The 57,032-nt window shown below is 69.1% G+C and carries 50 protein-coding genes and 4 pseudogenes; 33 read left to right on the plus strand and 21 right to left on the minus strand.

The features are described from left to right. Positions 1-365 (plus strand): annotated as a pseudogene (locus X946_RS36560) (hypothetical protein); the annotation flags it as partial. A 677-nt stretch (positions 366-1,042) separates the two neighbouring features. Here the strand turns inward: X946_RS36560 and X946_RS16045 are convergent. The 7 genes from X946_RS16045 to X946_RS16075 form a co-directional block, all read right to left on the minus strand. Further along, positions 1,043-2,977: a S53 family peptidase gene (locus X946_RS16045; protein ID WP_038749274.1), complete on the minus strand. Its 1,935-nt coding sequence runs from the start codon at positions 2,975-2,977 to the stop codon at positions 1,043-1,045. A gap of 1,013 nt (positions 2,978-3,990) precedes the next feature. Continuing rightward, positions 3,991-4,440 (minus strand): zinc-finger-containing protein, encoded by a 450-nt coding sequence (locus X946_RS16050; protein ID WP_038749277.1) that lies wholly within the window; start codon positions 4,438-4,440, stop codon positions 3,991-3,993. Positions 4,441-4,644: 204 nt separating this feature from the next. Further along, positions 4,645-6,108 carry a sensor domain-containing diguanylate cyclase gene (locus X946_RS16055; protein ID WP_038749395.1) on the minus strand — a complete coding sequence of 488 codons (1,464 nt, stop codon included), beginning with the start codon at positions 6,106-6,108 and terminating at the stop codon, positions 4,645-4,647. Positions 6,109-6,322: 214 nt separating this feature from the next. Beyond that, a complete protein-coding gene (locus X946_RS33950; RefSeq protein WP_152611724.1) occupies positions 6,323-6,742 on the minus strand; it encodes a hypothetical protein in 420 nt (139 codons plus the stop codon). A 233-nt stretch (positions 6,743-6,975) separates the two neighbouring features. Next, on the minus strand, positions 6,976-7,950 hold the full coding sequence (locus X946_RS16065) for an alpha/beta fold hydrolase (RefSeq protein ID WP_038749283.1): 975 nt from the start codon (positions 7,948-7,950) through the stop codon (positions 6,976-6,978). A gap of 5 nt (positions 7,951-7,955) precedes the next feature. Next, positions 7,956-9,551, minus strand: coding sequence for a flavin-containing monooxygenase (locus X946_RS16070; RefSeq protein WP_038749286.1), 1,596 nt, complete (start codon positions 9,549-9,551; stop codon positions 7,956-7,958). Continuing rightward, positions 9,548-10,456, minus strand: coding sequence for an SDR family NAD(P)-dependent oxidoreductase (locus X946_RS16075; RefSeq protein WP_038749289.1), 909 nt, complete (start codon positions 10,454-10,456; stop codon positions 9,548-9,550). The genes X946_RS16070 and X946_RS16075 overlap by 4 nt, the downstream gene beginning before the upstream one ends. A gap of 103 nt (positions 10,457-10,559) precedes the next feature. On the opposite strand from X946_RS16075, the gene X946_RS16080 reads away from it, so the two are divergent. Next, positions 10,560-11,213: a TetR/AcrR family transcriptional regulator gene (locus X946_RS16080; RefSeq protein ID WP_038749292.1), complete on the plus strand. Its 654-nt coding sequence runs from the start codon at positions 10,560-10,562 to the stop codon at positions 11,211-11,213. Between the two features lie 355 nt (positions 11,214-11,568). On the opposite strand, the gene X946_RS16085 is transcribed toward X946_RS16080, so the two are convergent. Then, positions 11,569-12,468, minus strand: a complete 900-nt coding sequence (locus tag X946_RS16085) for a LysR family transcriptional regulator (RefSeq protein WP_038749295.1) — start codon at positions 12,466-12,468, stop codon at positions 11,569-11,571. Between the two features lie 217 nt (positions 12,469-12,685). Between X946_RS16085 and X946_RS16090 the strand changes: the two genes are divergently transcribed. The 4 genes and pseudogenes from X946_RS16090 to deoC all read left to right on the plus strand — a co-directional run bounded on the left by X946_RS16090 (position 12,686) and on the right by deoC (position 16,969). After that, positions 12,686-13,330: a glutathione S-transferase family protein gene (locus X946_RS16090; protein ID WP_038749298.1), complete on the plus strand. Its 645-nt coding sequence runs from the start codon at positions 12,686-12,688 to the stop codon at positions 13,328-13,330. Then, a pseudogene (locus X946_RS16095) lies at positions 13,255-14,434 on the plus strand (pyridoxamine 5'-phosphate oxidase family protein); the annotation flags it as partial. The gene X946_RS16090 and the pseudogene X946_RS16095, both read left to right, overlap by 76 nt. 461 nt (positions 14,435-14,895) lie before the next feature. Continuing rightward, complete coding sequence (locus X946_RS16100; protein WP_038749304.1) at positions 14,896-16,170, plus strand: NupC/NupG family nucleoside CNT transporter; 1,275 nt, start codon at positions 14,896-14,898, stop codon at positions 16,168-16,170. 13 nt (positions 16,171-16,183) lie between these two features. Next, entirely contained in the window at positions 16,184-16,969 is a 786-nt protein-coding gene (gene deoC, locus X946_RS16105) for a deoxyribose-phosphate aldolase (protein WP_038749308.1), read from the plus strand. Between the two features lie 28 nt (positions 16,970-16,997). On the opposite strand, the gene X946_RS16110 is transcribed toward deoC, so the two are convergent. Together X946_RS16110 and X946_RS16115 are read right to left on the minus strand one after the other, a co-directional pair. Next, the gene (locus X946_RS16110; protein WP_038749310.1) at positions 16,998-17,255 is read right to left on the minus strand and encodes a hypothetical protein; all 258 of its coding nucleotides are present in this window, start codon (positions 17,253-17,255) and stop codon (positions 16,998-17,000) included. A 13-nt stretch (positions 17,256-17,268) separates the two neighbouring features. Beyond that, positions 17,269-17,448, minus strand: coding sequence for a hypothetical protein (locus X946_RS16115; RefSeq protein WP_038749313.1), 180 nt, complete (start codon positions 17,446-17,448; stop codon positions 17,269-17,271). 484 nt (positions 17,449-17,932) lie between these two features. On the opposite strand from X946_RS16115, the gene deoA reads away from it, so the two are divergent. From deoA to X946_RS16135, 4 genes are all read left to right on the plus strand, one after another. After that, positions 17,933-19,255, plus strand: a complete 1,323-nt coding sequence (gene deoA, locus X946_RS16120) for a thymidine phosphorylase (RefSeq protein WP_038749315.1) — start codon at positions 17,933-17,935, stop codon at positions 19,253-19,255. Positions 19,256-19,625: 370 nt separating this feature from the next. Beyond that, positions 19,626-20,018 carry a cytidine deaminase gene (locus tag X946_RS16125; protein WP_038749317.1) on the plus strand — a complete coding sequence of 131 codons (393 nt, stop codon included), beginning with the start codon at positions 19,626-19,628 and terminating at the stop codon, positions 20,016-20,018. Positions 20,019-20,403: 385 nt separating this feature from the next. Beyond that, positions 20,404-21,051, plus strand: coding sequence for a BON domain-containing protein (locus X946_RS16130; protein WP_038749398.1), 648 nt, complete (start codon positions 20,404-20,406; stop codon positions 21,049-21,051). 355 nt (positions 21,052-21,406) lie between these two features. Next, the gene (locus X946_RS16135; RefSeq protein ID WP_038749320.1) at positions 21,407-22,348 is read left to right on the plus strand and encodes a 1-phosphofructokinase family hexose kinase; all 942 of its coding nucleotides are present in this window, start codon (positions 21,407-21,409) and stop codon (positions 22,346-22,348) included. A gap of 533 nt (positions 22,349-22,881) precedes the next feature. Here the strand turns inward: X946_RS16135 and X946_RS16140 are convergent. The 4 genes from X946_RS16140 to X946_RS36565 all read right to left on the minus strand — a co-directional run bounded on the left by X946_RS16140 (position 22,882) and on the right by X946_RS36565 (position 27,529). After that, the gene (locus tag X946_RS16140; protein ID WP_038749322.1) at positions 22,882-24,060 is read right to left on the minus strand and encodes an acetate/propionate family kinase; all 1,179 of its coding nucleotides are present in this window, start codon (positions 24,058-24,060) and stop codon (positions 22,882-22,884) included. Then, positions 24,057-25,460, minus strand: a complete 1,404-nt coding sequence (locus X946_RS16145) for a bifunctional enoyl-CoA hydratase/phosphate acetyltransferase (protein ID WP_038749325.1) — start codon at positions 25,458-25,460, stop codon at positions 24,057-24,059. The genes X946_RS16140 and X946_RS16145 overlap by 4 nt, the downstream gene beginning before the upstream one ends. A 10-nt stretch (positions 25,461-25,470) precedes the next feature. Further along, positions 25,471-27,264 carry a PHA/PHB synthase family protein gene (locus tag X946_RS16150; protein ID WP_038749327.1) on the minus strand — a complete coding sequence of 598 codons (1,794 nt, stop codon included), beginning with the start codon at positions 27,262-27,264 and terminating at the stop codon, positions 25,471-25,473. Between the two features lie 130 nt (positions 27,265-27,394). Continuing rightward, a complete protein-coding gene (locus X946_RS36565; RefSeq protein ID WP_257789115.1) occupies positions 27,395-27,529 on the minus strand; it encodes a hypothetical protein in 135 nt (44 codons plus the stop codon). A gap of 94 nt (positions 27,530-27,623) precedes the next feature. Between X946_RS36565 and atpD the strand changes: the two are divergent. The 12 genes and pseudogenes from atpD to X946_RS16210 all read left to right on the plus strand — a co-directional run. Then, positions 27,624-29,088, plus strand: a pseudogene (atpD, locus tag X946_RS16155) (F0F1 ATP synthase subunit beta); the annotation flags it as partial. A 360-nt stretch (positions 29,089-29,448) separates the two neighbouring features. Beyond that, positions 29,449-29,928 carry a F0F1 ATP synthase subunit epsilon gene (locus tag X946_RS16160; RefSeq protein ID WP_038749329.1) on the plus strand — a complete coding sequence of 160 codons (480 nt, stop codon included), beginning with the start codon at positions 29,449-29,451 and terminating at the stop codon, positions 29,926-29,928. Then, on the plus strand, positions 29,925-30,389 hold the full coding sequence (locus X946_RS16165) for an AtpZ/AtpI family protein (RefSeq protein ID WP_038749332.1): 465 nt from the start codon (positions 29,925-29,927) through the stop codon (positions 30,387-30,389). Before X946_RS16160 ends, X946_RS16165 begins: the two co-directional genes overlap by 4 nt. After that, a complete protein-coding gene (locus X946_RS16170; RefSeq protein ID WP_038749334.1) occupies positions 30,382-30,684 on the plus strand; it encodes an N-ATPase subunit AtpR in 303 nt (100 codons plus the stop codon). Before X946_RS16165 ends, X946_RS16170 begins: the two co-directional genes overlap by 8 nt. A gap of 2 nt (positions 30,685-30,686) precedes the next feature. Further along, a complete protein-coding gene (locus X946_RS16175) occupies positions 30,687-31,388 on the plus strand; it encodes a F0F1 ATP synthase subunit A (RefSeq protein ID WP_038749403.1) in 702 nt (233 codons plus the stop codon). After that, entirely contained in the window at positions 31,385-31,633 is a 249-nt protein-coding gene (locus X946_RS16180; protein WP_004187193.1) for a F0F1 ATP synthase subunit C, read from the plus strand. The genes X946_RS16175 and X946_RS16180 overlap by 4 nt, the downstream gene beginning before the upstream one ends. A 13-nt stretch (positions 31,634-31,646) precedes the next feature. Next, positions 31,647-32,396, plus strand: a complete 750-nt coding sequence (locus X946_RS16185; protein WP_038749336.1) for a F0F1 ATP synthase subunit delta — start codon at positions 31,647-31,649, stop codon at positions 32,394-32,396. Further along, positions 32,380-34,083 carry a F0F1 ATP synthase subunit alpha gene (locus tag X946_RS16190; protein WP_100185367.1) on the plus strand — a complete coding sequence of 568 codons (1,704 nt, stop codon included), beginning with the start codon at positions 32,380-32,382 and terminating at the stop codon, positions 34,081-34,083. The genes X946_RS16185 and X946_RS16190 overlap by 17 nt, the downstream gene beginning before the upstream one ends. Continuing rightward, entirely contained in the window at positions 34,080-34,928 is an 849-nt protein-coding gene (locus tag X946_RS16195; protein ID WP_038749339.1) for a F0F1 ATP synthase subunit gamma, read from the plus strand. Before X946_RS16190 ends, X946_RS16195 begins: the two co-directional genes overlap by 4 nt. A gap of 82 nt (positions 34,929-35,010) precedes the next feature. Then, positions 35,011-35,214 (plus strand): hypothetical protein, encoded by a 204-nt coding sequence (locus X946_RS35480; RefSeq protein ID WP_038749342.1) that lies wholly within the window; start codon positions 35,011-35,013, stop codon positions 35,212-35,214. 510 nt (positions 35,215-35,724) lie between these two features. Then, positions 35,725-36,750, plus strand: coding sequence for an alcohol dehydrogenase AdhP (gene adhP, locus X946_RS16205; protein WP_038749344.1), 1,026 nt, complete (start codon positions 35,725-35,727; stop codon positions 36,748-36,750). A 373-nt stretch (positions 36,751-37,123) separates the two neighbouring features. Continuing rightward, positions 37,124-37,561, plus strand: coding sequence for a hypothetical protein (locus X946_RS16210; RefSeq protein WP_038749346.1), 438 nt, complete (start codon positions 37,124-37,126; stop codon positions 37,559-37,561). A gap of 140 nt (positions 37,562-37,701) precedes the next feature. On the opposite strand, the gene X946_RS16215 is transcribed toward X946_RS16210, so the two are convergent. Together X946_RS16215 and X946_RS16220 are read right to left on the minus strand one after the other, a co-directional pair. After that, positions 37,702-38,211 carry a hypothetical protein gene (locus X946_RS16215; protein WP_038749349.1) on the minus strand — a complete coding sequence of 170 codons (510 nt, stop codon included), beginning with the start codon at positions 38,209-38,211 and terminating at the stop codon, positions 37,702-37,704. Between the two features lie 600 nt (positions 38,212-38,811). Then, positions 38,812-39,483: a TetR/AcrR family transcriptional regulator gene (locus tag X946_RS16220; protein WP_052145105.1), complete on the minus strand. Its 672-nt coding sequence runs from the start codon at positions 39,481-39,483 to the stop codon at positions 38,812-38,814. A gap of 139 nt (positions 39,484-39,622) precedes the next feature. Here X946_RS16220 and X946_RS16225 point away from each other — a divergent pair, with 139 nt between their 5' ends. Continuing rightward, positions 39,623-40,915 carry an NAD(P)/FAD-dependent oxidoreductase gene (locus X946_RS16225; protein WP_038749352.1) on the plus strand — a complete coding sequence of 431 codons (1,293 nt, stop codon included), beginning with the start codon at positions 39,623-39,625 and terminating at the stop codon, positions 40,913-40,915. A 31-nt stretch (positions 40,916-40,946) separates the two neighbouring features. Next, positions 40,947-41,351: a DUF3331 domain-containing protein gene (locus tag X946_RS16230; protein ID WP_226383161.1), complete on the plus strand. Its 405-nt coding sequence runs from the start codon at positions 40,947-40,949 to the stop codon at positions 41,349-41,351. A 277-nt stretch (positions 41,352-41,628) separates the two neighbouring features. Here X946_RS16230 and X946_RS16235 read toward each other — a convergent pair whose 3' ends face one another. From X946_RS16235 to X946_RS16250, 4 genes are read right to left on the minus strand one after another with little or no spacing between them, the layout of a single operon-like run. Beyond that, complete coding sequence (locus X946_RS16235) at positions 41,629-42,753, minus strand: ABC transporter permease (protein WP_038749354.1); 1,125 nt, start codon at positions 42,751-42,753, stop codon at positions 41,629-41,631. Positions 42,754-42,755: 2 nt separating this feature from the next. Then, positions 42,756-45,905: an ABC transporter ATP-binding protein/permease gene (locus X946_RS16240; RefSeq protein ID WP_038749357.1), complete on the minus strand. Its 3,150-nt coding sequence runs from the start codon at positions 45,903-45,905 to the stop codon at positions 42,756-42,758. Then, positions 45,902-46,975: an HlyD family secretion protein gene (locus X946_RS16245; RefSeq protein WP_038749359.1), complete on the minus strand. Its 1,074-nt coding sequence runs from the start codon at positions 46,973-46,975 to the stop codon at positions 45,902-45,904. The genes X946_RS16240 and X946_RS16245 overlap by 4 nt, the downstream gene beginning before the upstream one ends. An 11-nt stretch (positions 46,976-46,986) precedes the next feature. Beyond that, entirely contained in the window at positions 46,987-48,498 is a 1,512-nt protein-coding gene (locus tag X946_RS16250) for an efflux transporter outer membrane subunit (protein ID WP_038749362.1), read from the minus strand. A gap of 298 nt (positions 48,499-48,796) precedes the next feature. Here X946_RS16250 and X946_RS16255 point away from each other — a divergent pair, with 298 nt between their 5' ends. From X946_RS16255 to X946_RS16285, 7 genes are all read left to right on the plus strand, one after another. Then, a complete protein-coding gene (locus X946_RS16255) occupies positions 48,797-49,657 on the plus strand; it encodes a TetR/AcrR family transcriptional regulator (protein ID WP_038749411.1) in 861 nt (286 codons plus the stop codon). Between the two features lie 214 nt (positions 49,658-49,871). Continuing rightward, complete coding sequence (locus tag X946_RS16260) at positions 49,872-50,342, plus strand: universal stress protein (protein WP_038749365.1); 471 nt, start codon at positions 49,872-49,874, stop codon at positions 50,340-50,342. 36 nt (positions 50,343-50,378) lie between these two features. Further along, positions 50,379-50,630 carry a hypothetical protein gene (locus X946_RS16265; protein ID WP_038749368.1) on the plus strand — a complete coding sequence of 84 codons (252 nt, stop codon included), beginning with the start codon at positions 50,379-50,381 and terminating at the stop codon, positions 50,628-50,630. Continuing rightward, complete coding sequence (locus X946_RS16270) at positions 50,627-51,763, plus strand: ABC transporter permease (protein ID WP_038749370.1); 1,137 nt, start codon at positions 50,627-50,629, stop codon at positions 51,761-51,763. Before X946_RS16265 ends, X946_RS16270 begins: the two co-directional genes overlap by 4 nt. Continuing rightward, positions 51,760-52,464, plus strand: a complete 705-nt coding sequence (locus X946_RS16275; protein WP_038749373.1) for an ABC transporter ATP-binding protein — start codon at positions 51,760-51,762, stop codon at positions 52,462-52,464. Before X946_RS16270 ends, X946_RS16275 begins: the two co-directional genes overlap by 4 nt. Further along, positions 52,461-53,546 (plus strand): HlyD family secretion protein, encoded by a 1,086-nt coding sequence (locus X946_RS16280; RefSeq protein WP_038749376.1) that lies wholly within the window; start codon positions 52,461-52,463, stop codon positions 53,544-53,546. Before X946_RS16275 ends, X946_RS16280 begins: the two co-directional genes overlap by 4 nt. Continuing rightward, positions 53,524-55,011 carry an efflux transporter outer membrane subunit gene (locus X946_RS16285; RefSeq protein ID WP_038749379.1) on the plus strand — a complete coding sequence of 496 codons (1,488 nt, stop codon included), beginning with the start codon at positions 53,524-53,526 and terminating at the stop codon, positions 55,009-55,011. Before X946_RS16280 ends, X946_RS16285 begins: the two co-directional genes overlap by 23 nt. A 19-nt stretch (positions 55,012-55,030) precedes the next feature. Here X946_RS16285 and X946_RS16290 read toward each other — a convergent pair whose 3' ends face one another. After that, positions 55,031-55,867: a polysaccharide deacetylase family protein gene (locus X946_RS16290; protein WP_038749382.1), complete on the minus strand. Its 837-nt coding sequence runs from the start codon at positions 55,865-55,867 to the stop codon at positions 55,031-55,033. A gap of 350 nt (positions 55,868-56,217) precedes the next feature. On the opposite strand from X946_RS16290, the gene X946_RS35145 reads away from it, so the two are divergent. Both X946_RS35145 and X946_RS36870 read left to right on the plus strand, forming a co-directional pair. Next, complete coding sequence (locus tag X946_RS35145; protein WP_081989652.1) at positions 56,218-56,667, plus strand: hypothetical protein; 450 nt, start codon at positions 56,218-56,220, stop codon at positions 56,665-56,667. A gap of 130 nt (positions 56,668-56,797) precedes the next feature. After that, positions 56,798-56,968 (plus strand): annotated as a pseudogene (locus X946_RS36870) (sulfotransferase); the annotation flags it as partial. Positions 56,969-57,032 lie beyond the last annotated feature (64 nt).

Below are 57,032 nucleotides of genomic sequence, written 5' to 3' on the forward strand. Positions count from 1 at the left end.
ACCCGAAGTACCCGAAGTACCCGAAGTACCCGAAGTACCCGAAGTACCCGAAGTACCCGAAGTACCCGAAGTACCCGAAGTACCCGAAGTACCCGACGACCCGGACGTGCCGCCCGAACCCGAGGTGCCGGACGTGCCCGAAGTCCCCGAAGTCCCCGAAGTCCCCGAAGTGCCGATGGTGGCCGGCTTGACGCCGCCGGACGACAGCGACGGACCGTCGACCGATCCGCAGCCCGAAAGCGCGAGAAGTGTGGAAATACTGATTGCGATGGCCGATTTATTGAACAGTTTTTGCATGACAGGCTCCCAGATAAACTTTGATGACAGCCTTCGATGCAATTTTCGTACCATTGATTACTTCGTAGAATCTCCCTTCGTTAATGTATAAAAAATATCAAATCATCGATTAATCGTTCGAGATCGATGGGGAAATTTGGATTTTCTGCGAGGGTGTGGCCGCGCTGCTCCCGTCTTGCTACGTGACGTTCCGGGCGGCGTAACGGACTGCGCTCGGAACACGGAACACGGAACACGGGGGCCGAAGCGTACGCGTGAGGTAAGACGGCATCGCGTGACGGCGGCATCCGTGCAGGCCTGAATCGATCGCAGGCGTTGCGATATCAATCGAAAACGATCCGATTCGAAAAGGAGAGTGAGGGAGGCGTTCCGACCGGCCGGTCAGTATCGATTCGTCTTCCGCCTGCGCGGCGGCGCTGTCCGCGAGTTCGATCGGCCGCTGACCCGAGCGCCCGAATGAACCGACCCCTCGCGGCAAGCAAGCCGCAGTGACGCGCACTCGGCCGAAATTTGCCTCTCGATGAAAAGCGTCGCCCTCATCGACGGCCATGCACCCGCCGGCAATCGACTTCCGACGCATGCCGCGCGGGCCCGAGTTTCGGTTGCGCGTGTCGAACTTGCATCTCGAATTCACCGCATTTGCCGGCGTATTCGCCACGCCGGCACGTCGGCGCGCCGGCACCGGCATGCCGGCACGAAACCCGCCGCGCGCCCCGAACCGGCCACGCGCGGCGTTTCCCGCCCGTTACTTCACCGAACTTGCGCTGACCTTCGCGAAATCGAGGCTGCCGAAGCCGGTGTCGTAATCCCATCCGGACGTCGCGCTATAGCCGTAGTTGTTGTAGCCGTTGTTGCCCGACGTCACGTCGTGCAGCAGCGACGCATTGCTCGGCAGGCCCTGATAGAAGGCCGACGTCGGCAGGCCGAGGCTGTTGCTGTTCGCCGATTCGACGCGCGCCCAGCCGCCGACGAAGATCGGCGACGCGAGGCTCGTGCCGCCGACCAGCTGATTCGCCTGGCCGTTGATCACGAGATACGCGCCCGTCGATTGCGCGGCGTCGAACGCGACGTCCGGCACCACGCGCTTCGTCACCGAACTGCCGAGCGCGGCCGTCTGCCAGCTCGGCGCCGTCTCGTAGCCGCTCACGCCGCCGCCTGTCGCCCACAGCCGCACCGCGTTGTCGAGCACCTGGCCGCTGCTGTTGACGTCCGCGTAGGCGAGCCCTTCGTTCCACACGGTTTCGCCCGCCCAGGTCGTCGTGCCGTTCGTCGACAGCGTCGTGCCGCCGACCGCGACGACGTACGGCGAGCTCGCCGGCGACGACACGCTGTACTTCGCCAGATTGATCTTCGTCGTGACCCGGCCGCCGCTGTACGTGCCGACGTAGCCCGGCGAACCGTACGGCGAGGTCGACCATTGATAGACGCCCGCGTCGCCCGACGACACCGAGAAGATCTGTCCCTGCGCGACCGCCTGTTTGAACACCGCGTCGTTCGCGGAGAGCGAGCCGTCCGAATTCGCGGCCGCCTCGTCTTCGCCGAGCGATACGTTGATGACCTTCGCGACGTTGTCGGTGACGGCCTTGTTGTACGCGGCGGTCAGCGTCGCGTTCGTGAGGCCGTTGTCGTTGCTGTCGCCGTTGACGGCCGCATAGAAGATGAGCTGCTTCACGCCGCCCGACGTGCCGATGATCGTCTGGCTGTCGAGATCCCATTCGCTCGGATCGCCGTCGTTCGCGAGCGTGCCCGAGCTGCCCGCGACGACGGCGGTGTTGACGGTCGGCAGGCCCGCGTTCTGCGTGAACGTGTTCAAGTCGGCGATCGTCTGCGTCATGTCGCCCCACGTGATGATCCCGACCGTCGTATTGGTCGCGGCGGGCAGGCCGCTTGCGTCGTAGATCTGCGCGAAATCGGTCGGCTGATGGCCGACCTGCGAGCCGCCCGTCGTCGCGTTCTTCGTGATCGTGTCCGTCTGGATGCGCGCGTCGGCCGGCGTGCCGCGATGGATCAGCCGATGCGGAACGGCTGCGCTCTGCAGCCCGAGCACCGATTCGACGAACGGGCTCAGCGATGCGGGCACCAGCGCGGCCGAGTCGTTGGCGTAGACCGCCTTGCCGCGATAGTTGAAGCGCTTGAGCGTCGTGCGGAAGCCGCGCTCCGCGTTCGACGCGTTGCCTTCCGCGAAAATCAGCTTGTTGTTCGCCGATACCGTGACGTTGCTGAAGCCGTTCGCCTTCAGGTGCGCGACGACGGCCTGCACCTGGCCGTCGGTCGGCGCGAAGCGCGCCTTGAACTGCTCGGGCGTCAGGTACTTGCGATAGTTCGCGCTACCGGGCTGGTTCACTTCGCGCACGAGCGCGTCGAGCTGCGCTTCGTTGCGGCTCTTCAGCACGATGGTCACGCGCAGCGGCTGGCTCAGCTCGAGCGGCGTGACGTTCGTGTCGGTGAGCTCGGGCGTGCCGATCACGTTGAGCGTGTAGCTCGGCGCCGTCTTGGCGAGCGTCTGCGATGCGGCGGCGGCGGGCGCGCGCGCGATCAGGAAGGCGTCGGTGCGGGTCGGTGCCCAGTCGGATGCGGCTTGCGAGGAAAGCGGGGACAACGCAGCGGCGATCGCCAGCGGTAGCAGCGACAGCGCGAAGCGTTTCGAGAATAGCCGGTTGACATGCTGAGTTCTCTGCATTTTTGGAGTCCCAAGAAAATGATGAAGAACGGATGCGCAGCCTGGGTCCGACGGGGTAGGGACGCGCGGCGCGCAGCCGATGCACGGCGATGCGGCGAAGCTGACGTTCACGGCGACATGATTCCCTCCCTTCGATGGATGGCTGAGGCGGCGCGGCGTGGTCGAGCTCGACGTTCGCGGCGGCGTCGGGCGCACCCGCATGCCGACGCGAACGCGCGCCCGATTCGGCGGGCCGTTCGTCAAATGCTTAGGAATCCCATTCATATGGCGCGCGAAAGCACTGCTTGCGCCGCGCCGCAATTCGTTGCGCGATCCGCATGCGGCGCGGCGGATCGGCGTCGATCCGTCACGCGGCGGCTGTACCGCGTCTTTCAGCAAATTCGGACAACACGAGCCCGTCGCGCAGCCGCGACGAAGCGGCGCGCGAGACGGAACACCTACTCAGTAGACCGGCCGGAACCGGGCGAGCCGGTCGGGGCCGTCAAATCAGCCATGCTGCCTGCGCGTCGGCGGTGCGCGGCGCCCTCTCGCCGCGCGCATCGTTCGTCGTTTGCCGCCTTCGTTGGCCGCGCCGGCCAAACGCTCGCCCACCGAGATTCCGGCATTCGCTTTGCGCCGCTCGGGAATCCAATCTCGAAAATCCGTATTAATCGAGTGATTTTCGATATTTCCGATTCGCGATGAATGGCGAAGGATTGCCGGTTAATCTGGAATTAATCGATTGTCCGGAAGCGTGCCGCGGTTTCTTCGTGGATTGAAAGCCGCCCCTCGTAAATAACGTAATTAAATTGGAAGAATTCAGTCAGGCAGATGTTTGGTTAATGCTTGCACCGCGTATCGATGCGGCATTTGTTTGCGAAAAGATAGCAAGGAAAAAATTGAAGCGTCAAACTTTTTTTGATTCGATCTAAAAAATTTAGAAGCGTAATTCGTTTGAACCAAATTCGATAAAGGCAGAATGTAAGCTGGGATGTGAAAAGCGTTTGATGCGCCGCAGTAATGGCGAATAAGTATTACGAATGCGCGGGCGGCGATTTGCGGGATATGAATTGCTCGACGAGCCGCAGCGCGCCGCGGCACGCGTCGAGATCGAACGTGTGGATCGTGTTCGACGTGGCGTCGAGCCCCAGTTGCGTCGCGAGCCAGCGTATGCCTTTCGCGCGCGCTTCGAACGCGTTGCAGCCGTCGCGCCGCATCTTCGCGGCGACGAGCGGCTCGAGCGCCGCATGCAGCTCGGACTTCGCGTGCCTGAGCTCGGCGTTCGCGAGCCGGCCGAGCGGCACGTGGCGCCGGCTGCGCGGAAAGACGCCGATCCATGCGTCGCACGGCGGGCAGATCCACAGCTCGCCGTGATCTTCGCGGTATGGATACGCTTCTTCGCCGTAGCGCGCGAGCGTCGCTTTCGCGCCGCAGTAGTCGCAGACGGGTTGAGGCAGGGCGGGAACGGGGCGGCCGACTCGCATGATTCAAGACAATAGGTTCGTGTGTGGACAAAACGATAGCGTATACGAATGACCGGGCCGCGCGGCCTCGGTTCCTTTCGGGCGCTTTCGCGAGCCGCAAAGCGGCGCGGCGGCGGGTGTGCGGAAGCCGCGCTGAAACGGGCTAAATCGGGCTAAATTGGACCCAAACGGGCCAAAACGGGCCCGACGCGCGAGCCGCGTGCGCTATGCGTGCTGCGCGTCGCAGACGCGGTTGCGGCCCGACGATTTCGCCCGGTACAGCGCGGCGTCGGCCATCCTGACGAGCGTCGTGTCGGAATGCGCGACGTTCTCGCGCGACGTGACGAGCCCGATGCTGACGGTCACGCGCTCGTACGGGCTTCTTGCGTGCTCGATGTCGAGATCGTAGATCGCGCGGCGGATATGCTCGGCGATCGCGGACGCGCTCTTCGCATCGGTGTCCGGCAGCGTGATCACGAACTCCTCGCCGCCGTAGCGGGCGACGTCGTCGGCCGCGCGGCGCACGTTCAGCGCGAGGCAGCGGCCGACTTCGCGCAGCACGTCGTCGCCCGCCTGGTGGCCGTAGCAGTCGTTGTAATCCTTGAACTGGTCGATGTCGACGAACAGCAGCGACAGCGGCCGGCCGGTGCGCAGCGCGCGCGCCCATTCGCTGCGCAGGTTTTCGTCGAACGCGCGGCGATTGCCGAGGCCCGTCAGCGCGTCCGTGCGCGCCAGCCGCTGCAGGCGCAGCTCGGCGTGCCGCCGCCAGCGCAGCTCGTGCGACAGCAGCGCGGTGCCCGTCAGGATCACGACGCCGAACACGAGCATCAACAAGCCGAGCCGCAGCGCGCGGATGCGCCATTGGAGAAAGACGTTGTGTTCGGCGGGCGATACGGCGACGACGATCGGCAGCCCCGGCAGCCGCTTGTACACGTAGAGCCGCCGCACGCCGTCGATCGACGCGACGGCGGTGAACACGCCTTCGTCGCGCGCCTTCGCTTGCGTGAAGAGCTCCGATCCGGCGATGCTGCGCCCGACCATCTTCGGGTCGAACGGCAGGCGCGTGATCATCAGCCCGTTGGTCTCGAAGATCGACGCGGTGCCGCCCGGCCCGACCGACAGGCCGTCGAGCAGCGCGCGGAAATAGTCGATGCTGAGCGTGCCCGCGACGATGCCGCCGAACGAGCCGTCGGCGCGCGTGATGCGCCGGCTCAGCGCGATCGTCAGCGCGCCGTGCCGCAGGCGCGCGGCGTACGGCTCGCTGATGTAGAGGCCGCCCTGAGGATGGTCGCGCTGATAGGCGAAATAGTCGCGATACGCGAAATTCGCGACGGGCGGCGGATGCGGGAAATGCGAATCGAGCACGATGTCGCCGTGCTCGTTCATCACGTAGATCGTGCCGAGATACTTGCCGGTGGCCGCGCGATCGAACAGCACCTTGCTGCGTATCGCGGGGTCGAGCGCCATGATGTGCGGATCGTTGACGCCGTCGACGACCGCCTGCAGCGACAGATCGTAGAGCTCGATGTTGCGCGCGACGTCGCGTTCGAGCAGCAGCACGAGGTTGTGCGCGTTTTCGGTCGCGTGCAGGTACGCGTCCTTGCGTGATTCGTACAGCACACGCGCGCCGAACAGCCAGATCAGCGCGAGCAGCAGCGCGCCGCAAACGATGATGCCCGCCGGCGACATCAGGCTCTGCATCCAGGACTGCAGGTAACGAGTCGCGAAGAAGGTCGAGCGCTTGCGCATGACGTCGGAGGCCTGTCGGGCGGCCGATCGGCGGCATCGCGGTTCGCGGGGGCCGTGCGATCGGACCGTCGTTTCATCCGCCGCTTCGCGCGGGCTGCCGGCTCGCGCGAAGCAACGATTATTCGGGTTATCGTGCAATGCCGCATTTTCTTGATCATTCGAGCGTCGCACAAGGCCGTTTCCACGCGGCTGCCGCGGCGGCGCGCGATTCGGCGGCCGTTCGCCGGCCGGCACGGACGAGGGCGTCGCGCGCGTTCTTTCGTCCGTGGATACGATCGTAGATTTTCCTTCCGATTATCGCGATCGTCGAGCACGGATTCGTGCGGCGATCATTTTTCGTCGTTGCAAGCCTGATCCCGAGCTTGCGCCCCGATTGCGCATGCGGCTGATTGCCGCATGCATGCGCGGCGATCGGATCGTCGCGTGTGTGCGCAACGGCGGCCCGGCGCTCCGGACGCAGCGAGGCGACGGGCCGATGTAATGTAATCGATGACGGGCTGGAAGGTGTGCGTAATAAAGCGCGTGGCGATGGCGCCGCGCCGAGTTCGTTGCGCGTGCAACGAACGGCATGCATTCGTCATGCCGCCGATTGCCGACCGCCGACCGCCGACCGCCGACCGCCGACCGCCGACCGCCGATCGCCGATCGCCGATCGCCGATCGCCGATCGCTCATCGCTCATCGCTCATCGCGATTCGTCGCGGCATAAAAAAAGCGCCGCCCAAAAAAGGCGGCGCATCTCACGCGAATCGAACGGTTTCACAGCGCGCGTACGCGCCGCGAAAGCCGCCCGACGCGAACCGTCGGCTCAGCTCTCGACGCTTTCAGTCAGGCGTTTGGGCTCGGCGGGCACCGGCGCGTCGGCAACTTCGAGCAGCCAGTCGGTCGTTTGCGCGGGCTGCGTGACGGGCAGCATGTGGCCGCCGTCGACGACCTTCAGGTTGACCGCGTCGAGCCGCTTCTTGAGCGCCTCGCCGTGGCGCTGCCAGTTGAGGATCTGGTCGCCGCGGCCGTACAGCACGTCGACGGGCACGGCGAGCGACGCGTAGCGGCTTTCCATGTCGGGCAGATCCTCCGGCGCGGCGACGAGATCCGACGACGCCGAATAGAACGCGTGCGGCCGCAGCCCCATCAGGCCGCCGCCCTTCACGCCGAAATCGTGCGGCACGGTTTCCGGCGCGAAGATCAACTCGATCGCCTTGCGGCTTTGCAGAATCGACACCGGAATGCCGAGCGTGAACGACGCGAAGCGGCGCACGAGCGACGAGCGCAGCGCGAGCCCGCGGAACGGGCCGGGCGGCTCGGTTTCGGTGTGCGTGAGCGGCGCGATCAGCGCGATCCGGCTCACGCACTGCGGATGGTTGAGCGCGAGCGCGAGCGAGATCGCGCCGCCGAGCGAGTGGCCGACGACGACCGGCTTGTCGAGGCCGAGCGTCGCGATGAACATCGCGATCGTGCGAGCCTGTGCGTAGACGTTGGCGGTCGAACGCGGGCCGCGCGTCGAGCGGCCGGAGCCCGGGCGATCGACGAGGATCACGCGGTGCGACTTCGCGAGCCGTTGCAGATCGAGATACGCGAAGTTGCGCAACTGGCCGCAGAGGCCGTGCACGAACACGATCGGCGGGCCTTCGCCGTATTCGACGTAGTGCAGGCGGTCCGCGCCGACGTCGACGAACTTGCCCTCGGGCGGGAACATCTTCTTGATGCGGTGCGCGGTGAACAGCGTGAACGCAAACAGCGCGACGAACGCATAAGCGAGAAAGTGCAACAGCTTGATTATCATCGGGATCACCTTCCTTCGTAGGCGGGCTGACGGGTGTCGTCACGTTCGGCGAGCGCCGGGCGGCGGCGCTCGAACTGCATCGCGCCGTCGGCGAGCGAGCCGAACCTGAATGTGGCGAAATCGCGCGCGTAGTTCTGGTAGGACTTCCACGGCTTTTTCGTGCCCTGCTTCGGCAGCACGCCGGCGGCGCGCTGGATATAGCCCGACGTCAGGTCGACGACGGGATCGAGCTCCATGCTGCCGGGTGCGAGCCGCGGCACGCAGACGTCGTAGCCATGCGTGCGCATGTGCTCGAGCAGCCGGCACACGTATTGCGCGATCAGCTCGGCCTTCAGCGTCCATGACGCGTTCGTGTAGCCGAACGACGATGCGAGATTCGGCACGCCGCTGTACATCATGCCCTTGTACGACACGGTCTGCGACAGGTCGACGGGGCGTGCGTCGACGGTCACGGCCGCGCCGCCCAGCATCTTCAGCTTCAGGCCCGTGGCGGTGACGATCACGTCCGCGTCGAGGCGCTGGCCGCTCTTCAGGCGCAGGCCGGTCGGCGTGAAGCGTTCGATCTCGTCGGTGACGATCGACGCGTTGCCCGCGCGGATCGCCTTGAACAGATCGCCGTTCGGCACGAGGCAGAGGCGCTGGTCCCACGGCTTGTAGCGCGGCGTCAGATGCTTGTTGACGTCGAACTGCGGGCCGAGCTGCTTGCCCGCCGCGCGGATGATGAACTTCTTCGTCGCGTCCGGGCGGCGGCGCGCGAGGTTGTAGAAGTACATCGTCAGCAGCACGTTCTTCAGCCGCACGAGCCGGTGCGCGAGCCCCGACGGCAGCCAGCGGCGCAGCGCGTTCGCGATCGCGTCGCGCGCGGGCAGCGACACGATGTAGGTCGGCGAGCGCTGCAGCATCGTCACGTGGCGCGCGTCGCCCGCCATCGACGGCACGAGCGTCACCGCGGTCGCGCCGCTGCCGATCACGACGACGCGCTTGCCCTTGTAGTCGAGATCGCTCGGCCAATGCTGCGGATGAACGATGCGGCCCTGGTACGCGTCCATGTCCGGCCAGCTCGGCGCGTGGCCTTCGTCGTAGTCGTAGTAGCCGCTGCACATGTAGAGAAAGCGGCACGTGTAGACGGCTTCTTCCTGATGCGAGTCGCCCGCGCGCTGCACGCGCACGGTCCAGCGCGCGCTCGTCGAATCCCAGCTCGCTGCGATCACCTTGTGATTGAAGCGGATCGTCTTGTCGATGCCGTACGCGCGCGCGGTGTCCTCGATGTAGTCGAGGATCGTCTGGCCGTCCGAGATCGCCTTGTCGCTGTGCCACGGCCGGAAGCTGAAGCCGAGCGTGAACATGTCGGAATCCGAACGAACGCCCGGATAGCGGAACAGATCCCATGTGCCGCCCATCGTCGCGCGGCTTTCGAGGATCGCGTATTTCGCGTCCGGGCAGCGCTCGCGCAGGTAGTACGCGGCGCCGATGCCGGACAGCCCGGCGCCGACGATCAGCACGTCGAAGTCGGTCGCGGCGCGGGTGTCGCCGCCCGTCGCCGCCTGCGGCGCGCGATCGTTCAGCGCGCGGGCGGCGTTCCAGTCTGTCGTCGAACTCATGCGGGGTCCTTGCTGATGGAGGAAGGGGGAGCGGTCCGCGCCGCGGCCTGCTGGCGCGCGAGGTTGCGCTCGCGCGACTTGCGCACGAAGCGCAGCACGAAGACTTGGTATGCGGAGCCGAACAGGCGCGCGAGCTTGTCGATGCGGCGCGCGTCGGCGCCGACGAGCACGCGCCGCGCGTTGCGCTCGACGCCCGCGACGATCTGGCGCGCGGCCGATTCGGGCGTCGTCACGTTGATGAGCCGGTTCGCCGCGCGGCGATGCGTTTCGATGTCCTGACCGGTCAGCGTCGCGATGCTCGAATCGATCCGCGACGCGGTGGCGATGTTGGTCGCGACGCCGCCCGGATGCACGCAGGTCACGCCGACCGGCGCGCCTTCGAGCTCGAGCTCCATCCTGAGCGCCTCGGTGAAGCCGCGCACGGCGAACTTCGTCGCGTTGTACGCGCTTTGCGTCGGCATCGCGACGAGGCCGAACAGGCTCGACGTGTTGATCACGTGGCCGTCGCCCGATTCGCGCAGATACGGCAGGAACGCCTGAGTGCCGTGCACGACGCCCCAGAAGTTGATCGCCATGATCCATTCGAAATCTTCGATCCGCGCGGTCTCGGCGGGCGCCGCGAGCGACACGCCCGCGTTGTTGAAGATCAGGTTGACCTTGCCGTGCACGTCGCGCGTCGCGCGCGCCCAGGCGAACACCGCGTCGCGCGACGCGACGTCGAGCCGCTGCGACGTGATCTTCACGCCGTGCGTCGCGCAGATCGCGACGGTCTGCGCGAGGCCGCTTTCGTTGACGTCGCTGAGCGCGAGGTGACAGCCGCGCCGCGCGAGCTCGACGGCGAGGCTGCGCCCCATGCCGGAGCCCGCGCCCGTGATCGCCGCCACCTTGCCGGAAAAATTCCTCATCACACGGCCCTCCTAAGGGTGTCTCCGTGATATATGTCAATTTTGAATGTGGTGTGAGTCGTCACCACTTTAATTTTTACATTGACTGATGTCAAATAGCGAAATGGAGAACTCTCTCGAACTGGACAAGAAGGGCCGCCCGTACGGCGGGGTCGCGCCCGAGGCCCGCGCCGCGGAGCGCCGCGACGCGCTGATCCGCGCGGGCACGCGCATCTTCGGCACCGTCGGTTTCCGCCGGGCCACCGTGCGCGCGATCTGCCAGGAAGCGAAGCTCAACGATCGCTATTTCTACGCGGCGTTCGACAGCGCCGATGCATTGCTGCGCTGCACCTATCAGCATCACGCGGAGCAACTGCGCGTTTCGGTGAAGCACGCGATCGACGCGCTCGGCGGCGAGCGCGACGGGCTCGAAGCGCGGGTCGACGCGGGTCTCGCCGCATTCTTCGCATTCCTGCGCGACACTTGCGCGGCGCGCGTGCTGCTGCTCGAAGTGATGGGCGTGAGCACGGAAACCGACGCGACCTATCAGCGGAACCTGCTCGAATTCGGCAAGATGATCATCTCGCTCGCCGGGCCGGTGAGCGAGGAGGCCGGCGAGCGCGCGGACCAGCGGATCATCGGGCTCGCGCTCGTCGGCGCGATGACGAACGTCGGCGCGGCGTGGCTGCTGACCGGTTATCGCGATCCCGAGGAGAAGATGGTGCGCAACTGCCGGAAGGTGCTGCTCGGCACGTTGCAGTTTCTCGCGAAGCGGTGAGCGGGCGGGGCGGCGCGTCGGCGTTGGACGTCGCGCGTCGATCGCGCGGCGGATGCGCGTCGATCTTGCGCCGAGCGCGCCGATGCGTTTGCGTTCGGATCGGCGCGGATCGTCTCGTCGTGCGGATCGATCGGCTGCGTGTCGACGCACGCGTCGAACGAAGGTTCGTCGCCATTCTCGCCACGGCGACGCGCGGAGCCCCGCGCACGCGATTCGGCCGGGCTGCGTCGTCGATCGGCCCGCGCTCGCTTCGCATTTCACTTGCCGCCGGCTCGCCGGCGCCGGCTTCGCCGATGAGCGATGCGCCGGCGCGCCTGCGTGACGCGCCGTTCAGCGCATTCGCCCTGGCTCGCGCTCACGCCGCGAGCCGGGCCTTCAGCACGTCGATCAGCGCGCGCACCTTCGCGCACGGATGGCTCGTCGACGGAAACACCGCATGGATGTCGCCGGGCGGGAACGACCAGGCGGGCAGCACGCGCACGAGCCGGCCGGCCGCGACGTCGTCGGCGCTCGAGAAGCTCGTCGCGACGCCGAAGCCGCCGCCCGCGAGCACGGCCGCGCGGCATGCCGTCGCCGTGTTCGACGCGAACGCGCGCTTGCACCGCACGCTCGCGCGCTCGCCGCGCGCGTTCGAAAGCTCGAGCGTCGTGCGCGGCACCGTCGACAGCATCACGTACGGCAGCGCGCCGAGCGCATCGGGCGCGGCCGGCGCGCCGTGGCGCGCGACGAACGCCGGACTCGCGACGAGCCAGCGTTCGAAGCCGCCGATCTGCACCGCGCGATAGTTCGAATCGGCGAGCCGGCCGAGGCGGATCGCGACGTCCAGGTTGTCGCGCACGAGATCGACGACGCGGTCGTCGCACTGCAATTCGACGTCGAGCGCCGGATGCGCGTCGCGCAGCGCGACGAGCGCCGGCGCGACGACGAGCGCGCCGTAGTCGACGGGCGCGCTCACGCGCAGCGTGCCGCGCAGCGGCCCCGCGTCGCCCGCCGCCGCGGCGAGCGCCGCTTCCGTCTGGCGCAGGATGTCGCGGCACGCGTCGCAGAACGCGCGGCCCGCCTCCGTCACGTTGAGCCGCCGCGTGGTCCGCACGAGCAGGCTCGCGCCGACCTCGGCTTCGAGCCGCTGCATGTGCGCGCTCACCATCGTCTTCGCGAGGCCGAGCCGCTCGGCCGCCGCCGTGAGCGACCCCGCCTCCACCACGGCGACGAAGATCGCGAGCCGGTTCAGGTTCACGTCGCGGATGTCCGCCATCGTCAATTGTCCATTCATCAGGGATTGTGTTTCGGCAATTATCCATCTTATGTGAACGGGATGCGCGCGCTACGCTGCGGGTGTCGGCGGGCGGATCGACGCAAAGCGCCGGTTGCCGAGGCGGTCCGCCGCCGCCGTTCGTCGTGTTCCGCCTTCGACCTTCGCGTTTCGACCTTCGTATTTCGTATCTAGTCCTTCGTTCGAGGAGTGCCGCCCCATGCCCGCCATTCGATTGCCCGCCGCGCCGATTCGGCTCCACCGGAGCTCGCTGTCCGGCCACTGCCATCGCGTTCAGTTGTTCCTGTCGCTGCTCGGCTTGCCCGTCGAGCTCGTCGAAGTCGACATGCGCGGCGGCGAGAACCGTCGCCCCGCGTTCCTCGCGCTCAATCCGTTCGGCCAGGTGCCGATCATCGAGGACGGCGGCACCGTGCTGTTCGATTCGAACGCGATCCTCGTCTATCTCGCGAAGCGTTACGGCGATCCGTCGTGGCTGCCCGAAGATCCGCAAGGCGCCGCCGCGGTGCAGCGCTGGCTGTCGCTCGCGGCCGGGCCGATCGCGTACGGCCCGGCCGCCGCGCGCCTCGTCACCGTGTTCGGCGCGCCGCTCGATCACGCGAGCGCGGTGAGGATCGCGCAGCGGCTCTTCGACGTGATCGATCCCGAGCTCGCCGCCAGGCAATTTGCGGCGGGCGACCGTCCGACGATCGCCGACGTCGCCGCATATGCGTACATCGCGCATGCGCCCGAGGGCGGCGTATCGCTCGAGCCGTATCCGCACGTACGCGCGTGGCTCGCGCGCATCGAGGCGCTGCCGGGCTTCGTGCCGATGCGGGCGAGCCGCGCGGGGCTGCGCGTCGCGTGACGCGAGCTCGGGCGCGGCGCCGAATCCATCGCGAAGGAGAACGACATGACGCAATCCACATCGACGGCGCCCGTCGCGCCGTTTCACGACGGCGAGCTCGCCGCGCAGCGGCGCGCGGGCGTCGCGGAAGCGGCCGCCGTGTCCGGCGGGCGCGGCATCCGCACGTTCATGCCCGATCAGCATCGCGCGTTCTACGCGCAATTGCCGTTCTTCGTCGTCGGCGGCGTCGACGGCGACGGCCAGCCGTGGGCGACGCTGCGCGTCGGCGCGCCGGGCTTCGTGTCGTCGCGGGAGCCGCGCATGCTCGACATCGCAGGCGGCGCGCTGCGCGACGATCCGCTCGCCGGCAGCTGGCGCGTCGGCAGCCTGCTCGGCGGGCTCGGCATCGAACTGCACACGCGGCGGCGCAACCGGATCAACGGCGTCGTCGCGTCGCTCGCGGGCGATGCGATGGCGGTGGCGGTCGACCAGAGCTTCGGCAATTGCCCGAAGTACATCCAGAGCCGCACGTCGACTCCGGCGCCGCCGCAGCGGATCGACGCCGCGCCGCCGCAGCGCCGCGCCGCGCGGCTCGGCGCCGACGACCGCGCGCTGCTCGCGCGAGCGGATACGTTCTTCATTGCGAGCGCGAACGCGTCGGAAGCGGCGGGCGGCGCGCGCGGCGTCGACGTGTCGCATCGCGGCGGGCCGCCCGGCTTCGTGCGCGTCGACGACGACCGCACGCTGACGACGCCCGACTACAGCGGCAACAATTTCTTCAACACGATCGGCAATCTGCTGCACGATCCGCGCGCCGGTTTGCTGTTCGTCGACTTCGAGCGAGGCGATCTGCTGTACGTCGCGGTCGACGCGCGGATCGTGTGGGACGGGCCGGCGCTCGATGCGTTCGACGGCGCGCGGCGTCTCGTGCGGTTTCGGGTTCGCGAGGTGCGGCGCAGCGCGGCGGTGCTGCCGTTTCGGTGGTCGGCGCCGCGGTTCGCGCCGCAGTTCGCGGGGGTGGGAGGAATGGAGGCGGCGGGGGTGGCTGCGGCGTTGGCGACGGCTTCGGTGGCGTCGTCCGCGTCCGCGCTTTCGTCGGCGTCCGAATCCGGCACGGGAGGCGACGATATTGTGCGCTTGATGCTTGATGCGTGATGCGTGATGCGTGATGCGTGATGCGTGATGCCCGACGCCCGACGCCCGACGTTCGATGTCCGACGCTCGATACCTGACACTTGATACTTGACGCGTAACGCTCGACCGCAAACCGCAAACCGCAAACCGCAGAACGCAGAACGCTAAATCGCCAAATCGCCAAATCGCCAAATCGCCAAATCGCCGCGAAGCGCCCGCCCCTCGCCTACCTCGCCAAAATCCCGCTGACAACCGAAACCGCGCGCGAAACGCGCGGGCGCGCATCTTTCGTTCGCCGATCGATTCGACCACTGGCGTTCGCCGGCCGCGCACGTTATGTTCTCGTCCGACGATTGGACGGACGCGCCCGTCCGCCCGATCGAGCGGGCTGGCCAGCCCGCCGGCCGCGCCGGCGACGGCGGGCCTCTCATCCCATCATCCGAGGTACGTTCGTGGATATCTTGCGCAGCTTGTGTGGCATCGTGGTATTGCTCGGCGTCGGTTTTGCGCTGTCGATCAACCGGCGTGCGATCAGCGCCCGCACTGTCGTCGCGGCGCTCGCGACGCAGCTCGCGATCGGCGCGCTCGTGCTGTTCGTGCCCGTCGGCCGCGACGCGCTCGCCGCGATCGCGCATGCGGTCAACAGTGTGCTCGAGATGGGCCAGCACGGCGTTGCGTTCCTGTTCGCGGGCCTCGTCGGCGACAAGATGTTCGCGCTCTTCGGCGACGGCGGCTTCGCGTTCGCGCTGCGCGTGCTGCCGATGATCGTGTTCGTCACGTCGCTGATCGCAGTGCTCTATTACATCGGCGTGATGAAGTGGCTGATCACGATCGTCGGCACCGCGATGGCGAAGCTGCTCGGCGTGAGCCGCATCGAGGCGTGCTCGGCCGTCGCGACGATCTTCCTCGGCCAGAGCGAGATGCCCGCGTTCGTGAAGCCGTTCATCCGGCGGATGAACGGCACCGAAGTGTTCGCGGTGATGTCGAGCGGCATGGCGTCGGTCGCGGGCTCGGTGCTCGCCGGCTACGCGGGGCTCGGCGTGAAGATGGAGTATCTGCTCGCCGCGTCGTTCATGGCGATTCCGGGCGGCCTGCTGTTCGGCAAGATGCTGTGCCCGACGACGGAGCCGTCCCGCGTCGTCGTCGATTCGCTCGAGTTCGACGAGAAGCGCGCGGCGAACGTGATCGAGGCGGCCGCGTCCGGCGCGGGCGTCGGGATGCGGATCGCCGTGAACGTCGGTACGATGCTGATCGCGTTCATCGGCCTGATCGCGCTCCTGAACGCGATGGTCGGGCTCGTCGCCGGCTGGCTCGGCTTCGCGGGCGTCACGCTGCAGTCGCTGCTCGGCGCGCTGTTCTCGCCGCTCGCGTGGCTGATCGGCGTGCCGTGGCAAGATGCGCCGGTGGCGGGCAGCTTCATCGGCCAGAAGCTGATCCTGAACGAGTTCGTCGCGTACGGCGCGTTGTCGCCGTATCTGAAGGACGCCGCGCAGGTTGCCGCGGCCGGGCTGCCCGTGCTCGCGCCGAAGACGATCGCGATCGTGTCGTTCGCGCTGTGCGGTTTCGCGAATTTCTCGTCGATCGCGATCCTCACGGGCGGCTTCACCGCGGTCGAGCCGGATCTGCGCTCCGACGTCGCGCGCAACGGCATGCGCGCGCTCGCGGCCGCGACGCTGTCGAACCTGATGAGCGCGACGATCGCCGGGCTGTTCCTGTCCCTTTCTTGAACGAGGTGCTCGCATGGAGCTTTCGTTGAATCGCAACCAATTGACCGAAGCGGCGCTGAAGGCGCTGCACCTGATCGACCTCACGTCGCTCAACGACGACGACACCGACGAGAAGATCGCCGCGCTCGCCGCGTCCGCCGACACGCCGGTCGGCACGCCCGCCGCGCTGTGCGTGTATCCGCGCTTCGCCGGCGTCGCGCACGCGGCGCTCGCGGCGCGCGGGCTCGTGCTGCCGGTGGCGACCGTCGCGAATTTCCCGCACGGCGCGGCCGATCCGGATGCGGCCGCGCGCGAGACGGCCGATGCGCTCGCGCGCGGCGCGGACGAGATCGACGTCGTGTTTCCGTATCGCGCACTGCTTGACGGCGACGAGCGGGTCGGACGCGAGCTCGTCGCGCAATGCCGCGCGGCGGCGGGCGGCCAGTGTCTGAAGGTGATCCTCGAAACCGGCGAGCTGCGCGACGCGGCGGCGATCCGCCAGGCGAGCGAGATCGCGATCGAGGAGGGCGCGGATTTTCTGAAGACGTCGACGGGCAAGGTCGCGGTGAACGCGACGCTCGACGCGGCGGCCGTGATGCTCGCGACGATTCGCGTGGCGGGGCGCGCGGTGGGCTTCAAGGCGGCGGGCGGCGTGCGCACCGCGCAGGACGCGGCGCAGTATCTGTCGCTCGCGGAGCGCGAGCTCGGGCCGGGCTATCTGACGAGCGCGACGTTTCGCTTCGGCGCGTCGGGGCTGCTCGGGAATCTGCTCGAGACGCTCGGGCATCGGGCAGGGGCGACGCGGGGCGCAGGGTATTGAGCGACGTTGCGCGAACCGAAGGGCGGCGTCAGTCGATACGGGCGCGCCGGGGGCGAATGCGATCGGGGCGCCGTTCGACGACGGCGAGGCTGTAGCCGGGGGCCGCGCTCGCACGCGCGAGTTCGGCCAGTGCTCGAAGCCACCGGCAGCCGAGCAGCGCGGTCAGGATCGCGCGCAGTCCGATGGCCGGCGCGAGCCGTTGAAGCCGCCGGCACGCCCGCCGCAGCGCGCGCGTCGCGAAAGGCGCGCGCACGTGTGCGCGACCGCGTGACGGATCGACGCGCATCTCGCGGCTCCCGTCAGTGAACCGGCGCATAGCCGAGCTTGTGGACTCCATACGCCTCCATCCATTCCTCGCGATCGTCGAATCCCATGGCTTTGGCGAGATGGTCGGCCATGTCCTCCGGTGTCGGCGTCACCGACGAATCGTAGTAACCCAGCGGCGTTTCCGCTTTCGGCGTCAAGATGGCGTAGAGCATGTCGACCTCCTGTCTTTAGCCAACTTAACGGCCGCGGGGATCGCTTTCTTGACCGGGAAATTCCCCGGTTAGAGTGATGCGCCGAATTTGCCGGCTGTCCGGCGGCCGGTGGCGGTGGCGATGGCGATGGCGATGGCGATGGCCGGTGGCTCGCGGCTCGCGGCGAGCGGTCGCCACTCGATTCGATCGCCTCGATATGCACGCGCGCGGGACGCCGCCGCCTGCCGGAATCGGCCGTTGCCCGCGCAGCCGGATTCGCGATCGCTTCCATCGCGGGCCCGCATCGTTCCGATCGAGCGGGCCTTCGCGGCGCGTCGGGATTGCGTGTGCGGCTTGCGCGTCCGTGATAGCGTCGCTCTTCATGAGATTCCCGCCCGGCCTGCCGGTCCCGGCAACGGATGGAACGCCGACGCGCGCGGCGGGGCGCAGCGCCGTACGGGATGCATTCGATCGTGTCGTTGAAAATCAAATACTTGGGCAAGTCATGACTTTCCTGCCGCAGGAATTCATCCGCAAGGTGCGCGACCGCGAGCCGCTCGACGCGGCCGACGTCGAGCGTTTCGTGCGCGGCGTGACGACGGGCGACGTGACCGAAGGCCAGATCGCCGCGTTCGCGATGGCCGTCTATTTCAACGAGCTGCCGCTATCGGCGCGGATCGCGCTGACGCTCGCGCAGCGCGATTCCGGCGACGTGCTCGACTGGCGCGGCGAGCGCCTGAACGGTCCCGTCGTCGACAAGCATTCGACGGGCGGCGTCGGTGATCTGACGTCGCTCCTGATCGGGCCGATGGTCGCCGCGTGCGGCGGCTGCGTGCCGATGATCTCGGGCCGCGGCCTCGGCCACACGGGCGGCACGCTCGACAAGCTCGAGGCGATTCCCGGCTACGACGTCGCGCCGTCCGTCGACGCGCTGCGGCGCGTCGTGCGCGAGGTCGGCGTCGCGATCGTCGGCCAGACCGCGCAGCTCGCACCCGCCGACAAGCGGATCTACGCGGTGCGCGACGTGACGGCGACCGTCGAATCGATCTCGCTGATCACCGCGTCGATCCTGTCGAAGAAGCTCGCGGCGGGCGTCGACGCGCTCGCGATGGACGTGAAGCTCGGCACCGGCGCGTTCATGCCGACCGTGGAGAAATCGGCGGAGCTCGCGCGCAGCATCGTCGACGTCGGCAACGGCGCGGGGATGAAGACGGCCGCGACGCTCACCGATATGAACGAGGCGCTCGCGCCGTGCGCGGGCAACGCGATCGAGGTGCGCTGCGCGATCGACTTCCTGACGGGCGCGGCGCGCCCCGCGCGGCTGCGCGAGGTCAGCTTCGCGCTCGCCGCGCAGATGCTGACGATGGGCGGGCTCGCCGCGAACGCGGACGACGCGCGCCGGCAGTTGCGCGTCGCGCTCGAATCGGGCGCGGCCGCCGAGCGTTTCGCGCGGATGGTCGCGGCGCTCGGCGGGCCCGCCGATCTGATCGAGCGGCCGCAGCTGCATTTGCCGCGCGCGGCGCTCGCCGCGCCGGTTCTCGCCGAGCGCGCCGGCTGGATCGACCGGATCGACGCGCGCGCGCTCGGGCTCGCGGTCGTCGGCCTGGGCGGCGGCCGCGCGAAGATCGGCGACGCGCTGGATTACGCGGTCGGGCTGTCCGCGCTCGCGCAGCGGGGCGCGCGCGTCGACGCGGGGCAGCCGATCGCGATCGTTCACGCGCGCGAGCCCGACGCGGCTGCGCGGGCCGCCGACGCCGTGCGGCGCGCGTATCGGATCGGCGCGGAGCAGCCGGCGCAGGCGCGCGTCGTCTATGCGGTGATCGAGTAATCGAGCGAATTGGGCCGCGCGCGAGGGGCGCACACATCGGACGCGCCGCAGGCAACGTGAGCATCGGGCGGCTCAGGAGAATCGGGCATATCGAGCCTGCCGGCCGTGCGGGGCGCTGCGATGGACGTTGGCATAAAATCGCACGTCGACGCAGACTGGCGTGCGGCGTGCGGCGTGCGGCGTGCGGCGTGCGACGTTCGACATGCGACGTTCGACATGCGACATGCGACATGCGACATGCGACATGCGACATGCGACATGCGACATGCGACGTGCGACGTGCGACGTGCGGCAAGCGACGCTCAACACCACCATCGCACCCCGAGAACCGAATCACAGCTCATCGAATCATCGAACGAGGTAACACGACATGACGCACAACGCATTGATCGAAGCCGCGAAGGCCGCGCGCGAGAAGGCCTATGCGCCGTATTCGAACTTCAGGGTCGGCGCGGCGCTCGCGACGAAGGACGGCAAGATCTTCCACGGCTGCAACGTCGAGAACGCGTCGTACGGGCTGTGCAATTGCGCGGAGCGCACGGCGTTGTTCTCGGCGCTCGCGGCGGGCTATCGGCCGGGCGAGTTCGCGGCGATCGCGGTCGTCGGCGAGACGGACGGGCCGATCGCGCCGTGCGGCGCATGCCGGCAGGTGATGATCGAGCTCGGCAAGCCGGCGCTCGAAATCGTGTTGACGAACATGAAGGGCGACGTGCGCGTGACGAGCGCGGGCGACTTGCTGCCGGACGCGTTCTATCTGGAGTGACGCGCGGCGCGCCGGCGGCGGCGCGTGCGCGATGCGGCGCGCCGTCTCGGGTTTCTCGTGCTTTTCCCGGTTTCCGCGCGTATTCGTACGTATTCGTACGCCTTCGTACATATTCGTGCGGTTTCATTTTTTCCCCCGCGCATTTCGTCGGTTTTTCGCGTGATGGCCATCGGCGGCCGAACGACGAACCGGCCGCGAGCCGCGCCGTCTCCCGCGTCGCAGCGTATCGGCCGGCCGCATCGCCGCGCATCCGTTTGTCACTTCTCCTTCATTGACGCGCGTCAAGGTCCGCGCCGCGCAATGCGCGATGCTGGCTTGCGTGCGCCGCCGCGCGTTGTTCGCCGAGGGCGGCCGCTTATCGAAACCGGTCGGCGAGGAGACGACGATGAAATCGGATGCTGCGCTCAGGCAAGATGTCGAGCAGGAACTGTATTGGGACCCGTCGCTGGATGCGCGGCAGATCGACGTGTCGGTGCACGATCGCATCGTGACGCTGCGCGGCTTCGTGCCCAGCTGGGCGCAGAAGTACGCGGCGCAGAAGGCCGCGCAGCGCATCGCGGGCGCGCGGGCGCTCGTGCTCGAGCTGAAGGTGCTGCCGAGCGAATCGCCCCGCGACGACGAAGTGCTCGCCGCCGCGATCGTGTCGGCGCTCGCGTGGCAGGAAGGGCTTGCCGGGCAGGAGCTTCACGTCGACGTCGACGAAGGCTGCGTGACGCTCACGGGCGAAGTCGAGTTCGGCTATCAGCGTCAGGCGGCCGAGACGGTCGTGAGCCGGATGCGCGGCGTGATCGGCGTCGTCAACAGGATCGACGTGCGCTCGCGCGACGCGGGCGAGACCGTGCGCGAGCGCGTCGCGGATGCGCTCGCGCGGCGCGCGCAGCGCGAGGCCGGGCATATCGACGTCGACGAGCGCGACGGCATCGTCACGCTGACCGGCACCGTCGATTCGCTGATCGAGCGGCGCGCGGCTTGCGGTGCTGCGTGGTCGGTCAAGGGCGTGCGCGAAGTCATCGATCATTTGAGCGTCGCGTAGGCGTGGGCGGCGCTTGCGCATCGCGCGCACGGCGCCCGACACTGATCGGCGGCAAGCGGCAAGCGGCAAGCGGCAAGCGGCAAGCGGCAAGCGGCAAGCGGCAAGCGGCAAGCGGCAAGCGGCCAACGGCCAACGGCCAACGGCCAACGGCCAACGGCCAACGGCCAACGGCCAACGGCCAACGGCCAACGGCCAACGGCCAACGGCCAACGGCGGCGGACCTGCTCCGCAGCAGAAGGTTCGACGCCGGACCGAACACGCGCAACGCGGCGCGCGCCGCCGCGTTCGATCACCCCGTTTCCTTTCCGTTGCGGACCCTTTTGTCACAACCGCCACGAACATCCCGACCGCCACGATGCCCGAAATCGTCACCATCACGCCGAACCCCGCCGTCGACGTCGCGACGTCCGTCGATCGCATCACCGACACCCGCAAGTTGCGCTGCGCGCCGGCGCGGCGCGATCCGGGCGGCGGCGGGATCAACGTCGCGCGCGTGCTCACGCGCCTCGGCGCCGATTGCTCGGCGCTCTATCTCGCGGGCGGCGATACCGGTCGCGCGCTGCGCGGCCTGCTCGCCGACGAAGGGGTGCGCGCGAGCTGCATCGACGTCGCCGGCGAGACGCGAGAAAACTTTTCGGTGCTCGAAACATCGACGGGGCGCGAATTCCGCTTCGTGCTGCCGGGCCCGGCGCTCGCGCCCGACGAATGGCCGCGCTGCGTCGACGCGCTCGCGCGGCTCGCCGACGCGTCGCGCTATCTGGTGATGAGCGGCAGCTTGCCGCCCGGAATGCCCGACGATTGCTACGGCCGGCTCGCGCGGCTCGCGAACGCGCGCGGCGTGCGCACGGTCGTCGATACGTCGGGGCTGGCGCTCGCGGCCGCGCTCGATGCGGGCGTCTATCTGGTGAAGCCGAGCCTGGGCGAGCTGCGCGCGCTGACCGGCCTGCCGCTCGACGACGACGCCGCGCGCCTCGCGGCCGCGCGCGCGATCGTCGGCAGCGGGCGCGCGCAGATCGTCGCGCTGACGCTCGGCGACGCCGGCGCGCTCGTCGTGTCGCGCGACGATGCGGTGCGGCTGCCGGGCGTGAAGGTCGCGGTGCGCAGTGCGATCGGCGCGGGCGACAGCTTCGTCGCGGGGCTCGTCGCGGCGCTCAACCGTGGCGCGAGCGTCGCCGATGCGTCGCGCTACGCGCTAGCCGCGGCGTCGGCTTCGCTGCTGAACGCGGGCACCGCGCTGTGCGCGAAGGAGGACGTCGAGCGGATCTATCGGGAATTGCCGGGAACGGTCGACGCGTAGCGCCTGCCCGCCCGGCCCCTTTCGGCATCCTCGCTTCGGGCCGCGCGTTGCGATTGCGCCCCGATGCCCGGTTTCGCGGGCCGCGCGGACGCGATCGCTTGCGTGAAAGTGAGAGGACCGATTCACATTGCCGGCGATGGCACGCGTAGCGCCTGCCCGCCCGGCGCTCTTTCTGCATCCTCGCTTCGGACCGTGCGTTGCGATTGCGCCCCGACGCCCGGTTCCGCCGGCCGCGCGGACGCGATCGCTTGCATTAGCGCGAGAGGGCCGATTCACAACCTGCGGCGCAACCCGCGGCGCAACCTGCGGCGATGCCGGTGGCAGCTGCGTCGGGCGATCGCTCGCCCGACAGCCGGGAGGCATCCGATCGCCGAGGCACCGCCCGCGGCGCCGGCGCGTGGCGCGCGACGCTCAGCGCAAGCCGTGCGGTGCGCGACGCGGCGGATCAGGCGGACGGTCCGCGCCGCCCGCCCCGGAACGACGCGCATCGAGCGGTCGGGAGGCCCGAAGGACCGCCCGACCGGTCCGAGCGCTCACGCATGCAACACCGATGCCGCATCCGTTGCGATCACCTGCTCCTCGTCTGTCGGCACGACGAGCACCGCGACGCGGCTCGCGTCGCGGCTGACGATCTCCGCGTTGCGCGCGTTCGCGTGAGCATCGAGCTCGACGCCGAGCCAGCGCAGCCGCTCGCACACGGCGGCGCGCGTCTCGGCCTGATGCTCGCCGATGCCCGCGGTGAACACGAGTGCGTCGAGGCCGCCGAGCGTCGCCGCGAGCCGCGCGGTCTCGCCGGCGATCCGGAATGCGAACAGCTCGAGCGCGTCGCGCGCGCCGGCCGACGGATCGGCGAGCAGCACGCGCGCGTCGCCGCTCACGCCGGACACGCCGAGCAGGCCGGAGCGGTGATACAGCATCTGCTCGACCTCGTCGACCGAATGGCCGAGCATCTTCTGCAGATGCAGCACGACGCCCGCGTCGAGCGCGCCGCAGCGCGTGGCCATCGGAATGCCGTCGAGCGTCGAGAAGCCCATGCTGGTGTCGCGGCTCACGCCGGCGTCGAGCGCGCAGAGGCTCGCGCCGCTGCCGAGGTGCGCGGCCACGACCTTGCCGCGCGCGAGCGCCGGGTGCCGCTCGCGCAGCCGTCCGGCGACGTACCGGTACGACAGCCCATGAAAGCCGTAGCGCTTGACCCCTTCGTCGAACAGCGCGCGCGGCAGCGCGAAGCGCCGCACGAGATCGGACTGGGTGCGGTGGAACGCGGTGTCGAACGACGCGACCTGCGGCAGATGCGGCCGCAGACGGCGCAGCGCGCGAATCAGCCGCACGCTCTGCGGCTGGTGCAGCGGCGCGAGCGGCACGAGCGCCGCGATCGCGTCGAGCGTGCGATCGTCGATGCGCACCGGGCCGTCGAACGCGTCGCCGCCGTGCACGACGCGATGGCCGACCGACACGAGCTCGTGCAGCGACAGATGCGCGGCGATCCAGTTGAGCGCCTCGTCGAGCACCTCGTGCAGATCGTCGGTGACGGGCGCGGCGAGCGGCACCGTGCGCGCGTCGCCGCCGTTCGCGTATTCGAACTGGAGCGGCATGCGGTTGAAGTCGATCTTGCCGCGCCCGAGCGGCGCGGGCTCGCCGTTCGCGACGCTGTAGAGGCCGATCTTCAGCGTCGACGAGCCGGCGTTGAACGTCAGCAGCAGCGGCTCGCTCATGACGCGAGCGCGCCGGCGCGCGTCCTCTCGGCGACGAGCTTCGCGAGCGCGGCGGACGCGATCCGCACGCGCAGGCTGTCCGCGCGGCTCGTCAGGATGATGGGCAGCCGTGCGCCGAGCACGAGGCCCGCGCCGTCGGCGCCCGCGAAATACATCAGTTGCTTCGCGAGCATGTTGCCCGCCTCGAGGTCGGGCACGAGCAGGATGTCGGCGTCGCCCGCGACGGGCGACGCGATGCCCTTCGACTGCGCGGCGATCGCGCTCACCGCGTTGTCGAACGCGAGCGGCCCGTCGACGATCGCGCCCGCGATCTGTCCGCGCGCGGCCATCACGGTGAGCGCGGCCGCGTCGAGCGTCGAGGGCATCTTCGGGTTGACGGTCTCGACCGCCGCGAGCACCGCGACGCGCGGCCGCTCGACGCCGAGCACGTGCAGCAGGTCGACCGCGTTCTGGCAGATGTCGCGTTTTTGCTCGAGCGTCGGCGCGATGTTGATCGCCGCGTCGGTGATGACGAGCGGCTTCGGATACGCGGGCACGTCCATCGCATACACATGGCTGATGCGCCGCTCGGTGCGCAGCAGCGACGCCGGGCCGACGACCGCGGCGAGCAGCTCGTCGGTGTGCAGGCTGCCCTTCATCAGCGCGGCGACCTGGCCCGCGCCGCCCATCTCGACCGCGCGCGCGGCGGCCGCGTGGCTGTGCTCGACCGCTTCGATCCGCACGCCCGCGAGATTCACGCCGGCCGCCTCGGCGGCCGCGCGGATCTTCGCCTCGGGGCCGATCAGGATCGGATCGATCAGGTTCTCGTCGCGCGCGTCGATCGCCGCGCGGATCGCGTCGGGCGAGCACGGATGCACGACGGCGGTGCGCAGCGGCGGCTGCTCGCGCGCGTCGCGCACGAATGTCTCGTAGCGGTCGTGGCGGCGCACCGCGACTTCCGGCCCCGGCACGCGCTCCCACGTGAGCGGCTTGTCGGGCGCGATCACGGTGGCGGTGCCGCGCAGCACGACCTGGCCGTCCTGGTTCGTGCAGCAGGTGTCGAGCAGCACGATCCGCTTCTCCGGACGCTTTTCCTTGACGGTCACGGTGGCCGTGACCGTGTCGCCCGGCGCGACCGGATGCCGGAACTCCAGCGTCTGGTCGAGATAGATCGTGCCCGGCCCTGGCAGCTTCGTGCCGAGCACCGCGGACACGAGCGCGCCCGTCCACATTCCGTGGACGACGACGTGGCCGAACAGGTCGTGCGCGGCGAACGCCGCGTCGAGGTGCGCGGGGTTCACGTCGCCCGACATCGCGGCGAACAGGTCGATGTCGTCGCGCGACGCCATGCGCACGACCGACGCGCTGTCGCCGATCGCGAGCGAGTCGAACGGGCGGTTCTGCAGGATTTCGCGGTCCACGCGGCGCTCCTTATTTCTGGAACACGTAGGTGCCCGGCGCGTCGCCGAGCGCGTGCGCGCCCGGCTTGCCGAGCGGCGGCGGCGCGACGCGCTGCGTGCTCGAATGCCCGGCGAGCCACTTGTGCCACGCGGGCCACCACGAGCCCTCGAAGTCCGTCGCGCCGGCGAGCCATTCGTCGGGCGAGATGTTCGGCGCGTCGGCGGCCGTGAGCTTCATCCGGTAATGGCGCTTCGGATGGCCCGGCTCGCTGACGATGCCCGCGTTGTGGCCGCCCGCCGTCAGCACGAACGTCACGTCGCTGTCGGTCAGGTAGTGGAGCTTGTAGACCGAGCGCCACGGCGCGATGTGATCGTGCTCGGTGCCGACGGCGAAGAACGGCGCGCGGATGTTGTGCACCGACACCGTTTGAGCGTCGATCACGTAGCGGTTGGTCGCGAGATCGTTGTCGAGGAACAGGTGGCGCAGATATTCGGAGTGCATCCGGTACGGCATGCGCGTCGAATCGGCGTTCCACGCCATCAGATCGATCATCGGCGTGCGCTCGCCGAGCAGATAATCGTGGACCACGCGCGACCAGATCAGATCGTTCGACATCAGCAGCTGGAACGATCCCGCCATCTGGTGCGCGCCGAGGTACCCCCGCTCCCACATCATGCTCTCGAGGAAATAGATCTCGCTGTCGTCGATGAAGAGCTGCAGCTCGCCCGGCTCGGCGAAGTCCGTCTGCGCGGCGAGCAGCGTGATCGACGCGAGGCGCTCGTCGCGCGCGTTCGCCATCGCCGCGGCCGCGAGCGCGAGCAGCGTGCCGCCGAGGCAGTAGCCGGTCGCGTGAATCTTCGCGCCGGGCACGATCTTGCCGATCGTGTCGAGCGCGTCCATCACGCCGAGCCGGCGGTAGTCGTCGATGCTCAGGTCGCGATCGCTCGCATCGACGTTGCGCCACGAGATGCAGAACACCGTGTGCCCCTGGTCGACCAGATAGCGGATGAGCGAGTTGTGCGGCGACAGATCGAGGATGTAGTACTTCATGATCCACGCGGGCACGATCAGGACGGGCTCCGCGTAGACGTCGGGCGTCGTCGGCCCGTACTGCAGCAGCTCGATCAGGTGATTGCGGAACACGACGCGCCCGGGTGCCGTCGCGAGATCCTTGCCGACCTGGAAGCGCTCGACGCCCGCGGGCGGCTGCTTCGTCAGAAGGCGGCGGACGTCGTCCAGATAATTCCACGCGCCTTGCGCGAGATTCGCGCCGCACGACAGCACGGTGCGCTGCAGGACTTCCGGATTCGTCGCGACGTAGTTCGCCGGAGCGAGCATGTCGAGCATCTGCCGCGCGGTGAACGCGACGACGTCCTCATGATGCGGCGACACGCCGGGCACGTCGCGGGTCGCCGCGCGCCACCATTGCTCGGCGAGCAGGAACGTCTGATTCCAGAAGCGGAACGGCTCGAGTTGCCATGCGTTCGCGCGGAAGCGCCGGTCGCCCGGCGACGGTTGCGCGGGCGCGTTGGGCGCGTGCCCGGTCGCCGCTTCGAACAGGTATTCGGCGAGCTGCACGGCGTGCTTCGTCGCGAGCGTCGCGAGCTCCGCGCGCTTGCCGGGCGCGGCCGCGAGGTGAATCAGCCAGTCCGACAGCGCGAGCTGCAGCGACGCGGGCGACAGGCCCGACGTCAGCTTCGCGAGCGACGCCTCCTTCGCGAGATCGAAGATGCGATACGGGCTTTCCGGCGCGTACGACGCGGGCGGATGGGCGGGCGGCGGCGCGGCGGGCGCGCCGGGTTCGGGGGTGTGGCGTGTATCCATCGGGCTTCCTTCGGCTGGCGCTGCGCGGGCGACGGCATGACGAAGTACGGCGGCCGATGCGGCGGCCGCGCGCGAAGCCGCGCCGCGGGCGTTGCCGCCCGCCGCTCGCTTCGACCGCATGCGTCGACGATCACTGACACGGCCACTGTAGCCACGCATAGGTCTGTGGAATCTGATTTGCATCAATGACGGACGCCGCGGCAATCGCGTCGCCGCCGCGCGTTTTCGCACGGATCGTTTCGCTTCGCGCGATGGATCGTTTCATCTGGCGATTTCCCGTTTCTTGACCGAGATCAGCCGGCGGGCGCCGCCCGTCGTTATGGTGAAGCCATCGACGAACCACTCAGGCGGGAGCGAGCGTGGCGGAACTGCATGCGACGAATGGCGAGACTGCGGCGCAAGCGGCGCGCGACGGGCGCGTCGTCGCGGTGCGCGGCGCGGTCGTCGACATCGCGTTCGACGGCGGCGTGCTGCCCGCGCTGAACGACGCGCTCGTCATTCCGGTCGACGGCGCCGCGCCGATTCTCGCCGAGGTGCATGCGCACCTGAGCGGCACCGCGGTGCGCGCGCTCGCGCTCGGCCCGACGGGCGGGCTCAGGCGCGGCGCCGCCGCGCGCGCCACGGGCGGGCCGATTCGCGTGCCGGTGGGCGACGCGGTGCTCGGCCGTCTGTTGACCGTGACGGGCGAGCCCGGCGACGACGGCGCGCCGCTCGCGGCGGGCGTCGCGCGGCGGCCGATCCATCGCGGCGCGCCGCCGCTGTCCGAGCAGAAGAGCGCGACCGCGCTGTTCGCGACCGGCATCAAGGTGATCGACCTGCTCGCGCCGCTCGCGCAGGGCGGCAAGGCGGCGATGTTCGGCGGCGCGGGCGTCGGCAAGACGGTGCTCGTGATGGAGCTGATTCATGCGATGGTCGAACGCTATCGCGGGATCTCCGTGTTCGCGGGCATCGGCGAGCGTTCGCGCGAAGGCCACGAGATGCTGCTCGACATGCGCGGCTCCGGCGTGCTCGGCCGCACGGTGCTCGTCTACGGGCAGATGAACGAGCCGCCCGGCGCGCGCTGGCGCGTGCCGCTCACCGCGCTCGCGATCGCCGAGCATTTTCGCGACGAGCGCGCGCAGAACGTGCTGCTCCTGATGGACAACGTGTTTCGCTTCGTGCAGGCGGGCGCCGAGGTGTCGGGCCTGCTCGGGCGGTTGCCGTCGCGGGTCGGCTATCAGCCGACGCTCGCGAGCGAGGTCGCGGCGCTGCAGGAGCGGATCGCGTCGGTCGAGGGGGCGGCCGTGACGGCGATCGAGGCCGTGTACGTGCCCGCCGACGATTTCACCGACCCCGCCGTCACCGCGATCGCCGCGCACGTCGACAGCATGGTCGTGCTGTCGCGCGCGATGGCGGCCGAAGGGATGTATCCGGCGATCGATCCGGTCGCGTCGTCGTCGATCCTGCTCGATCCGCTCGTCGTCGGCGACGGGCACGTCGAGGTGGCGATCGAGGTGCGCCGCGTGATCGAGCACTACCGCGAGCTGCAGGACGTGATCGCGCTTCTCGGCATCGACGAGCTCGGCGCGGACGATCGGCGCATCGTCGGCCGCGCGCGCCGGCTCCAGCGCTTCCTGACGCAGCCGTTCGCGGTGACCGAGGCGTTCACGGGGCAGGCGGGCGCGTCGGTCGAGATCGCCGACACGATCGCCGGCTGCCGCGCGATCCTGCGCGGCGATTGCGACGATTGGCGCGAGAGCTCGCTGTACATGGTCGGCACGCTCGACGACGCGCGGCGCAAGGAAGAGGCCGCGCGCGACGCGGACGCGCGGCGCGATGGCGCGAGCGGCGCGGCGGGCGCGCATCGCGCGGGCGGCACGAAGGGCGCAGATGGCGTGAAGGGCACGAACGGCGCAGATGGCGCAGATGGCGCGGACGGCGTGCAGGGCGCGATCGGTTTGAATGAATTGGCGGGTTCGACGAACACAACGCGTTCGACGGAGACGAATGGCGCGAACAGCGAGAACAGCGAGAACAGCGAGAACGGCGGCGCCTCGGCTTCTCGCGGCGAGAAAGCGGGCGCGAGCGGCGCGAATGCGGCGAATGCGGCGAAGGCCGCGACAACGAACGCCGCCGCGAGCGATCGCGAGGCCGCCGAGACGCGCGCGCCCGCACCCGGCCCCGACGCGCCGCAAGGAGCGCCACATGCCCGCTGAGCTGCGCCTCGTGATCGCGACGCCTGCGCGCGTGTGCGTCGACGATTTGCCGATCGTGTCGCTGCGCGCCGAGGACGCGAGCGGCTCGTTCGGCATCCGCGCGGGCCACGTCGACTTCGTCACGCTGCTGCGCGCGTCGGTCGTGCGCTGGCGCACCGCCGCCGACACGCGCAGCAGCGCGACGCATGACGTCACGCATTACGCGGCGATCGACGGCGGCGTGCTGCGCGTGACGCGCGGCTCGCGGATCGAGATCGCGTGCCGCGAGGCGGTGCTCGGCGAGTCGCTCGCCGAGCTCGACGCGATCGTGCGCGGCGTGCGCGCGGCGCAGCTCGACGAGAAGCGCCGCGCGCGGGTCGACGAGACGCGGCTGCACGCGCAGGCGATGCGGCGGCTCCTCACGTATCTGCGGCCCGAGCATGCGAAGGACGGCATGCATGCGCCGCTCAAGCCGGAGACGCTCGAATGACGAAGCCTCGCCCGGCCGATGCGAAGCGCGACGCGGGAGCGGATGCCCGTGCCGGCGCGAAGCCCGCGGCGGCGTCCGCGGCGGGAGACGATGCGAAGCGCGCCGGGCCGCCCGCCGCGCGGGACGTGTCGAAGCGCGACGCGCCGCCGCCCGCCGGCACGGCGCGAACGCCCGCCGCCGACCGCGTCGAACAGGCGGCGCGCACGGCCGCGAAGCGCGCGGCGCGCGGCGCGCGCGATCCGGAGCCGTCGCTCGGCCGGCGCCTCGCGCAGATCGGCGTGCTCGGCTGGACGATCCTCGCGCCGACGCTCGCCGCGCTCGCGCTCGGCCGCTGGCTCGACCGCGCGTTCGCGTCGCGCGTGTTTTTTTCCGCGCCGCTCTTGATGTTCGGCGCGGCGCTCGGTTTCTGGCTCGCATGGCGCTGGATGAAAACTCAACAAGAAGGAGATCGCGATGATTGAAATGTGGGAAGCCGCGCGCGCGTCATTCGACGGCGTCGCCGTCGCGATCGGGCTTGCAGCGGGGCTCGCGGCGGGCGCGTGCCACTTCGTGTCGCTCGGCTGGAACAGCCGCTTGTTCGTCGCGGGCCGCGCGGGCGCGGCGCTCGCGCTGCAGCTTCTGCGGATCGCGCTCGCGGTCGCGGTGCTCGTCGTGCTCGCGCGCGCGGGCGCAGGCATGCTTGTCGCGGGCTCGGCGGGCTTCCTCGCCGCGCGCTCGATCGCGGTGCGCCGCGCGCACGCGCTGACGGGAGCGTGACGATGAACGCGTCGCCGCTGTCGACCGTGCCGGTGTTCTCGATCGGCCCCGTCGGCATCTCGGAGCCCGTGCTCGCGACGTGGGCGATCATGGCGCTGCTCGTCGCGCTCGCGCTCGTCGCGCGCAGGCGGCTGAGCGTCGACGCGCCGTCGCGGCTGCAAAGCGTGCTCGAGCTGTTCGTCGCGACGATCGACGCGCAGATCGCCGACACGATGCAGACGCCGCCCGCGCGCTACCGCGCGTTGATCGGCACGATCTTCGCGCTCGTGTTCTGCGCGAACAGCGCGTCGCTCGTGCCGGGCGTCGAGCCGCCGACCGCGCATCTGGAGACCGACGCCGCGCTCGCGCTCGTCGTGCTCGCCGCGACGCTCTATTACGGCGTGCGCGTGCGCGGCCTGCGCGGCTATCTCGCGACGTTCGCCGAGCCGACCTGGGTGATGATTCCGCTGAACGTCGTCGAGCAGCTGACGCGCACGTTCTCGCTGATCGTGCGCCTGTTCGGCAACGTGATGAGCGGCGTGTTCGTGATCGGCATCGTGCTGTCGCTCGCCGGTCTGTTCGTGCCGATTCCGCTGATGGCGCTCGATCTGCTGACGGGCACCGTGCAGGCGTACATCTTCATGGTGCTGTCGATGGTGTTCATCGGCGCGGCCGTGTCCGGTGAAGAAACTTCCGCGCCGCGGCGCGGGCAGGAGAACTCATGAACAATCTCATCGAAGTGGTCAGCATCGCGGCGGCCGCGCTCGCGGTGTCGTTCGGCGCGATCGGTCCCGCGCTCGCGGAAGGGCGCGCGGTCGGCGCGGCGATGGACGCGATCGCGCGGCAGCCGGATGCGTCCGGCACCGTGTCGCGCACGCTGTTCGTCGGGCTCGCGATGATCGAGACGATGGCGATCTACTGCCTCGTCGTCGCGCTGCTGCTGCTGTTCGCGAATCCGTTCGTCAAGTGACGGGGAGACGGCGATGCGAATCGACTGGTCCACGCTCGCGCTGCAGGCGGTCAACGTCGTCGTGCTCGTGTGGCTGCTGTCGCGCTTCCTGTTTCGGCCCGTCAGCGACATCATCGCGAAGCGCCAGGCCGCCGCGCGCAAGCTGATCGACGACGCGGCGCACGAGCGCGACGCCGCGCGCGCCGAGCACGAACGGGCGCGCGCCGAGCGCGCGTCGCTCGCCGCGGCGCGCGACGACGCGTTGAAGGACGCGCTCGCGCAGGCGGGCGCCGAGCGCGAGCGCCTGATCGAGGCCGCGCGCGCCGACGCGCTGGCGCTGCGTGAAGCGGCGCGCACGCAGGCGCAAGCCGACGCCGCGCAGCGCGCGAAGGAGCTCGACGCGCGCGCGACGCGCCTCGCCGTCGACATCGCCGCGAAGCTGCTCGCGCGGCTGCCGGACAGCGCGCGCGTCGCGGGCTTCGTCGACGGCGTGGCGGCATCGCTCGCGCGACTGCCGGCCGACGTGCGCGCGTCGCTCGCCGCGAACGACGCGCAAGTGCGGCTCGTCGCGCCGCGCGCGCTGACCTCGCAGGAGGCGGCCGCGTGCCGCGCGGCGTTCGCGGCGAGCGTCGGGCGGCCGCTCGAGGCCGACGTGCGCGTCGATCCAGCGCTGATCGCGGGGCTCGAGCTCGAATCGAAATACGCGAACGTGCGCAACAGCCTGCGCCAGGATCTCGCGACCATCGAGGCGGCGTTGCTGAACGACGATGACGCAAACCATTGACGCAACCGAGGCGGGCTGGCTCGCGCGCCGCCGCGACGCGCTCGCGCGCGTGTCGCTCGCGCCCGTCGCGCAGGCAGTCGGGCGGGTCGAGCGCGTCGCGGACGGGATCGCGTTCGTGTCCGGCCTCGAGGACGCGATGCTCAACGAAGTGCTGCGCTTCGACGGCGGCGTCACGGGTTTCGCGCACACGCTCGACGAGGATCTGATCAGCGTCGTGCTGCTCGATCCGGATGCGAGCGTCGAGGCGCAGGCGGCCGTCGCGCGCACGGGCGCGGTGCTCGAAGTGCCGGTCGGGCCGCAGCTGCTCGGGCGCGTCGTCGATCCGCTCGGCCGCCCGCTCGACGACGGCGCGCCGCTCGGCGCGGCCGGCACGCTGCCGATCGAACGCGCCGCGCCCGCGATCATCGAGCGCGATCTCGTGAGCGAGCCGCTCGACACCGGCGTGCTGATCGTCGACGCGCTCTTCACGATCGGGCGCGGCCAGCGCGAGCTGATCATCGGCGATCGCGCGACCGGCAAGACTTCGCTCGCGATCGACGCGATCGTCAACCAGCGGCACTCGGACGTGATCTGCGTGTACGTGGCGATCGGCCAGCGCGCGAGCGCGGTGCAGCGCGTGATCGACGCGGTGCGCCGCTACGGCGCGCCCGAGCGCTGCATCTTCGTCGTCGCGCCGGCCGCGTCCGCGCCGGGGCTGCAATGGATCGCGCCGTTCGCGGGCTTTTCGATCGCCGAGTATTTCCGCGACCGGGGGCAGCACGCGCTCGTCGTCGTCGACGATCTGACGAAGCACGCGGCGACGCACCGCGAGCTCGCGCTCCTCACGCGCGAGCCGCCCGGCCGCGAGGCGTACCCCGGCGACATCTTCTACGTGCACGCGCGCCTGCTCGAACGCGCGGCGAAGCTGTCGGCGAAGCTCGGCGGCGGGTCGCTGTCCGCGCTGCCGATCGCGGAGACCGACGCGGGCAACCTCGCCGCGTATATTCCGACCAACCTGATTTCGATCACCGACGGGCAGATCGTGCTCGATTCGGCGCTGTTCGCGGCGAACCAGCGGCCGGCCGTCGACGTCGGGCTGAGCGTGAGCCGCGTCGGCGGCAAGGCGCAGCATCCGGCGCTGCGCGGCGCATCGGGCCGCCTGCGGCTCGACTACGCGCAATTCCTCGAGCTGGAGGCGTTCACGCGCTTCGGCGGGCTTACCGACGCGCGGCTGCGCGCGCAGATCACGCGCGGCGAGCGGATTCGCGCGTCGATCACGCAGCCGCGCTTTCGCGCGCTGCGCACGCTCGACGAAGTGGTGCTGCTGAAGGCGCTCGCGGCAGGCGCGCTCGACACGATGCCGCCGGATCGCATCGCGCCGTTGCGCGAGCGGCTGCCGTCGTGGCTCGACGCGCGGATCGCGGCGCTGACGCCGGCGGGCGCGCCGCCGCGCGACTGGCTCGCGGACGACGCGGCGCTCGCGACGCTCGTGGAATCGGTCGGCGAGCTGCTCGAACGGATCGCGGCTGACGCCGCGCATCTCGCGGCGGGGCATATGCGTTCGGAAGACGCGGCGGGCGACATGGGCGGCGGGCTCCGCGGCGACGACGGCGAACTGGGGAGCGGCCGCGATGCGCCTGCCGACGCGGCGCGCGCCGAACCTGCGCCGCCGCGCGACGCCGAAGCCGACGCGGCGCGCAAGCGATGAGCGACAAGCTTGCCGCGATCGAAGCGCGCACCGACACCGCGCGCCAACTGCAGACGGTGATCGGCGCGATGCGGGGCGTCGCCGCCGCGCGCGCGCACGAGGCGCAGCAGCGCTTGCCGGGAATCCGCGCGTCGGCGGCGACGGTCGGCGCGGCGATCGGCGACGCGCTGTCGGCCGGCGCGCCCTCGCGTGACGCCGCGCCCGCCCGCCGGGCCGCGCCGAACGCGCGGCTCGTGATCGTGATGTGCAGCGAGCAGGGATTCGTCGGCGCATACAACGCGCAGATGATCGAATATGCGACGCGGCCCGACGGGGCCGCGTCGCGCGAATACATGATGGTCGGCACGCGCGGCGCGATGCTCGCCGAGGCGGGCGGCGTGCCGCTCGTCTGGAGCACGCCGATGGCGTCGCACGCGGACGACGTCGTGCACCTCGCGAACCGGATCACCGATGCGCTCTACGCGCATCTCGCCGAGCGCGGCGCGCAGCCGGTGTCGATCGTCCACGCGATGCCGGGCGCCGCGCAGCGGCTCGACGTGATCGAGCGCCGCCTGCTGCCGTTCGACTACGCGCGCTTCGACAGCGCGCCGCGCGCGCAGCCGCCGCTCGTGCATCTGCCGCCCGCGGCGCTGCTCGCGGAGCTCGCGCAGGCGTACGTGTTCGTCGAGCTGTGCGAAGCGGCGATGCTCGCGTTCGCGGCGGAGAACGAGGCGCGCACGCGCGCGATGATCGCCGCGCGCGAATCGGTCGAGCGTACGCTCGGCGAGCTGCTGCAGGCGTATCGGATCGCGCGGCAGGACGAGATCACGGCGGATATCGTCGAGTTGGCGGCGAGCGCGCTTTGAATGGGGACGCGAACGAGTCGCGCGGAGCCGGACGCGGCGATGCCGCACGCGTGCGTCTCGACGATAGGCGCGCACGCGCGCGATGATCGCCGCGCGCGAATCGGTCGAGCGCACGCTCGGCGAGCTGCTGCAAGCGTATCGGATCGCGCGGCGGGGCGAGATCACGGCGGATATCGTCGAGTTGGCGACGCGCGCGATGCGAGTGCGGAAATGCTCACGGCGTGACGTCGCGCGACTCGGCAAGGCCGGCTTCGCAGCCGTCGAACTCGGCGCGTATCCGGTGTGATCGTCGCCGGATCGCACGCTCGGCATCGTGCTGCCGCGCGCTCGCGCTCGTCGGCGACGCACGGCCGAACGGTTTCGATACCCGCGCGTGCGGCGAATCGATCGCATCCGCGGCGAACGGCCGCGCAAGCGGCGAATCGTGAGCGGAACCGCGAGCCGATTGGTGCGCCGATTCGCGAGCCGACTTGTGCGGCGACTCATGCGGCGACCCACGCACCGACCCACACACCGATTCACGCGCCGATTCACGCACCGACTCATGCACCGACCCACGCGCCGACTCATGCACCGACTCATGCACCGACTCACGCACCGACCCACGCACCGACCCACGCGCCGACTCATGCGCCGACTCATGCGCCGCGCGCACCCGACATGCCGCGGCGCCGCGCAACGCAAGCGAATCGTCAACGGAACCGCGCGACGCGCCGAGCGCGGTTGACGCACGTCAATGACCGGCGCCGTGCGTGATCGATACTCGATCGGGCATCGAACCAACCAGGAGCGACAGATGGCGCAATACATGAAAGCCGCGGTGGTGCACGCATTCGGCGAACCGCTTCGCATCGAGGAAGTCCCGGTGCCGACGCCGGCACCGGGCCAGATTCTCGTGAACATCAAGGCATCGGGCGTGTGCCACACCGATCTGCACGCGGCCGACGGCGACTGGCCCGTCAAGCCGACGCTGCCGTTCATTCCGGGGCACGAGGGCGTCGGCTTCGTCGCGGCGGTCGGAGAGGGCGTCAAGCACGTGAAGGAAGGCGATCGCGTCGGCGTGCCCTGGCTCTACACCGCGTGCGGCCATTGCGAGTATTGCCAGACCGGTTGGGAGACGCTGTGCCACGAGCAGCAGAACACCGGCTATTCAGTGAACGGCAGCTACGCGGAATACGTGCTCGCCGATCCGAACTACGTCGGCCATCTGCCGAGCAACGTCGCGTTCGACGAGATCGCGCCGATCCTCTGCGCGGGCGTGACCGTCTACAAGGGCATTCGCGTGACCGACACGCGCCCCGGCCAGTGGATCGCGATCTCGGGAGTCGGCGGGCTCGGGCACGTCGCGGTGCAGTATGCGAAGGCGATGGGGCTGCACGTCGTCGCGGTCGACGTCGCGCCGGAGAAACTCGAGCTCGCGCGCAAGCTGGGCGCGGCGTTCGTCGTCGACGCGTCGAAGGACGATCCCGCCGCGGTGATCCAGAAGGAGATCGGCGGCGTGCACGGCGTGCTCGTGACGGCCGTGTCGCGCGGCGCGTTCGCGCAGGCGCTCGGGATGGTGCGGCGCGGTGGGACGATCTCGCTGAACGGATTGCCGCCGGGCGATTTTCCGCTGCCGATCTTCTCTACGGTGCTCAACGGGATCACGGTGCGCGGCTCGATCGTCGGCACGCGGCGCGATTTGCAGGAGTCGCTCGATTTCGCGGCCGAGGGGCTCGTGCGCGCGCATATCCATCGCGACAGGCTCGAGAACATCAACAGCGTGTTCTCGGCGCTGCGGGAAGGGAAGGTCGACGGGCGGATCGTGTTGACCGGCGAGTGATGCAAAGGGGCGCGGGCGGCGGGGCCGCTTGCGCCGAGCGGATCGCGCATCGCCACGGAGCTTACGTTTCGTCTTGCCGTGGTTGTGACGCGAGCCGGGGCGTTTCTCGCGCACGTGCCGCATCGGGACGAGAAGACAGGATGGGAATCGAGGCCGCACGCGTTTGGCGGGCATTCGATCGTGCCGGAATCGCGACAGAAAAGGAAATAGAATGATCGGGTGACGGCCGCGCATCGAGATGCGCGTCGCGTCATGCGCCGCTTGCCAATCCGGGGCGACGACGGCCGCTCGCGCGGCAGGCGTTCGAGTCCTGTACGAGGGTGTGACGAATCGGCGCTGCTCGCCGATATTGCTGACGTTCAATTAGAAAAACATGAGCCAAATAAAAATCCATGTCGACCAGCGCACGCTGGCGTTTTACGGGGTAAGTCACGCGGCGTTCGAGAAACGATTGCGCGACGCGCTTTCTTTCACAAAATCGATGGGGTGGGAGATCGACGTCGTCCCGGATGCCCGGAACACGGACCATGTTCAGTATGAGGAAGCGTGGACCACAGTTTCGGCGGACGAAGTCGCGCCGTCGGATTTCGAGGAACTGATGCGCGGCATTCGTCGGGCATGGGAGGGCATGCCGAAGACCTTCTCGCAAAGCGGCGTGCAATACCGCATCCTTCCGGCTGCGGACGGCGATTGCGCCGTCATTGACGAGGCGCGACCCGACGCCCCGATTTTCACGGGAGCATGGTATGTCGTCGTGCGATTTCTGCGATTGAATTTCTCGCGCTTCGCATCTCAGGCGGATTCTCGCTAGGCCGTTCTATTCAGTACTGATCGCGATGAAAGGCGACGCGCGCCCGCCCGTTGCTCACGAGCCGCGGCGCGGCTGTCGCCGACACGCGCCGCTTGCTCCGGCGCGATTATCGGCTCGTCGCCGAAGCGTCACGCGTCGTATCACGGAAACGCCGGAATAGTCGGATCGGTCCCTTCCAAATGGGCGTCCGGGTGATGCTGCTTGATCAACGCCTCGATCTCCTCGACGCGATCGCGGTGCACGTCGATCATCATCAGCAATTCGCCTTTCTCGACGGCGTCCTCGAAGTGTCTGAGCCGGGTGTTCGGCACGCTCACGCCGATCATCGTGCCGACCCACGCGCCGAATCCCGCCCCGGCGATCGCGAACGCGACCACGGCGCCGCCCGCGATCGTGAGGCCGGCGGGCGGAAATGCGATCGCGGCCAATCCGGCGAGCGCGCCCGTGACGCCGCCGGCAGCGGTTCCACGAGCGAGCGCGGGCAGCAGATCGCTGCTTTGCGCGATCGACGCTTCGGGCAGATTCTCCAGCGGAACCTGATCATTCGCGACGACATGGATGTGCCGCCATTCGATGCGCTTGACCAATAGTTCGTCGACGATCACCCGTGCCGTGTCCGCGTCGGGCAGCAGGAAATAGATTCGTCTCATGATGACCTCTGTCAGGGGACGCCCGGGCATCCGCGTCGGACCCCATGACTTCGATGGCGTGTTGCCCGGCAAGCCGCGTGCGAGATAGGCTCGTTGTTCGAGGCCTATATGACGAAGTCTAGGTGATACGCGGGCTTCGGCAAGCGTCGCGCCGGGCGGCCGTTGGATGCGCCGAGCCATGCCGAGGCAAGCCGGGCCATTGGGCAGGCGCTGTCTTGGCTCAAGCGTTCGACGCGCTTCTCGGATGCGTAGGGAAATGGATGCCCGCTTGTCGGCCGGACTCGGTCGCCCGAGGGCAATATCCGAAGGGCCGCTCCACCGCATGTTTACCGCGACCCCAATGGGCATGATTCGGCGCTGCTCGCGCCGCTTGCGGAGGGCGGCATCGATGAAGGCTCACTCCACGGAAGCCGCGTTGTTTGACAAGCGTTGTCTGCTCGTTATCGGGGAAAGGCCGGGCGGGGCTCGGATGGTCTCTCTTCCCTATCCCCCCGTCGGGCGTTCACGCGATAAACGAACGTTCCATTGACGCCGAATGCAGGAGACGGGCGGGCTGCCGATCAAATGGTGCCCGTCGGTGCTCGGCCGCGGCAGGGCAGTTCAGCCGAGCGCGGCTAAAGCCGACGTCAGGACGGCGCGCTTGAATTCCTTGGGGCGCCGCGGCAACGCCGAAAACGGGCTCAGCGCATGGCTGTACGCGACGGTTTTGCTGATGCCGTTGGCGAGCAGCAGGAACATGATCTCGGGGTCCTGCCGCGGCACCTGGCCAGCATCGATCGCATCGACGAGCAGCGGCACGAACACGTCATGAAATGGCCGCACCAAGCGCTCAATCAGGACATCGAGGCGCTCTCCCGTTTCAGTTGCGGCAGTCGAAAAAAACATGCCCACGTCCGGCGTGAGAAACACCTGATCAATCAGGAGCGACACCGCCGCCTCGACGCGCTCTCGCGGCCCTAGCCCGGGCGTCGCGCGCAACGCGGCGGTGCTGGCGATCATCGGCGCGGCTTCGTCGGCGATCTGGCCCACGACGGCGACCCACAATGCTTCCTTCGATCCGAAATGATGCGCGACGAGCGCGGGGTCCACGCCCGACAGCCGGGCAATTTCGCGCACGCTGGTCGCCTCGTAGCCGCTCTTCGCGAACGCCGCGCGCGCACTGCGAAGCAGTGCCTCGGCACCGCCCGCGTCGCTGCAGGCCGGACGACCGCGCGTGCGGCGCGGCGTGGAAATCGTCGTGCCGGGCGCGGCGGTGTCGTTCGAACGTTTCATCAGCGGCGGTGGATCGTGTTCAGGGAAAGTTCGAAAGTTTAACCGGTGTGCTCCCGCGCGTGAGCGCGGCGCCATGTTTGACACGAGCCCCTCGAGCCCGTAGTATCGCGTTAATTCATCACTTGTAGAATATGTGACCATGAGTCAAGCCACCCGAATCGTCATCGTCGGCGGGGGCATCGCCGGGCTTCTGCTTGCGACCCGGCTGGGCGACACGCTCGGCCGCAGCGGCCGCGCTCGCGTCACGCTCATCGACAAAAGCGCCACGCACATCTGGAAGCCCATGCTGCACACCATCGCGGCCGGCACGCGCGACGTTCAGCAACAGCAGGTCATCTATCTCGCCCACGCCCGCGATCACGGGTTCGACTACCAGCCCGGCGAAATGGACGGTCTGGACCGCAATGCGCGCGTCGTGAAGCTGGCCGAACTCAGAGCGCCATCCGGCGAAGTCGTCGTCGGCCCGCGCACGGTCGAATACGACGTGCTGATTCTCGCGCTGGGCAGCCGTGCCAACGATTTCGGCACCCCGGGCGTACTCGAGCATTGCCATTTCATCGACAGTCAGGCGCAGGCTGAAATCTTCAACGAAGCATTGCGCATTCGCGTATTCCAGAGCGTCGTGACGAATGGCTCGTTGCGCGTATCGATTGTCGGCGCCGGGGCGACCGGAGTCGAGTTGGCGGCGGAACTGAGCCGCTTGCTCGAAGTGGCCGCGAGTTATGGCGACCCGGGCATCCGCGCACGCCTGAACCTCACGCTTTATGAAAGCGCGCCGCGCATACTGGCGGCATTTCCACCGGCGGTATCGGAATCCAGCGAGGCGCAGCTGCGACATATCGGCTTCACGGTACGAACGGGCACGCGCGTGACCGCAGCCGAGCCGGATGGATTCCGGCTTGGCGACGGTAGCAGGCAGCCGGCCGATTTGATGGTTTGGGCGGCGGGCGTCAAGGCGCCTGATTTTCTGGGCAAGCTGGATGGAATCACGGCGAATCGGTCCAACCAGATCAGCGTCAGGCCGACGCTACAGGCGCTGGACGACGACAAAATATTCGTTCTCGGCGATTGCTCCACTTTGACGCTCGCGGGCAATGAGCGGCCTCTCGCGCCAACCGCGCAGGTCGCCACGCAACAGGCACAGTTTCTCGCGAAGCACATACCGGGATGGCTAGGCTCCGGCTCGCTGCCCGACTTTGCGTTTCGCGACTTCGGCGCGCTCGTGTCGCTGAGCGACTACAACGCTTTCGGGACGCTCGGGCAGTTCGGTTTCTTCCGTGGCGGGTTCATCAAGGGCCGATTCGCGCAACTGAGTCACGCCATGCTTTATCGCCAACATCAGCAGGCGTTGCACGGCTTCGGCAAATCCACATTGCTATGGGCGGCGGAGCGGATCAACGGCCTCGTGCAGCCGAAGATACGGCTGAGCTGAAGGCCGCCCCGCTTTTGACAGGAGCACTGGCATGGAGCAGTACGTGACGGACGACACCGCATGGCAGCGCGCTGTCAGCCTGCTTGACGCCGGGCACGCGGACCAACTGACGGCTCGCGTCAGGCGCCTGGTCGGTTCCCATGGCGAGCACCGCCTGTCGACTGGTCGCGGCGCCGTTGTGATCGCTCTGCTCGATCGAATCAGCCCGCGAGCCGCCACGGTCTCGTGGAGCGATCCGCAAGATTGCAAGTACGGCGAGCAGGTTTGGCGCCTTGTCACCGCCAAACAATCTGGGATATGCGCGCTGAGCGGACAGCCGGTCGCCGCGGGCGATGCGATCTTTCGCCCCGCAAAGGTCAAGCCGCCTCCGGCCAATGCCGCCGCCATGATGCTCGCGGTTGCGGTCGACCGCGCGTTCGCCGATCAACGCTGCTAGTTTTCGCGGGGGAGTTTGTCCGCTGATGCCGCCGGCGACGCACACCGGCGCTGCCGTGGCCCCGAGTCTTCGAGATTCGGCGACATGCATTCTCGCTATCGGACGTGCGACATCGACGTCACCCCCGACACGTTCGGATGGCCGTTACTTCGCTCGCGTGAGGATCATGTGACTGCACGACCTGACGGACGCCCGTTTGGCGCCTGCTTGTCAACAGGGCGATTTGGGCAACGGGGCTGACGCGGTGAAGCGTGCCCGCGACCGTTCGCCGGCCCGCCTAAGCCATCTGCCCGATCGTCTTCCTGAACCGCTTCAACGACAGCAAAAACAACACCGTTCCGATCACCGCCAGAATCAGAAACGGCCGCCAAACCGTCTCGATTCCCGCGCCGCGATAGAGAATCGCTTGCCCGATCTCGACGAAGTGCGTCGTCGGCGCGGCGAGCATGATGTTCTGCACCGCGAACGGCATGCTCTCGCGCGGCGTCAGGCTGCCCGACAGCAATTGCAGCGGCAGCAGCACCAGCACGAGCAGCATGCCGAACTGCGGCATGCTGCGCACGAGCGTCGCGAGAAATATGCCCATCGACGTCGTCGCGAACAGGTGAATCGCCATCCCGACGACGAACAGCGCGACCGAACCCTCGATCGGCACATGCAGCGCGCCGCGCACGACGAACGTCAGCGAAAACACCGCCGCGCACGCGACGACGAGCCCCATCGACCACACCTTCGCCATCATGATCTCGCCCGGCGTCACCGGCATCACGAGCAGGTGCTCGATCGTCCCGTGCTCGCGCTCGCGGATCAACGCGGCGCCCGTGAGCACCATCGACAGCAGCGTCACGTTGTTGATCACTTCCATCAGCGAGCCGAACCATGTCTGATCGAGGTTCGGATTGAAGCGCATGTGCATCGCGATGTCGACGGGCGGCGCCGCGCTGCTCCGGTAGCGGCGCGCGAAATCGTCGATCTCGCCGCTCACGATCTGCTGCACGTAGCCGTTGCCCGTGAACGCCTGGCTCATCCGCGTCGCGTCGACGTTCAGCTGGATCTGCGCGGGCCGGCCCGCGAGCACGTCGCGCTGGAAGTTCGGCGGGATGTCGAGCGCGAACGTGAAGTCGCCCGCGTCCATTCCGCGGTCGGCTTCAGCGAGCGTCACCATCTTCGGCAGCGCGAACTGCGGCGGGAAGAGCGCCGATGCGATCCGCGCGGACAGCGGCGACGCGTCCTCGTCGATGATCGCGATCGGCGCCATGTGCAGCGTGTCGGGGCGCGCGGTCGCGGCCGAGTAGATCGATGCGGTGAACGTGTAGGCGATCAGCACGAGCAGGATCGGGTCGCGCACGAGGCTCCACAGTTCCTTGATGCCGAGACGATAGACGATCGCGAGGCGCCGCATGATCAGCGTTCCTGTTTTTTCAAGAGCAGTATGGTCGCGCCGAGGATCACCGGCACCGACGCGGCGAGCGGCCAGAACTGCGAATAGAGATCGGACAGCGACAGCGTCTTGTTGAACACGCCGCGGCTGATCGACAGCATGTAGGTGGCCGGATAGACGAGGCCGATGAAGCGCCCGGTGCCTTCGAGCGACGACAGCGGCGTGAGCAGCCCCGCGAACTGCACGGTCGGGATCATCGTGCCGATGATCGTCATCACGATCGCCGCGACCTGGCTGCGCGTGAACGTCGACGCGAGCAGCCCGATGCCTGTGGCGACGACGTTGAAGATCAGCACCGCGAGCAGCAGCGTCATGAAGCTGCCCTTGACCGGCACGTCGAACGCGAGCCGCGCGAGCACCGTCATCAGCAGGAAGTTCAGCATCGCGAGCACGACGTACGGCACCTGCTTGCCGATCAGGAACTCGGTGCGCGTGACGGGCGTCACGTACAGGTTCAGGATCGAGCCGAGCTCGCGCTCGCGGACCACGGCGAGCGCCGTCAGCATCGCGGGCAGCATCAGCAGCAGGAGCGGCATCACGGCGGGGATCATCGCGGGCAGGCTCTTCACGTCCGGGTTGTAACGGTAGCGCGTGACGATCTCCGCGCGCGGCGCGAGCGTCACGCCGAGGCGGTGCTGCGCCTTGTCCGACAGCCACATCGTGTGCATGCCGATTGCGTAGCCGCGGATCGTCTCCGCGCGCTGCGGCATCGCGCCGTCGATCCACATGCCGATCTGCACGGGCGCGCCGCGTTCGACGTCGCGCGCGAAGTTCGGCGGAATCTCGATCGCGAGCGACACTTCGCCGGTGCGCATCCGGCGATCGAGCTCCGCGTAGTCGGCGATCGGCGGCCGTTCGACGAAATAGCGCGAACCGGACAGGTTCAGCGCGTAGTCGTGGCTCAGTTCGGTCTGGTCACGGTCGAGCACCGCGTAGGTCAGATTCTCGACGTCGAGGCTGATGCCGATGCCGATCACGCACATCAGCACGAGCGAGCCGATCAGCGCGAGCGTCGCGCGGACCGGATCGCGGCGCAGCTCGAGCATCTCGCGCCACATGTAGCTGAGCGCGCGCTGCGCGCTGAATGCGCGGTGCGGCGGCTCGGAGGCGAGCGTGGCGGAGCGCGGCGCGGCCACGAGCGGGGCGGATCGAGCGGACGGATTGGACCGGGCGGGCGGGGTCGATTCGGCGGGCGATTCGGTGGGCGAGGCGGCGGGCAAGGCGGCGGGCAAAGCGGCGGGTGAGGCGGCCCGCGCTTCGGTCTCGGTTCGGATCGCGGTTTCGTCGCGTTCGTGCGCCGCGACATCGGCGGCGGCGTGCGCGGCGGTATCGGCGGCGGCACGGCGGGCGTGAGCGTCGTTGCCGATGTCCGTCGCGGCGGCGGCGCGCGCGCCGGTTCCGACGTCGACTTCGGTGTTCGCTCCGGCTTCGATGGCCGCTGCGTGTTCGCGGCCGCTTGCGCGTTCGGGAAGGTTTTCGGCTTCGGGGTCCGCTTTTACGATGCCTTTGGCTTCGGCGTTGGTCCGGGCACCCGTTGCGGCTGCCGCTTCGGCGTGGGCGTCGGCGCCGTCCGCTTCGCCCGCCGATGCGTCGACGAGATACCCGATGAACGCGTCCTCGAGCGTCGCCGCGCCGCGCGCGCGCACGAGCTCGGCCGGCGAATCGCTCGCGAGCACGCGGCCCGCGTGCATCAGCGAGATCCGGTCGCAGCGCTGCGCTTCGTTCATGAAGTGCGTCGAGATGAAGATCGTCACCAGGTCGCGGCGCGCGAGGTCGATCATCAGTTGCCAGAAGCCGTCGCGCGCGACGGGATCGACGCCCGAGGTCGGCTCGTCGAGGATCAGCAGCTCGGGCTTGTGCACCATCGCGACCGCGAGCGACAGCCGCTGCCGCATCCCGAGCGGCAGGCTGTCGGGCAGCGTGTCGTAGATGTCGGTGAGGCCGAAGCGGCGCGCCATTTCGTCGATGCGCGCGTCGATGCCGGCGGCCGGCACGCCGAACAGGCGCGCGTGCAGCACGAGGTTCTGCCGCACGGTCAGCTCGCTGTAGAGCGAGAACGCCTGCGACATGTAGCCGACGCGCCGGCGCGTGTTGATGTCCTTCGGATCGACTTCCTTGCCGAACAGCTGCGCGGTGCCTTCGGTCGCGGGCAACAGGCCCGTGAGCATCTTCATCGTCGTCGACTTGCCGCAGCCGTTCGAGCCGAGGAAGCCGAAAATTTCGCCGCGGCGAATCCGGAAGCTCACGTGATCGACCGCGGTGAAATCGCCGAAGCGCATCGTCAGGCCGCGCGCCTCGATCGCGGCGCCCGCCTGCGCGTCGGCGCGCAGCGGCTCGATCTTCACGGGCTTGTGGTCGCGCCGCTTGTCCTCGGGCAGCAGCGCGATGAACGCCGCCTCGAGCGTGTCGCAGTTCGTGCGCGCGAGCAGCTCGGCGGGCGCGCCCGTCGCGAGCACGCGGCCCGCGTCCATCGCGATCAGCCAGTCGAAGCGCTGCGCTTCGTCCATGTACGCGGTCGCGACGATCACGCTCATCGTCGGCCGCTCCGCGCGAATCCGCGCGATCAGATCCCAGAACTGCGCGCGCGCGAGCGGATCGACGCCCGTCGTCGGCTCGTCGAGGATCAGCAGATCCGGATCGTGGATCAGCGCGCAGCAGAGGCCGAGCTTCTGCTTCATCCCGCCCGAGAGCTTGCCCGCCGGCCGCGACAGGAACGGAAAGAGGCCCGTGCTCCGCGTGAGCGAATCGATCCGGCGGCGGCGCTCGCCGGCATCGTGGCCGAACAGGCGCGCGAAGAATTGCAGGTTTTCCTCGACCGAGAGCGTCGGATACAGGTTCTTGCCGAGCCCCTGCGGCATGTACGCGATGCGCCGGCACACGCGTTCGCGATGGCGGCGCGAGCGCATGTCGCCGTCGAGCGCGTGGACGCCGCCCGTTTGCAGCGCGCGCGCGCCGGACGCGAGCGCGAGGAGGCTCGACTTGCCGACGCCGTCCGGCCCGATCAGGCCGATCGTGAGGCCGGCGGGCACGTCGAGCGTGATCCCGTCGAGCGCGACGGTCTTGCCGTAGCGCAGGGTGACGTCGGAAAAGCGAACGACGCTCGGCGCGCTCACCGCGGGACCTTGACCATCAGTTGCGCGGGCCACGGCTTGCTCTGGTCGACGCGCACCCACGCGACGCCGGGCAGCCCCGTCTTCACGAGCTTCAGGTGCTTTTGCAGTAGCTCGCGATCGATCCGGGCCTTCACGCGGAACATCAGCTTTTGCCGCTCGTTCGCGGTCTCGACGGTCTTCGGCGTGAACTGCGCGGTGCTCGACACGAACGACACGGTCGCGGGAATCACGTAGTTCGGCGCGGCGTCGAGGATGATCCGCGCGTCGGCGCCGAGCGCGACTTTGCCGACGACCGTCTCCGGCAGGAAGAACGTCATGTAGACGTCCGACAGATCGACCAGATTGAGCACCTTGCCGCCCGCGGGCAGCACTTCGCCGGGCTGCGCGACGCGGTACTGGACGCGGCCGTCGCGCGGCGACTCGAGCTTGCTGTCGTCGATGTCGGCCTGCACGCGCGCGACGGTCGCGTCGGCCGCCGTCACCGCCGAATGCGCGGCGACGAGCTGCGCCTCGGTCGCCTCGATCGCGGCCTGCGCGGCGGCCACCTGCGCGGCAGCCGCGGACACGGCCGCCTGTGCGCTGTGGGCGCGGGCGCGATCGTCGTCGAGCTCCTGCATCGACGATGCGCCCTCGCGCGACAGCGTCTCCGAACGCGCGAGCCGGCGCTTCGCGGCGTCGAGCTCGCTGTCGCGCAGCACGACCATCGCCTGCGCGGCCGCCTTGTCGCTCTTCCTCTGCGCAACCTGCGATTCGACGCCCGCCGCCGTGTTCAGCGCGCGCTGCCGCTGCGCGGTCGCTTCGTCGTACTGCGCGCGCAGCACCTGGATCTGCATGCTCGCGAGCGGTTGGCCGGCCTTCACGAAATCGCCTTCGTCGACGAGGATTTCGTCGATGCGGCCGGGCAGCTTCGTCGCGACGTCGATTTCGGTGGCCTCGATGCGGCCGTTGCCGTTCGCGAAGGCGTCGCCGGGGCCCTGATGGCGCAACAGCGTCCAGCCGTAGTAACCGCCGAGCGCGAGCACGACGGCGGCGGCCGCGGCGGCGATCTGCTTCCTGGTGACTTGGATCATGACAACGGACCTTATTTCGCTTGGGGTTCGGTGGAAGAGGGCGCGGCCGCGTCGCGCGCGGGCTCGGACAGGTTGCCGCCGAGCGCCGCGTACAGCGCGACGCGGCTCGACAGCAGCGCGCGGCGCGTCTGCACGAGCTGCTGCTGCGCGCTCAGCAAGTCGCGCTGCGCGTCGAGCACTTCGAGAAAGCGCGCGGCGCCGCTGTCGTAGCGCAGCTTCGCGAGCCGCGCGCGCTCGGATTGCGTCGCGAGCGTGTCCTGCGCGATGCGCACCTGATCGGCTAGCCAGTGGCGCGCGGCGAGCGCGTCGGCGACGTCGCGAAACGCCGTCTGGACTGTCTTCTCGTACTGCGCGAGCGCTTCGTCGCGGCGCGCGTTGGCGAGCTTCAGGTTGCCGATGTTGCGGCCGGCGTCGAAGATCGGCATCGACAGGTTCGGAATGAAATTCCACGCGGTCGTGCCGGACGCGAACAGGTTGTGCAGCTCCGTGCTACCGGTGCCGATCGAGCTCGTCAGCGCGATGCGCGGGAAGAACGCCGCGCGCGCGGCGCCGATGTTCGCGTGCGCGGCGCGCAGCTGATACTCGGCCGCGACGACGTCGGGGCGGTTCGCGAGCAGCTCGGACGGCAGGCCGGGCGCGAGGTTCGGCGCGACGCTCGCATCGTCGAGCGACGCGGGCGTTTGCGCCGGCGCGCTCGCGCCGACGAGCAGATCGAGCGCGTGCTGCTGCACGTCGCGCGCCTGCTGGAGCTGCGAGCCGAGCGTCTGCGCCTGCTGCAGCAGGATCTCCGATTGCGTGAGATCGAGCTTCGAGATCGCCCCTTCCTCGTAGCGCCGCCGGAAGATGCGCAACGATTCGCGGCGGCTCTCGATCGTCTCGTTCGTCAGCGCGAGGCGCTCGTCGTAGGCGCACAGCGACAGATACGCGTCGGCCACCTGGCCGACCAGGCTGATCGTCACCGCGCGGCGCGACGCGTCGCTCGCGAGGAACGCGTCGAGCGCGGCGGCCTTCAGGTTGCGCACGCGGCCCCAGAAATCGATTTCCCACTGCACTTCGCCGAGCGATGCCGAATACAGCTCGCCGACGATCGGGCTCGGCAGCAGCAGGCCGCCCGGCTCGCGAAAGCGAATGTAAGCGGCGTTCGCCGTGATCGTCGGGAACTGGTCCGCGCGGCGGATTCCGTACATCGCGCGCGCCTCGTCGACGCGCCGCGTCGCGATCCGCAGATCGCGGTTGTTCTCGAGCGCGGTTTCAATGAGCGCCTGCAGCCGGGGATCGACGAAATAGCCGCGCCAGTCGAACTGGCCGAGCGCGCGCGCGCCGGCGCCCGTCGGGTCGCCCGGATAGGCGGGGTAGGCCGTGGGCACGGGCGGCGGCTTGCGCGCGTAGTCGGGCGCGAGAGACAGGCAGCCCGACACGGCCGCGCACAGCGCGAGCGCGGCGGCGTGCCGCGACACGCGGTGCGCGATGCCGCGCCGCCGCTGATGCCGTTCGTCGTGACGCGCATCGTTGCGCATGGTCATATCCTCGGTGGTCGATGTAGCCGACTGTTCTTCGTGGACGCCGCGCGCTCCCGAAAACGCTCACCGTCGCGCGGCGCGGAAAAGCGTTGCGCCGCGCGCGCCGCTCCTCTCGTGTCCCTTTATATCCGACGATTACCGTGTCTCATCTTGATCTGAGTCAGTGAGATACCGACTGGTCAGTTTTTAAGATGTCGCCATGCACGATGCAGGTGCGTCCGCCGCGCGCGGGCGTCGCGCATCGCGAAACGAAACGGCACAACGAACGGCCGCCCGCGGGGCGGCGAAGCGGCGGCGGACCATGCGAAACCGGAACGGCAACGAGCGGGCGGCGAAGGCGCGAGACGAGGCACCGGCCAGGTCGGCGCGCTGCCGTTTGCCCGCCGACGTCCGCATCCACCAGATCCTCGATGCGGCGCTCGCCGAGTTTTCCGCGAGCGGCTTCGTGGGCGCGCGGATCGACGACATCGCGGCGCGTGCGGGGATGTCGAAGGGCGGCGTCTACACGCACTTCGGCAGCAAGGACGAGATTTTCGAGGCGCTGCTCGAGCGCTCGCTGATGCCGCCGCTGCCGGGCGCGTCGAAGGCGGCGCTTGCCGCACGCCGCCCGAAGGGGGCGCGCAAGGCGAATGGGGCGAATGCGGATCGCGCCGCGCGCGCGAGGAATTCGGCGAGCGCGCCGAACGGCGTCGATGCGCACGATGCGCACGATGCGCCGAGCGAATCGGATGCGCGCCGCGCGCCGCGCTCGTCGATCACCGCGAATGCCCGGGCGGCTTCATCCGAATCGGAAGCGCCCGCGGCGCTCGCCGCGCTCGTCGATCTGCTCGCGGGCGATCTCTACACGTGGTCGACGAGCGAGCCGGTGATCGCGATGCTGCGCCTGCTCGTCGCCGAGAGCAGGCGCGCGCCGCACGCGGTCGAGCGCTGGCAGAAACAGGTCGAGCACGCGGTCGCGACGGCGGTCGGCCGGCTCGTGCGGCAGGGCGTCGACGCGGGCGAGCTGCGCGCCGGCATCGCCGCGCGCACGCCGCTCTTGCTCGTCGCGCCGCTCACGCAGGCGTGCCTGCGGCAGGCGCTGCGCGCCGCGCCCGCGACCCGGCGCGAGCTTGCTGCATCGCGGCGCGACTATGCGCGCTTCATCGAGGAACTGTTGACCTGACGAAATGCGCGAATCCGTGCGCCGCGCGGCGGAAGCTTGACGGAAGTCAACTTTCCGCACACGGAACGCCGGATCATAAACGCATGTTTTCGGCATCCCGAACGGTTCCGCGCAACGATGAAGCAATCCGGTGCGCGAGGCGGTTTCTCGAAGCATGCGAAAGCCCCGGACCGCCGGGCCGCCGAAACGACATCGACTTGAACCAGGAGGTTTTATGTACCAGAAGATCATGGTGGCGCTCGACGGCAGCGACATCTCGAAGCGCGGCCTCGGCGAAGCGATCAAGATCGCGAAGGCGACGGGCGGGCGCGTGCATGCGGTGTACGTCGTCGACAAGTCGGTGGTGTTCAGCTACGCGGGCCATTTCGATCCGAACGCGCTCCTCGAAGGCTTCCGCGACGACGGCCGCAAGGCGCTCGGCGAAGCGGAGAAGGCGATCGAGGCCGCGCAGGTGAAGGGCGACGCCGAGCTGTTCGAAACCGCCGGCATCGGCGAGGAAGTGGCGCAGGCGCTCGAGCGCTGCGCGAAGCAAAACGGCGCGGATCTCGTCGTGCTCGGCACGCATGGCCGCCGCGGCATGCGGCGCGTCGTGCTCGGCAGCGTCGCCGAGCGCTTCCTGCGCGCGTCGCACTGCCCGGTGCTGCTCGTGCGCGGCGAGGAAGCCGAACATCACGTGGATGTGTGAGCGCGTCGCGCGCGCCCGGAAAACAAGGAGAACGACATGACGCATTCTGACCGCAACGCGATCGCATCGACCGTCGCCGTGTTCGCCTCGCAAGTCGGCCTGATCGCCGCGGTGCGCGGGCTGCTCGTCGCCGACGGCTCGGCCCCGTACTTCATGCTGTTCGCGATCGTCGCGGGCGCGCTCGGCTTCGTCGATCTGTATTGCCGGCCGATCTTCGCGCCGGCGTTCGCGCGGCAGCGCGCAGTGCCCGTCCAACGTCGCCGGGGGGCCGCGCGCGACGCATCGTGAACGGGATACTGAGGCTCGCGTTCAAGCTGCTCGTCAACGACAGCGCGAAGTTCAGCGCGCTGATCGTCGGCATCACGTTCGCCGTGTTCCTGATGGTGGAGATGACGTCGCTGTTCGCGGGAATCCTGAACAAGTCGTCGTCGACCGTCATCAACGTCGGCGCGAAGGTGTGGGTGATGGACCCGGGCGTGCAGACGATCGCGAGCAGCATCGGGATGCCCGACTACGTGCTCGACGCGGTGCGCAGCATCGACGGCGTCAAGTACGCGGTGCCGATCTATTCCGGCGGCGCGCTCGTGAAGCTCGCCGACGGCACCTACCAGGCCGTCACCGTGATCGGCCTCGACGACGCGAGCCTGCTCGGCCGGCCGACGATGAAGGCGGGCCGCATCGAGGACATCTACGCGGAAAACGGCTTCATCGCGATCGACGACGCCGAGTTCCCGAAGCTGAAGAATCCGGCGCTCGGCACGACCTTCGAGCTGAACGACAACCGCGGCGTGATCGTCGGCATCGCGAAGGTCGCGAGCAGCGGCCTGTTCGGCACGCCCACGCTCTACACGACCTACGCGCGCGCGACGCAGTACATTCCGTCGACGCGCTTCACGACGTCGTACATTCTCGTCGAGCCGAAGTCCAGCCAGAACATCGCGCACATCAAGCGCGAGGTCTCGGCGCTCGGCTATCGCGCGTACACGAAAGAAGAATTCATGAAGCACATCTCGGACTTCTACAAGTACGAGACGGGCGTCGGCACGAACATCCTGCTGATGACCGTGATCAGCTTCATCGTCGGCCTGTCGATCTCGGGCCAGACGTTCTACACGTTCATTCTCGAGAATCTCGAAAAATTCGGCGCGTTGAAGGCGATCGGCGCGAAGAACCACGAGCTCGTCGCGATGATCCTGTTCCAGGCGACGTTCACCGCGCTCACCGGCTACGGCCTCGGCGTCGGCCTCTGCACCGCGCTCATCAGCTTCGCGCGGCTGCGCCTGCCGAGCTACGCGGCGCTCATCACGTACGGCAATCTCGCGCTCGCGTTCGGCATGGTCGTCGTGATCGCCGGGCTGTCGAGCTATCTCGGCGTGCGCCGCGTGCTGCGGATCGAGCCGTTCGACATTTTCAGGGGATGACCATGGCGGAGCTCGCGATCGACGCACGCGGCCTCACCAAGTGGTTCGGCGAAGGCGACGCGCGCACGCGCGCGCTGTCGGACGTGTCGGTGCAGGCGAATTTCGGCGAGATGCTGCTGATCGTCGGGCCGTCGGGCAGCGGCAAGACGACGCTGCTCAGCGTGATGTCCGGCATCCTGCGGCCGGACGAGGGCAACGTGTTCGTCGACGGCGTCGATCTGTGGGCGCAGGGCAACGACGCGATCGCCGATTTCCGCCTCAACCGGATCGGCTTCGTGTTTCAGGACTACCATCTGTTTCCGCGCCTGACGACGGCCGAGAACGTCGCGATTCCGCTGATCCTCAAGCGCCGCGACTGGAATCTCGCGATCGACGCGGCGCACGAATATCTCGACGTCGTCGGCCTGCGCAACCGCGCGACGCTGCCGCCCGTGAAGCTGTCGGGCGGCGAGCAGCAGCGCGTCGCGATCGCGCGCGCGATCGTGAGCCAGCCCGACATCCTGATCCTCGACGAGCCGACCGCGTCGCTCGACGGCGACACCGGCCGCACGATCATCGATTTCGTCAAGCACAAGGTGCTCAACGACAAGCGCTGCATCGTGATCGTCACGCACGACAGCCGCATCTTCGACTACGCGGACCGCATCCTGCGGATGGAGGACGGCAAGCTCACCGCGATCGAGAGCGGGGGCGGCCAGTGAAGCATCGGCTCATCTTCCTGATCGCGATCGTCGGGTTTCTCGTGAGCGTCGCCGCCGCATGGGTCTACAGCATTCAGGAGCCGCCGCAGCCGCCCGTGTTCAAGCCCGCTTCGAATCCGTATCCGCGCGGCGTCTATGCGACGGGCATCGTCGAGAGCGACCAGAGCTCCGGCGTGAACGTCAACCTGTATCCGGACGTCACGGGCGCGGTCACGCGGATCTTCGTGCGCGAGGGCGACGCGGTGAAGGCGGGCGACACGCTGCTCACGCTCGACGATTCGGTGCAGAAGGCGACCGCCGCGCAGCTCGCCGCGCAAGCGGACGCCGCGCAGGCGTTGCTCGACGAATTGAAGGCGCAGCCGCGCCGCGAGACGCTCGACGTCGCCGCCGCGCAGGTCGACGCGGCCGCCGCGAGCCTGAAGACCGCGCAGGACCAGTACGACAAGCAGCAGCGCGCGTTCGCGATCGATCCGAAGACAGTGAGCCGCGACGCGCTCGACAACGCATTGAACGCCGTGAAGGTGGCGCGCGCGAACCTCGACGTCGTCACGCGCCAGTATCGGCTGACGCGCGCGGGCGCGTGGGTGTACGACGTGCGCAACCAGGAGAAGCAGGTCGCCGCGCTGCGCCGGGCGGCCGACGCGTCGAGCGCGCTGCTCGCGCACTACACGCTGCGCGCGCCCTCGGACGGCGTCGTGCTCGCGATGAACGCGGCGCTCGGCTCGTACCTGTCGCCGCAGGGGATGTACGACACGTACACGCAAGGGAACGCGCCGGCGATCGTGCTCGGCTCGTCGGCGAACCGGCTGCAGGTGCGCTGCTATGTCGACGAGATCCTGATCAGCCGCCTGCCGGCCGGCAAGATGCCGAAGGCGCATATGTCGGTGCGCGGCACGCCGACCGAGGCGGATCTCGAGTTCGTTCGCGTGCAGCCTTACGTGACGCCGAAGATTCAGTTGTCCAATCAACGGACCGAGCGCGTCGACGTGCGCGTGCTGCCCGTGATCTTCCGCGTCGTGCCGCACAAGGATCTGAGGCTGTTTCCGGGGCAGATCGTCGATGTGTACATCGCGTCGGATTGACCGTGCGCGACGGCGCCGCCGGCTGCGCTTCGCGGCGATCGCGCTCGGCGGCGCGGCGCTCGTCGCCGGCTGCGCGGTCGGGCCCGACTTCGTTCGGCCCGGGCCGCCCCGCGTCGACGCCTACGTGCCGGACGCCGCCGCGCGCACGAGCTTCACCGCGGGCGGCGCGACGCAGACGCTCGCGCCCGACGCGCCGTTGCCCGATGCGTGGTGGCGCCTGTTCGGCTCGCGCGAGATCGACGCGGCCGTCGACGACGCGTTCGCCGGCAGCCCGACGCTGGACGGCGCGCAGGCGACGCTCAGACGCAGCGAGCACGAACTGATGGCGGGCGCGGGCGTGTTCTATCCGCAGATCGACGCGCAGGCGGGCGCGTCGCGGCAGCGCAACGTGCCGTTGCGCACGGGCACGAATCTGCCCGCTTCGATCTTCAACCTGTTCACGCTGTCGACGACGATCAGCTATGCGCTCGACATCTGGGGCGGCGAACGGCGCAACGTCGAGGGGCTCGCCGCGCAGGCCGACGCGCAGTGTCAAGCGCTCGCGGCCGCGCGCCTCACGCTCGCGGCGAACGTCGTCAACACGATGATCGCGCGCGCCGCGTATGCGGACGAGGTCGCGGTCACGCGCGAGCTGATCGCGTTGACGGACGAACAGATCCGTCTCACGCGCGCGCAGGTGAGCGCCGGCACGAGCGCGTACTCGGCCGTGCTCGCGCTCGAGTCCGCGCGCGCGTCGCTCGACGCGTCGCTGCCCGCGCTCGAGCAGAAGATCGGCCAGGCCGACGATCTGCTCGCGACGCTCGCGGGCCGCTTTCCGGCCGAGCGCACGCCGCCGACGCTGTCGCTCGCGGACATCGCGTTGCCGGCGCGGCTGCCGCAGACGGTGCCGTCCGGGCTCGTGCGCCGCCGCCCCGACATCCTGCAGGCCGAGGCGGCGCTGCATGCGGCGAGCGCGAACGTCGGCGTTGCGACGGCGGCGCTGTTTCCGAGCGTCACGCTGTCGGCCTCGGGCGGTTTCAACGCGACGCAATTGCCGTCGCTGTTCGCGGCGAGCGGCAAGGCGTGGAGCGTCGGCGCGTCGATCACCGCGCCGCTCTTTCATGGCGGCGCGCTGTGGTATCAGCGCAAGGCCGCGATCGACGCGTTCGACGAATCGAACGCCGCCTATCGGCAGGTGGTGCTGAGCGCGTTTGCGCAAGTCGCCGACACGTTGCGCGCACTTGATCACGATGCGGCGGGACTCGATGCGCAGTTGCGCGCGATGGACGCGGCGCGCGAGGCACTGCGGCTCGTGACGATCGAATACGAGACGGGCGCGGCCGGCTATTTGCAGGTGCTGGCCGCCGATCAGCAATACCGGCAGGCGCGGCTCGCGTGGGTGCAGGCGAGCGCGCAGCGGCTGCAAGATACCGTTGCGCTGTACGCGGCGCTCGGCGGCGGCTGGGACGATTCGCGCACACCTTGACGGCGGCGGGCCGCGCGCATCATCTCCGAGCCGCTTCCTCGGGCGGCGCGCCGCTCTTCGCGAGCAGCCGCCGCAGCACGGGCGGCGTGCATTCCTCGACCATCAGAAAACGCGGCAGCGTAAGCAGCGGCGAGTCGTGACGGATCTTGCTCGGCTCGAGCGTGAAGCCCGCTACGTAGCCCGCTTCGCGCGCGAGCGCGCCGAGCTCGCCGTCGAACGCGCCGAACGGCCAGGCGAGCAGATCGACCGTGTTGCCGATCTCGCGCTCGATGCGCGCGCGCGCCTGTTCGAACTGCGCGCGCGTCGCGTCGCAAAATGCGACGGTCGAACGATGCATCGCGTTCAGATCGGGATGCCACCACGCGTGCGACTGCACGTCGAACCAGCCGGTCTTGTGCAGCACGCGCAGCTGATGCCACGTGAGCGAGCCGGGCGCTTCGCCGACCGCCGACGGATAGACGAACAGCGTGATCGGCACCCGCTCGTGCAGCGCGATCGTTTTCGCCCATTCGAAGATCGACGCGTGCCCTTCGTCGATCGTCAGCGCGACCGACTTCGGCGGCAGCGCGACGCGCTCGCCGCGCAACCAGCGGACGATGTCGCGCAGCGGGACGATCCGGTAGCCGAGCCGGCGCAAGTACGCGAGCTGCGTTTCGAAAGTTTCGGTGCCGACCGTCATCGGATCGGCGCCGGACGTGTTCGAAAAGCGGTGGTAGACGAGCACGGCGACGTCGGTCGGCGGCGCGTCGACGGCGGGCGCGCCGGCCGACGCATCGGTAGCGACGATCCGCGAGACGGGCCGCAAGCCGGGGCCGAAGACGGCCGTGCGCCAAGTGAACCGGGAACGAGGTGACATGATGGTGTGCGTCGCTGGGTTATCGGGGCCGGCATCGCGCCGGTTGCATGCAGGCTGCGATCGGAGGCGGGACGCGAGCGTTCGTCTCGGCGCGGGAGCGCGATGTCGGCGCGCCGGGTCTTCTGTCGAGCGGCGCTGGACGAACCTACGTGCGAGCCTCGTGAACGGCATGCGAAGCATCTTTTAAATAGGATGCGCCGCGCATGCCCGCGCGCGTTGAGCCAAGTCAACGCAGTCGCACCAATGCAGGGCGCCACTATAGGCAGGTGCTGCGGAAGCGGTGCGCGGCCGCGCGCACGATTGTTGACGTGCGTCAAATTCGCGCGGGTTTGCGGGGGCGGACGCGGGGCGTGCGGCTCGGCGAGGTCAACGATGCGCCGTTCGGGCGCGACGCTCGACGCGTGCGGGCGGCGCGACCCGAAAGCGCAGTGTCGCAACGCGCGCGGCGGACGCAGCCGAATCTCAAGGGTGTGCTGTGGTCTGGCGAGCCGCCCGTTGCGGCCGATTTCGCGCTCGGCACCGCTCGGCACGGCACGGCACCGCACCGCGCGACTGTCGCTCGACGACGCGGCGGCGACGCGGCGCGCGTATCCGATCGCGCGCTGCAGAGGCGCGCCATGTCGATGGAGCGCCCATCGATTGCATTCGCTGCTTGCCGCGCTTCGTGTGCGACGGGCGCTTCAATCGGCGATGCGATCCGCGCCGGCATGTCGTGCCCGCGCGACTGTCGCTCGACGACGCGGCGGCGATGCGGCGCGCGTATCCGATCGCGCGCTGCAAAGGCGCGCCATGTCGATTGAGCGCCCATCGATCGCATTCGCCGCTTGCAGCGCTTCGTGTGCGACGGGCGCTTCAATCGGCGATGCGATCCGCACCGGCATGTCGTGCCCGCGCGCCGCACGCTTCGATGCGCGGCGGCGGCGGTAACCGTGGCGCGATCTTGCACAGTCGAATTTCCGCGATATCGCGGCGCGCCGGCATCGCGCGGATTTTCTCCAGGCGGTGCGCGGCAGGTTGCGGCGGCGCGCGCATGCCGGCCCGCACGGCGGCGCGCCGGAGCCGCCCGACGCATCGAACGCGGCGTTCGACGTAACCGACTGACGAATGCCGGCGCAGCCTGCGCCCCGGCATGCAAGGCGATTCGTCGCGCGGCGCGCATGACGCG

The sequence above is a fragment of the Burkholderia sp. ABCPW 111 genome (genome assembly GCF_000773065.1).
Taxonomy (GTDB): domain Bacteria; phylum Pseudomonadota; class Gammaproteobacteria; order Burkholderiales; family Burkholderiaceae; genus Burkholderia; species Burkholderia savannae.

Bases quoted from the DNA above. Each gene is read 5' to 3' on its own strand.
- X946_RS16250 (WP_038749362.1), bottom strand. From the start codon at position 48,498: ATGACCATGCGCAACGATGCGCGTCACGACGAACGGCATCAGCGGCGG.
- X946_RS16225 (WP_038749352.1), top strand. From the start codon at position 39,623: ATGAGTCAAGCCACCCGAATCGTCATCGTCGGCGGGGGCATCGCCGGG.
- X946_RS16230 (WP_226383161.1), top strand. From the start codon at position 40,947: ATGGAGCAGTACGTGACGGACGACACCGCATGGCAGCGCGCTGTCAGC.
- X946_RS16290 (WP_038749382.1), bottom strand. From the start codon at position 55,867: ATGTCACCTCGTTCCCGGTTCACTTGGCGCACGGCCGTCTTCGGCCCC.
- X946_RS16260 (WP_038749365.1), top strand. From the start codon at position 49,872: ATGTACCAGAAGATCATGGTGGCGCTCGACGGCAGCGACATCTCGAAG.
- X946_RS36565 (WP_257789115.1), bottom strand. From the start codon at position 27,529: ATGAAACGATCCATCGCGCGAAGCGAAACGATCCGTGCGAAAACGCGC.
- X946_RS16125 (WP_038749317.1), top strand. From the start codon at position 19,626: ATGACGCACAACGCATTGATCGAAGCCGCGAAGGCCGCGCGCGAGAAG.
- X946_RS16185 (WP_038749336.1), top strand. From the start codon at position 31,647: ATGCGAATCGACTGGTCCACGCTCGCGCTGCAGGCGGTCAACGTCGTC.
- X946_RS16090 (WP_038749298.1), top strand. From the start codon at position 12,686: ATGCCCGCCATTCGATTGCCCGCCGCGCCGATTCGGCTCCACCGGAGC.
- X946_RS16220 (WP_052145105.1), bottom strand. From the start codon at position 39,483: ATGAAACGTTCGAACGACACCGCCGCGCCCGGCACGACGATTTCCACG.
- X946_RS16070 (WP_038749286.1), bottom strand. From the start codon at position 9,551: ATGAGTTCGACGACAGACTGGAACGCCGCCCGCGCGCTGAACGATCGC.
- X946_RS16255 (WP_038749411.1), top strand. From the start codon at position 48,797: ATGCGAAACCGGAACGGCAACGAGCGGGCGGCGAAGGCGCGAGACGAG.
- X946_RS16180 (WP_004187193.1), top strand. From the start codon at position 31,385: ATGAACAATCTCATCGAAGTGGTCAGCATCGCGGCGGCCGCGCTCGCG.
- X946_RS16275 (WP_038749373.1), top strand. From the start codon at position 51,760: ATGACCATGGCGGAGCTCGCGATCGACGCACGCGGCCTCACCAAGTGG.
- X946_RS16160 (WP_038749329.1), top strand. From the start codon at position 29,449: ATGCCCGCTGAGCTGCGCCTCGTGATCGCGACGCCTGCGCGCGTGTGC.
- X946_RS16065 (WP_038749283.1), bottom strand. From the start codon at position 7,950: ATGATAATCAAGCTGTTGCACTTTCTCGCTTATGCGTTCGTCGCGCTG.
- X946_RS16135 (WP_038749320.1), top strand. From the start codon at position 21,407: ATGCCCGAAATCGTCACCATCACGCCGAACCCCGCCGTCGACGTCGCG.
- X946_RS16175 (WP_038749403.1), top strand. From the start codon at position 30,687: ATGAACGCGTCGCCGCTGTCGACCGTGCCGGTGTTCTCGATCGGCCCC.
- X946_RS16055 (WP_038749395.1), bottom strand. From the start codon at position 6,108: ATGTCGCCGGCGGGCATCATCGTTTGCGGCGCGCTGCTGCTCGCGCTG.
- X946_RS16245 (WP_038749359.1), bottom strand. From the start codon at position 46,975: ATGATCCAAGTCACCAGGAAGCAGATCGCCGCCGCGGCCGCCGCCGTC.
- X946_RS16285 (WP_038749379.1), top strand. From the start codon at position 53,524: ATGTGTACATCGCGTCGGATTGACCGTGCGCGACGGCGCCGCCGGCTG.
- deoA (WP_038749315.1), top strand. From the start codon at position 17,933: ATGACTTTCCTGCCGCAGGAATTCATCCGCAAGGTGCGCGACCGCGAG.
- X946_RS16210 (WP_038749346.1), top strand. From the start codon at position 37,124: ATGAGCCAAATAAAAATCCATGTCGACCAGCGCACGCTGGCGTTTTAC.
- X946_RS16140 (WP_038749322.1), bottom strand. From the start codon at position 24,060: ATGAGCGAGCCGCTGCTGCTGACGTTCAACGCCGGCTCGTCGACGCTG.
- X946_RS16265 (WP_038749368.1), top strand. From the start codon at position 50,379: ATGACGCATTCTGACCGCAACGCGATCGCATCGACCGTCGCCGTGTTC.
- X946_RS35480 (WP_038749342.1), top strand. From the start codon at position 35,011: ATGATCGCCGCGCGCGAATCGGTCGAGCGCACGCTCGGCGAGCTGCTG.
- X946_RS16165 (WP_038749332.1), top strand. From the start codon at position 29,925: ATGACGAAGCCTCGCCCGGCCGATGCGAAGCGCGACGCGGGAGCGGAT.
- X946_RS16150 (WP_038749327.1), bottom strand. From the start codon at position 27,264: ATGGATACACGCCACACCCCCGAACCCGGCGCGCCCGCCGCGCCGCCG.
- X946_RS16110 (WP_038749310.1), bottom strand. From the start codon at position 17,255: ATGCGCGTCGATCCGTCACGCGGTCGCGCACACGTGCGCGCGCCTTTC.
- X946_RS33950 (WP_152611724.1), bottom strand. From the start codon at position 6,742: ATGCATGCCGTTCGTTGCACGCGCAACGAACTCGGCGCGGCGCCATCG.
- X946_RS16045 (WP_038749274.1), bottom strand. From the start codon at position 2,977: ATGCAGAGAACTCAGCATGTCAACCGGCTATTCTCGAAACGCTTCGCG.
- X946_RS16190 (WP_100185367.1), top strand. From the start codon at position 32,380: ATGACGCAAACCATTGACGCAACCGAGGCGGGCTGGCTCGCGCGCCGC.
- X946_RS16115 (WP_038749313.1), bottom strand. From the start codon at position 17,448: ATGCTCTACGCCATCTTGACGCCGAAAGCGGAAACGCCGCTGGGTTAC.
- X946_RS16050 (WP_038749277.1), bottom strand. From the start codon at position 4,440: ATGCGAGTCGGCCGCCCCGTTCCCGCCCTGCCTCAACCCGTCTGCGAC.
- X946_RS16130 (WP_038749398.1), top strand. From the start codon at position 20,404: ATGAAATCGGATGCTGCGCTCAGGCAAGATGTCGAGCAGGAACTGTAT.
- X946_RS16215 (WP_038749349.1), bottom strand. From the start codon at position 38,211: ATGAGACGAATCTATTTCCTGCTGCCCGACGCGGACACGGCACGGGTG.
- X946_RS16080 (WP_038749292.1), top strand. From the start codon at position 10,560: ATGGAGAACTCTCTCGAACTGGACAAGAAGGGCCGCCCGTACGGCGGG.
- X946_RS16195 (WP_038749339.1), top strand. From the start codon at position 34,080: ATGAGCGACAAGCTTGCCGCGATCGAAGCGCGCACCGACACCGCGCGC.
- X946_RS16170 (WP_038749334.1), top strand. From the start codon at position 30,382: ATGATTGAAATGTGGGAAGCCGCGCGCGCGTCATTCGACGGCGTCGCC.
- X946_RS16235 (WP_038749354.1), bottom strand. From the start codon at position 42,753: ATGCGGCGCCTCGCGATCGTCTATCGTCTCGGCATCAAGGAACTGTGG.
- X946_RS16075 (WP_038749289.1), bottom strand. From the start codon at position 10,456: ATGAGGAATTTTTCCGGCAAGGTGGCGGCGATCACGGGCGCGGGCTCC.
- deoC (WP_038749308.1), top strand. From the start codon at position 16,184: ATGGAGCTTTCGTTGAATCGCAACCAATTGACCGAAGCGGCGCTGAAG.
- X946_RS16085 (WP_038749295.1), bottom strand. From the start codon at position 12,468: ATGGCGGACATCCGCGACGTGAACCTGAACCGGCTCGCGATCTTCGTC.
- adhP (WP_038749344.1), top strand. From the start codon at position 35,725: ATGGCGCAATACATGAAAGCCGCGGTGGTGCACGCATTCGGCGAACCG.